At 67.4% G+C, this 57,671-nt stretch carries 38 protein-coding genes (2 of these 38 running past the window's edge); 17 read left to right on the top strand and 21 right to left on the bottom strand.

Annotated features, from left to right (window positions below; all coding sequences use genetic code 11):
* Positions 1-664, top strand: partial view of a PD40 domain-containing protein gene (locus KF833_07840; GenBank protein ID MBX3745208.1) — the 3' portion only. 839 nt of this gene lie to the left of the window's left edge; the window shows 664 of its 1,503 coding nt (coding positions 840-1,503); its start codon lies beyond the left edge, outside the window; its stop codon occupies positions 662-664.
* A 15-nt stretch (positions 665-679) separates the two neighbouring features.
* Here the strand turns inward: KF833_07840 and KF833_07835 are convergent, their stop codons facing one another.
* The 3 genes from KF833_07835 to KF833_07825 all read right to left on the bottom strand — a co-directional run bounded on the left by KF833_07835 (position 680) and on the right by KF833_07825 (position 4,244).
* Entirely contained in the window at positions 680-1,144 is a 465-nt protein-coding gene (locus tag KF833_07835; GenBank protein MBX3745207.1) for a hypothetical protein, read from the bottom strand.
* A 61-nt stretch (positions 1,145-1,205) separates the two neighbouring features.
* Complete coding sequence (locus KF833_07830) at positions 1,206-2,759, bottom strand: AbgT family transporter (GenBank protein MBX3745206.1); 1,554 nt, start codon at positions 2,757-2,759, stop codon at positions 1,206-1,208.
* Between the two features lie 54 nt (positions 2,760-2,813).
* Positions 2,814-4,244 carry an aldehyde dehydrogenase gene (locus KF833_07825; GenBank protein MBX3745205.1) on the bottom strand — a complete coding sequence of 477 codons (1,431 nt, stop codon included), beginning with the start codon at positions 4,242-4,244 and terminating at the stop codon, positions 2,814-2,816.
* A gap of 584 nt (positions 4,245-4,828) precedes the next feature.
* Between KF833_07825 and KF833_07820 the strand changes: the two genes are divergently transcribed.
* Both KF833_07820 and KF833_07815 read left to right on the top strand, forming a co-directional pair.
* A complete protein-coding gene (locus KF833_07820) occupies positions 4,829-7,780 on the top strand; it encodes an amidohydrolase family protein (GenBank protein MBX3745204.1) in 2,952 nt (983 codons plus the stop codon).
* Between the two features lie 56 nt (positions 7,781-7,836).
* On the top strand, positions 7,837-9,198 hold the full coding sequence (locus KF833_07815) for an amidohydrolase family protein (protein ID MBX3745203.1): 1,362 nt from the start codon (positions 7,837-7,839) through the stop codon (positions 9,196-9,198).
* Here the strand turns inward: KF833_07815 and glgP are convergent.
* Both glgP and KF833_07805 read right to left on the bottom strand, forming a co-directional pair.
* On the bottom strand, positions 9,183-11,372 hold the full coding sequence (gene glgP / locus KF833_07810; protein ID MBX3745202.1) for an alpha-glucan family phosphorylase: 2,190 nt from the start codon (positions 11,370-11,372) through the stop codon (positions 9,183-9,185). The genes KF833_07815 and glgP overlap by 16 nt on opposite strands.
* A 129-nt stretch (positions 11,373-11,501) precedes the next feature.
* A complete protein-coding gene (locus KF833_07805; GenBank protein MBX3745201.1) occupies positions 11,502-17,945 on the bottom strand; it encodes an Ig-like domain-containing protein in 6,444 nt (2,147 codons plus the stop codon).
* A 618-nt stretch (positions 17,946-18,563) separates the two neighbouring features.
* Here KF833_07805 and KF833_07800 point away from each other — a divergent pair.
* Positions 18,564-18,776 (top strand): hypothetical protein, encoded by a 213-nt coding sequence (locus KF833_07800; protein MBX3745200.1) that lies wholly within the window; start codon positions 18,564-18,566, stop codon positions 18,774-18,776.
* Positions 18,777-18,925: 149 nt separating this feature from the next.
* Here the strand turns inward: KF833_07800 and KF833_07795 are convergent, their stop codons facing one another.
* On the bottom strand, positions 18,926-19,723 hold the full coding sequence (locus KF833_07795; GenBank protein ID MBX3745199.1) for a response regulator transcription factor: 798 nt from the start codon (positions 19,721-19,723) through the stop codon (positions 18,926-18,928).
* Positions 19,724-19,854: 131 nt separating this feature from the next.
* Between KF833_07795 and KF833_07790 the strand changes: the two genes are divergently transcribed.
* From KF833_07790 to aroF, 3 genes are all read left to right on the top strand, one after another.
* A complete protein-coding gene (locus KF833_07790; protein MBX3745198.1) occupies positions 19,855-20,520 on the top strand; it encodes a hypothetical protein in 666 nt (221 codons plus the stop codon).
* Between the two features lie 8 nt (positions 20,521-20,528).
* Positions 20,529-22,226, top strand: coding sequence for a hypothetical protein (locus KF833_07785; protein ID MBX3745197.1), 1,698 nt, complete (start codon positions 20,529-20,531; stop codon positions 22,224-22,226).
* Between the two features lie 215 nt (positions 22,227-22,441).
* A complete protein-coding gene (gene aroF, locus KF833_07780) occupies positions 22,442-23,458 on the top strand; it encodes a 3-deoxy-7-phosphoheptulonate synthase (GenBank protein MBX3745196.1) in 1,017 nt (338 codons plus the stop codon).
* A gap of 313 nt (positions 23,459-23,771) precedes the next feature.
* Here the strand turns inward: aroF and KF833_07775 are convergent, their stop codons facing one another.
* A complete protein-coding gene (locus KF833_07775) occupies positions 23,772-26,639 on the bottom strand; it encodes a DUF3160 domain-containing protein (protein ID MBX3745195.1) in 2,868 nt (955 codons plus the stop codon).
* A 157-nt stretch (positions 26,640-26,796) separates the two neighbouring features.
* On the opposite strand from KF833_07775, the gene KF833_07770 reads away from it, so the two are divergent.
* From KF833_07770 to KF833_07750, 5 genes are all read left to right on the top strand, one after another.
* Positions 26,797-28,077 (top strand): tyrosine--tRNA ligase, encoded by a 1,281-nt coding sequence (locus KF833_07770; protein MBX3745194.1) that lies wholly within the window; start codon positions 26,797-26,799, stop codon positions 28,075-28,077.
* Positions 28,078-28,915: 838 nt separating this feature from the next.
* The gene (locus tag KF833_07765; GenBank protein MBX3745193.1) at positions 28,916-30,280 is read left to right on the top strand and encodes a PQQ-like beta-propeller repeat protein; all 1,365 of its coding nucleotides are present in this window, start codon (positions 28,916-28,918) and stop codon (positions 30,278-30,280) included.
* 45 nt (positions 30,281-30,325) lie between these two features.
* Positions 30,326-31,354 carry a sulfite exporter TauE/SafE family protein gene (locus tag KF833_07760; GenBank protein ID MBX3745192.1) on the top strand — a complete coding sequence of 343 codons (1,029 nt, stop codon included), beginning with the start codon at positions 30,326-30,328 and terminating at the stop codon, positions 31,352-31,354.
* 556 nt (positions 31,355-31,910) lie between these two features.
* The gene (locus KF833_07755) at positions 31,911-36,338 is read left to right on the top strand and encodes a lamin tail domain-containing protein (GenBank protein ID MBX3745191.1); all 4,428 of its coding nucleotides are present in this window, start codon (positions 31,911-31,913) and stop codon (positions 36,336-36,338) included.
* A 55-nt stretch (positions 36,339-36,393) separates the two neighbouring features.
* Positions 36,394-37,077 carry a YceI family protein gene (locus KF833_07750; GenBank protein ID MBX3745190.1) on the top strand — a complete coding sequence of 228 codons (684 nt, stop codon included), beginning with the start codon at positions 36,394-36,396 and terminating at the stop codon, positions 37,075-37,077.
* A 92-nt stretch (positions 37,078-37,169) separates the two neighbouring features.
* Here the strand turns inward: KF833_07750 and KF833_07745 are convergent, their stop codons facing one another.
* Together KF833_07745 and KF833_07740 are read right to left on the bottom strand one after the other, a co-directional pair.
* On the bottom strand, positions 37,170-39,524 hold the full coding sequence (locus KF833_07745; protein ID MBX3745189.1) for a M48 family metalloprotease: 2,355 nt from the start codon (positions 39,522-39,524) through the stop codon (positions 37,170-37,172).
* A 30-nt stretch (positions 39,525-39,554) separates the two neighbouring features.
* Positions 39,555-39,956, bottom strand: coding sequence for a BlaI/MecI/CopY family transcriptional regulator (locus KF833_07740; GenBank protein MBX3745188.1), 402 nt, complete (start codon positions 39,954-39,956; stop codon positions 39,555-39,557).
* 201 nt (positions 39,957-40,157) lie between these two features.
* Between KF833_07740 and KF833_07735 the strand changes: the two genes are divergently transcribed.
* The 3 genes from KF833_07735 to KF833_07725 all read left to right on the top strand — a co-directional run bounded on the left by KF833_07735 (position 40,158) and on the right by KF833_07725 (position 43,623).
* Positions 40,158-41,144 carry a hypothetical protein gene (locus tag KF833_07735; GenBank protein MBX3745187.1) on the top strand — a complete coding sequence of 329 codons (987 nt, stop codon included), beginning with the start codon at positions 40,158-40,160 and terminating at the stop codon, positions 41,142-41,144.
* 80 nt (positions 41,145-41,224) lie between these two features.
* The gene (locus tag KF833_07730; GenBank protein MBX3745186.1) at positions 41,225-43,159 is read left to right on the top strand and encodes a prolyl oligopeptidase family serine peptidase; all 1,935 of its coding nucleotides are present in this window, start codon (positions 41,225-41,227) and stop codon (positions 43,157-43,159) included.
* Positions 43,160-43,191: 32 nt separating this feature from the next.
* Positions 43,192-43,623, top strand: a complete 432-nt coding sequence (locus KF833_07725) for a DUF2784 domain-containing protein (protein ID MBX3745185.1) — start codon at positions 43,192-43,194, stop codon at positions 43,621-43,623.
* On the opposite strand, the gene KF833_07720 is transcribed toward KF833_07725, so the two are convergent.
* From KF833_07720 to KF833_07665, 12 genes are all read right to left on the bottom strand, one after another.
* Positions 43,601-44,227: a cytochrome c gene (locus tag KF833_07720; GenBank protein ID MBX3745184.1), complete on the bottom strand. Its 627-nt coding sequence runs from the start codon at positions 44,225-44,227 to the stop codon at positions 43,601-43,603. The genes KF833_07725 and KF833_07720 overlap by 23 nt on opposite strands.
* Positions 44,224-44,946: a cbb3-type cytochrome c oxidase subunit II gene (locus KF833_07715; protein MBX3745183.1), complete on the bottom strand. Its 723-nt coding sequence runs from the start codon at positions 44,944-44,946 to the stop codon at positions 44,224-44,226. Before KF833_07715 ends, KF833_07720 begins: the two co-directional genes overlap by 4 nt.
* Positions 44,943-46,400, bottom strand: a complete 1,458-nt coding sequence (locus tag KF833_07710) for a cbb3-type cytochrome c oxidase subunit I (GenBank protein MBX3745182.1) — start codon at positions 46,398-46,400, stop codon at positions 44,943-44,945. Before KF833_07710 ends, KF833_07715 begins: the two co-directional genes overlap by 4 nt.
* 48 nt (positions 46,401-46,448) lie before the next feature.
* On the bottom strand, positions 46,449-46,823 hold the full coding sequence (locus KF833_07705; GenBank protein MBX3745181.1) for a hypothetical protein: 375 nt from the start codon (positions 46,821-46,823) through the stop codon (positions 46,449-46,451).
* Entirely contained in the window at positions 46,820-48,067 is a 1,248-nt protein-coding gene (locus KF833_07700) for a hypothetical protein (GenBank protein ID MBX3745180.1), read from the bottom strand. Before KF833_07700 ends, KF833_07705 begins: the two co-directional genes overlap by 4 nt.
* Before the next feature lie 6 nt (positions 48,068-48,073).
* On the bottom strand, positions 48,074-48,727 hold the full coding sequence (locus tag KF833_07695; GenBank protein MBX3745179.1) for a cytochrome c: 654 nt from the start codon (positions 48,725-48,727) through the stop codon (positions 48,074-48,076).
* Positions 48,728-48,729: 2 nt separating this feature from the next.
* The gene (locus KF833_07690) at positions 48,730-49,269 is read right to left on the bottom strand and encodes a DUF3341 domain-containing protein (GenBank protein MBX3745178.1); all 540 of its coding nucleotides are present in this window, start codon (positions 49,267-49,269) and stop codon (positions 48,730-48,732) included.
* Positions 49,269-50,705 (bottom strand): polysulfide reductase NrfD, encoded by a 1,437-nt coding sequence (gene nrfD / locus KF833_07685; protein MBX3745177.1) that lies wholly within the window; start codon positions 50,703-50,705, stop codon positions 49,269-49,271. The genes KF833_07690 and nrfD overlap by 1 nt, the downstream gene beginning before the upstream one ends.
* The gene (locus KF833_07680; protein ID MBX3745176.1) at positions 50,705-54,031 is read right to left on the bottom strand and encodes a TAT-variant-translocated molybdopterin oxidoreductase; all 3,327 of its coding nucleotides are present in this window, start codon (positions 54,029-54,031) and stop codon (positions 50,705-50,707) included. The genes nrfD and KF833_07680 overlap by 1 nt, the downstream gene beginning before the upstream one ends.
* Complete coding sequence (locus tag KF833_07675; GenBank protein ID MBX3745175.1) at positions 54,028-54,681, bottom strand: cytochrome c3 family protein; 654 nt, start codon at positions 54,679-54,681, stop codon at positions 54,028-54,030. The genes KF833_07680 and KF833_07675 overlap by 4 nt, the downstream gene beginning before the upstream one ends.
* A gap of 236 nt (positions 54,682-54,917) precedes the next feature.
* Positions 54,918-56,105: a radical SAM family heme chaperone HemW gene (gene hemW, locus KF833_07670; GenBank protein MBX3745174.1), complete on the bottom strand. Its 1,188-nt coding sequence runs from the start codon at positions 56,103-56,105 to the stop codon at positions 54,918-54,920.
* A gap of 240 nt (positions 56,106-56,345) precedes the next feature.
* Positions 56,346-56,552: a cold-shock protein gene (locus KF833_07665; protein MBX3745173.1), complete on the bottom strand. Its 207-nt coding sequence runs from the start codon at positions 56,550-56,552 to the stop codon at positions 56,346-56,348.
* A 247-nt stretch (positions 56,553-56,799) separates the two neighbouring features.
* On the opposite strand from KF833_07665, the gene rpe reads away from it, so the two are divergent.
* Together rpe and KF833_07655 are read left to right on the top strand one after the other, a co-directional pair.
* Complete coding sequence (gene rpe / locus KF833_07660) at positions 56,800-57,498, top strand: ribulose-phosphate 3-epimerase (protein ID MBX3745172.1); 699 nt, start codon at positions 56,800-56,802, stop codon at positions 57,496-57,498.
* Positions 57,499-57,522: 24 nt separating this feature from the next.
* Positions 57,523-57,671, top strand: the 5' end (the start) of a protein-coding gene (locus KF833_07655; GenBank protein MBX3745171.1) for a CRTAC1 family protein. The gene runs 2,236 nt beyond the window's last position; only the first 149 of its 2,385 coding nucleotides appear in the window; its start codon is at positions 57,523-57,525; the stop codon falls past the right edge of the window.

Here is a 57,671-nt window from a genome sequence, read left to right as displayed (position 1 = left end):
GGACCTCTTCAGCAATTACCTGATCTCCGAGGCGGAACACGACTACGCCCCCGCCATCTCCCCCGACGGCACCCGCGTCGCCTACCTCCGCCATACCCAGCGGTACGACACCCGCGTCGGCCTCGCCCCCTTGCCCGCCCTCTGCGAACTTCGCGTCATCGGCTACGACGGCAGTGGCGACCGGCTGCTGCTCCGCTTCTCCGAAGGCTGGTGGTCCGGCAAACTCGCCTGGTCCCCCGACGGCACCCAGATCGCCTTCGACATCGCCCCGCAGTGGATCCTCGATGGCTGGCCGTCCCTCCTCGGCGATGTCACCCGCTCGGAAATCCACGTCATCCAGGCCGACGGCTCCAACCCCCGCCGCCTGGTCGCCGCACCGGCCACCTACCCGACCTGGTCGCCCCTCGGGTTCTCCCCGCCTCCCCCACCCCCCACCGATCCCGTCCGGATGTCGGTCCAACGATCCTCCGAAGGTGAAATCCGACTGACTGTGGCGGGAGGCGGCCCGGGCGAATCCCTGCGGATCGAGAGTTCCGAAAACCTCCTCGACTGGACCCCGCTGGCCACCGTGGTCCAGGCCGGCCCCAGCCCGCCCCTCTACACCGACGAACGCCCGGCGCCGCCCGGTCGCGCCCGCTTCTATCGGGTGTCCACAGACCGCTGAACGCCGGATGGCACGTCAGCGGCGCTCCGCCCGGCGGCGGCGCCAGATGTCGAAATGATCGAGCAGCACACCGAGGCGTTCCCCCATCCGCACGAACTCCCGGTGATCGTCCTCGAAGCCGTCCTCGAAATGGTCCGGGATGGCGTCGCCGTTCTTCACGAAATACGCCAGCGCCCGGCTCAACCACGGAGCCAGTTCCGGCCACTCGGGAGGCGGATGGTAATCCCCCGCATCCACCGCCTCGAACAACTCCAGCGCCTGGGTGACCCGCCCATGCAGGTCGGCATCCAGAGGCCTCGCGGGATTCAGCGTCGCGAGCTTCTTCTCCACCTGCGGACGCAGCCACCGGTTGCGGTGCGTCGGCAGCAGCAGGTCCATGTCCCTCAGACACACCACCCGCTCCTCCAGCCACGCGAAGAGAAATCCGAACAGCTTCGGGGTCTTCCGGCGGGGCCGGCTGGGTTTGGCGCGTCGGCTCATGGGAACTGACCGCAACGCTGCCCCCGCCGCCTCCCACCCCGCAAGCCCGATCCCGCCCCCCTCACGGGTAGTCATACGTCGCGGCAATCCCCAACGGGATCCCCAGCGCCCAGTACGCCAGCAGGAACAGCGTCCAGCCCACCAGGAACGCCACCGAATAGGGCAGCATCAAGGACGTGATCGTCCCGATCCCGGCCGACTTCACCCAACGCTGGGCGAAGGCCACCACCAGCGGGAAATACGGCATCAGCGGCGTGATGATGTTGGTCGCCGAATCCCCGACCCGGTACGCCGCCTGGGTGAGTTCCGGCGACAACCCCACCTGCATCAGGATGGGCACGAAGATCGGCGCCAGCAGCGCCCATTTTCCCGAGGCCGACCCCACCAGCAAATTCACCCCGGCACTCAACACAACGATCCCCACAATGGTCACCATGCCGGGCAACCCCAGCATCTTCAGAAAATCCGCCCCCTTCACCGCCAGCAGCGCCCCCAGGTTCGACTGCCCGAAGGCGGACGTGAACTGGGCGCAGAAGAAGATCATCACCAGGTAGTAACCCATCGTGGACATCGACTTGCTCATCCCGTCGATGATCTCCCGGTGGTTCTTCACCGTCCGCGCCACGTACCCGTAAACCACCCCGGGTATCAGGAACAACAGGAAGATCAGCGGCACGATCGACTGCATCAGCGGCGCCGTAAACGCCGTGATCTGCCCGTCCGGCGAACGCAACGGCGAATCCCCGGGCGCCACCGCCAGGGTCAGCAGCGCCAATCCCACCCCCATCACCCCGACCCCCGCCCACAAGCCCCGCCACTCGAGCGCGGTCAACTCATCCAACCGCGCCGTCGCCGGCGCCTCGCCATCCACGATCGTCCCCCGCAGTCGCGGCTCGATCACCCGGTCGGTCAGATACCACCCCAGCCCGATGATCAACACCGAGGAGAGGCTGGTGAACAGCCAGTTGCAGAGCGGGTTCACCTGCCGGTCCGGATCCAGGATCTGCGCCGCCTGCTGCGTGAACCCCTGGAGCAGCGGGTCGATCCCGGACGGAATGAAATTCGCACTGAACCCTCCCGACACCCCGGCAAAGGCGCAGGCAATCCCCGCCAGCGGATGACGTCCCGCCGCGTGGAAAATCACCGCCCCCAACGGAATCACCAGCACGTACCCCGCGTCCGCCGCCGTGTGGCTCACAATCGCCACCAGCAGCAGCATGGGCGACAGGAGTTGCTTCGGCGTGATCCGCAGCAGGGCCTTCAATCCTGCGTTGATGAACCCCGTCCGCTCCGCCACCCCCACCCCCAGCAGCGCCACCAGCACCACCCCCAACGGCGCAAACCCCGTGAAGGTCCTCACCATGTTCGCCAGAAACCCGGCCAGACTCCCGCCAGTCAACTGGTTCTGCACCGTCAACTCGCGCAGCCCGTCCGCCGACGGCACCAAAAACGCATACCCCGACAGCATCGCCGACACGGCCCACACCGCGAACAGCAGCAGGAGAAACAGCACCGCCGGGTCCGGCAACCGGTTGCCCGCCACCTCGATCCACGCCAGAAACCGGCGCACCCATCCCTCCGCAGCCTCGCCCGTCCGGGCCTTGTCCTGGGTCATCTCGGGCCGACACGCTACCGAAACCGCCCCTTCCCCCGCAAGACACCCCGCCCCCTATTCCGCCACGTACACGTTCTTCAGCTCCGTGTACCCCTCCAGCGCAGCCATCCCCAGGTCACGCCCGATCCCGCTCTGCTTGAACCCGCCAAAGGGCGCCTCGACATGCACGCTGCTGTGCGAATTCACGCTCAACACCCCGCTCTGCACCGCCCGCACCACACGCAGGGCGCGGTCCAATCGTTGCGTCCAGACCGAGCCGCTCAATCCGTACGGTGTCCGGTTGACCTCCGACAACATCGCCGCCTCGTCGTCGAACGGCACCACCGCCACCACCGGTCCGAAGATTTCCTCCCGCCAGCACCGGTCCTCGCCCTGAACCCCCAGCAGCACCGTCGGTTCCAGGAAGTACCCCTTCCCCGACGGCCGCGCCCCGCCGGTGGCAATCCGGCTGCCCCGTTGGCGTGCATCCTCCACGTATTCCTCCACGATCGCCCGTTGACCCGCGCTGACCAGCGGTCCCAACTGCGTGCCGTCATTCGCCGGATCCCCAACCACCAGCCCCCGCGTCGCCGCCACGAACCGTTCCACAAACGGTTCGAAGACGGCCCGCTCCACGAACACCCGGCTCCGCGCGCAGCAGTCCTGCCCGGTGTTCGCAAAAACGCTCATCGGCGAGGTCTCCGCCGCCCGTTCCCAATCGGCGTCGGCAAAGACGATGTTGGGGGACTTCCCCCCCAGCTCGAGCGAGACGCGTTTCAGACCGCGCGAGGCCAGTTCCATGATGCGCCGCCCCACCCCGGTGGACCCGGTGAAGGAAACCTTCCGGATGTCCGGATGCGTGACCAGTGCCTCGCCCACGGCCGAACCGTCGCCGGGAACCACCTGCAACACCCCGGCCGGCACCCCCGCCGCATGCACCAACTCCCCCAGCTTCAGCGCCGTCAGCGGCGACAACGAGGCGGGTTTGAGAACCACCGCATTGCCCGCCGCCAGGGCCGGTGCCGCCTTCCAGCAGGCGATCGGAAACGGAAAGTTCCACGGCACGATCGCCGCCACCACCCCCATCGCCTCGCGCAACGTGAAATCGAAGCCCCCGCGCGCGACAGGGATCGTCTGCCCGCAGAACTTGCCGATCGCACCGGCGTAGTACTCGAACACCCGCGCCCCCAACGCCACCTCGTCCCGCGCATCGCCAATCGGTTTGCCAATCTGCGCGGTCTCCAATTGCGCCAACGCCTCCCCATGCTCCCGCAACACCGCCACCACCCGGAACAGCACTTCCGCCCGCCGCCCCGGCGCCCATCCCCGCCAATCCCGTTCCCACGCCCGTTGCGCTGACGTCACCGCCACCTCCACCTCGCCAACCCCACCCGCCTCCACCTCCACAAACACCTCCTCCGTGGCCGGATTCACCAGGGTCAACCGACGGCCGGACGCCGACGGCCGGTACTCCCCGTCGACAAATAACTGCGTGGGCAAGGTCATCGCCCCCCAAGTCAATCAAAGCCCCAGCCCCCTGACAAACCGCCCGATCAACGAGCAAGACGGCCAAGAGTCGTTCACCGTGTCAATAATAAGCCAGACTGACTTTTGTTGACTGCCAACGATAGTAGGTCAGACTCACTCTTGTTGACTTCTTAATAATGAGTCATCAGTTTATTTGTTGACTCCATGCTATGAGCCGGTGCCAGGAGAAAATCCTATTGGGCCCATGGGAATGGGCAGGACCTGATCGCAGACCAGTCCAACAACAACTCAACAACTTATTGCCGGGCTTACTTTAGAAAATTCTGTCAATAATAATGGTCTGTCTCACTATTTAATGCCCCCCCCCTCGCCCCTACCTCTCCTACCTCCTACCTCTCCCGGACCGGTTGTCCCCGCGATGGCGCGATGGTATCTCCCCCCCCCCAACCCTCCCGCGCTTCGCCAAACCTTCCCGCTGCGGCAGCCTGCAGGACCCCAGCACGCCAGCAGTCCTCAACCCTCAGAGTTCTACTTTCCACTTGGACCGCCGGGGGCAGCAGCGATAGTCCGCTCTCGTGCGCCCGGCCCTACCCACTGCCGCCTTGCTCCTCCTGACCTCGCTGGTCGCCACGGCGGCTGAACCGCTCCTCGAACCTCCGGGCTTCCGGCCCCGTCCGCTCTCCCTCCACGCACTCGTCGGTGCCCGGATGGTCACGGAACCGGGAATCGTGCTGACCAATCACACCCTGATCCTTCGCGACGGCATCATTCAGGCCATCGAACCGGGTGATGTCCGTCCTGCCGGTGCCCGAATATGGGACCTCGAGGGGAACACGATCTACCCGGCCTTCATCGAACCCTACCTCGTCCCCGGCGCCCGCCGTTCTCCGCCTCCCCGGGAGGAATTCGATGCCGATGCCGGTTGGGACGCCCGGTCCAGCGATGGCGCCGGCGGACCCCGCTTCTTCGGGGTGGCAGGCCAGGAAAGGGATCCGGGCCATCCCGGACCGGGCGCCACCTCGCCCCACATCACACCGGAACACCGCATGGCCACCACGACGGGTCCGGAGTCGCGCACCACGGAATCCCTCCGGGAACTCGGATTCGCCGCCGCCCAACTCGTCCCCGCCGAAGGCATCCTCCGGGGCCAGGCCGCCCTGTTCATGCTCGGCGATTCCAGTCCGAACCTGTCCCTAGTCCGCGCCGATACCGCCCAATGCATCGCCCTCAGCGTACCCTCGTCACCGGGCGGCGGGCGCGACCGTTACCCTGGATCGCTGATGGGCGTGCTGTCCCTGTGGCGCCAGACCTTCCTCGATGCCGCGCACCGGGCCGCCGACATCGAACACTACGCCCACCACCCCGGTCAGCGCCCCCGCCCGGCCTTCAACACCGCCCTCGATGCCCTTCAGGCCGTCGCCGCCGGTCAACCCGTCCTCATCGAGGCCAACAGCGTCCTCATGACCCACCGTGCCGCCCGCCTCGCCGATGAACTCGGCCTCCACCATCGCGCCTTCGTCGCCACCGGCGAGGAATGGCGCCGCCCCGACCTGGCCCGCACCGCCGGCGGCCCCTTCATCGTCCCCCTCACCTTTCCCGCCCTGCCCCGATTCCCCTCCGACTCCGAATGGGAGGACGTGTCCCTCGACCAGCTTCGCGCCTGGGACTGGGCCCCGGAAAACCCCGCCCTCCTGCGCCGCGAAGGACTCGACCTCGCCGTCACCACCCATGGCCTCTCCGACCTCAAATCCTTCCGCCGCCAACTGCGCGCCGCGCTCGACCGCGGCTGGAATCAGGACGATGCCCTCGCCGCCCTGACCGTCGTTCCCGCCCGCCTCGCCGGAGTCTCGGACCGGCTCGGAACCCTGGCCCCCGGACGCATCGCCAATCTCACCATCGTCACCGGCAGTTACTTCGATCCTGAGAAACCCATCCATTCTGTCTGGATCGACGGCGTCCCCCATCTCCCCCCGCCGGCCCTCCCGAAATCCCCCGCCACCGCCCGATCCACCGACCCTGACAAACCGTCTCCCGACAAAGCCAAGCCCGATGATCCGAAGCCCGACACCGCTGCCAAGGACGCCCCCCCCGCGGACAGCCCCAAGGATGAAGAGTCCAGGCGCCAGCCTCGTGTCGCCCGATCCCCCCTCGACGGACGCGGCCCGATCACCAGCCCCCGCGAACTTCTGATCCGCGGCGCCACCATCTGGACCAGCGGCCCCGCCGGCATCCTCACCAACGCCCATCTCCTCGTCCGCGACGGCCGCATCGCCGCCGTCGGACACCGGCCCATCACCCCGTCCGTCGGGGTCGTCGAGATCGACGCCTCCGGCCTGCACCTCACCCCCGGCCTCATCGACTGCCACAGCCACTCGATGATCCTCGGCAGCGTCAACGAGGGCACCCTCCCCAGCACCGCCATGGTCCGCATCGGCGACGTCGTGAATTCCGAGTCCGCCCAGATCCGCTACCAACTGGCCGGCGGTCTGACCATCGCCAACCTCCTCCACGGCTCCGCCAATCCCATCGGCGGCCAGAACCGCGTCATCAAACTCCGCGACGGCGCCGCCCCGGACGACCTGGCCTTCCGCAACGCCCCCGAGGGGATCAAGTTCGCCCTCGGCGAAAACGTGAAACAGTCGAACTGGGGCGAACGCCACACCACCCGCTTCCCCCAGACCCGCATGGGCGTCCAGACCTTCTACGCCAACCGCTTCACCGCCGCCCAACACTACCGCGCCCAACTCCGCGCCGCCGCCGCTCCCGAACCCGGCGCCCCCCCGCCTCCCCCGGTCCGCCGCGACCTCGAACTCGAAGCCCTCGCCGAAATCCTCGACGGCACCCGCCTCATCCACTGTCACAGCTACCGCCAGGACGAAATCGTCGCCTTCCTCCGCACCATGGAATCGTTCGGGATCCGCGTGGCCACCCTCCAGCACATCCTCGAGGGCTACAAGGTCGCCGACGAAATCGCCCGCCACGGCGCGGGCGCCAGCGCCTTCTCCGACTGGTGGGCCTTCAAGGTCGAGGTCATCGACGCCATCCCTTACGCCGGGTCCATCATGCGGGAACGCGGCGTCAACGTGAGCTTCAACTCCGACTCCAACGACCAGGCCCGCCGCCTCAACCTCGAAGCCGCCAAGGCCGTCAAGTACGGCCGCACACCCCCCGCCGATGCCCTCCGCTTCGTCACCCTCCACCCCGCCCAGCAGCTCGGCATCGACCGCTGGGTCGGTTCCCTCGAAGTCGGCAAGGACGCCGACTTCGTCCTCTGGTCCGGTCATCCGCTCGACTCCGCCAGCGTCTGCCTCGAAACCTGGATCGACGGCCGGAAATACTTCGACCGCGCCCAGGAAGCCGCCCGCGTCCGCGCCCTCGCCGACGAACGCGACGCCCTCCTCGCCAAGGCCCGCTCCCAATCCTCACCCGCCTCCCGCACCGGCACCTCCGCCAGCGATGCCGCCCGCGCCCTCTTCTTCCGCCGCGCCCTCGAACAGGCCACGCACCTCGGCGTCCGCGACTGCCAGGACTGCCTCCTCCCGAACCACCCCTGACCCGACCGACCCCCGGCGCCGCCCTCATGCCTCTCCACCTCCGCCCCTTCCACGCCGTGAAATCCCCCCTCACCCTCCTCCACCTCGCCTGCGCGGCCCTCGCGGCCCTCGCGGCCTCCGCACCGGCCGCCGCCGAAACGGTCGTCCTGCGCGGCGGCATCCTGCACACGGTCTCCGGTCCCACCCTGACCAATGCCCCGCTCGTCCTCCGCCACGGCCTCATCGCCGCCGTGGGCACGGAACCCGCCCAGGCCCCCGATCGCGTGGTCGAACTCAACGGCGCCCATGTCTTCCCCGGCCTGATCGCGCCCCTCACCCTCCTCGGTCTCGTCGAAATCGACGCCGTCCGCGCCACCCGCGACTCCAACGAGGTCGGTGAGTTCACCCCCGACGTGTACGCCTGGCTCGCCGTCAATCCCGACTCCGAACTGATCCCGGTCGCCCGCGCCAACGGCTACACCCATGCCCAGGCCACCCCGTCGGGCGGCCTCGTCGCCGGCCATTCGTCCGTCATCGCCCTTCACGGCTGGACCATCGAGGAAACCGCGGTCCGACGGGTCACGGGTCTGCACGTCGCCTGGCCTCCCTTCGCCCTCAACACCACCCCGCGCTCCGAATCCCCCCAGCCTGACCGCTGGCGCTCGATCGAGGATCAGATCCGGGATCGTGAGCGGCGCCTGCGCGACCTCGACGAGTTCTTCAACGAGGCCGAAGCCTATGCCCGCCGCCGCGCCGCCTCGTCCTTCACCACCGAACGTCCCCGCCTTCCCGGTGAACCCAACCCCCGCCCCGAACCTCCCTCGGATGGTTTCCTCCCCGTGCCCGCCTGGGAAGCCATGCTTCCCGTCCTCCGCGGCGAAATCCCCGTCTTCCTCCACGCCAACGAAATCCGCCAGATCCGGTCCGCCCTCGAATGGGCCGCCCGACGCCATTATCGCGTCGTTCTGGCCGGCGGCCGCGATGCGTGGCGTCTCCCCGACGACCTCGCACGGCAGGGCGTCCCGGTCGCCTTCGATCACGTCTTCACCCTGCCCGCCCGCGACACCGACCCCTACGACGTCCACTTCACCGCCCCCGCGGTCCTCGCCCGGGCCGGGGTGAAGTTCGCCTTCTCCGGAGGAGCCGACCGCTTCGGAGCCTCGAACGTCCGCAATATCCCCTACGCCGCCTCCCATGCGGTGGCCTTCGGTCTTCCCCGCGACGAGGCCCTGCGCGCGCTCACCCTGCACCCCGCGCAGATGCTCGGCCTCGGCGACCGCCTGGGCTCCCTCGAAGCCGGCAAGGACGCCACCCTGTTCGTGGCAGACGCCGACATCCTCGACCTCCGCGCCAACGTGCTTCGCATGTGGATCGCCGGGCGGGAGGTCCCGCTCGAAACCCGCCACACCCGGCTCTACGAGCGCTATCGCGCGAGGTAATACTTCGCCACGTACTCCTGCACCATCCGCCAGGTGGTGTACTTCGGGGCCAGCGTGACCATCGCGTTGCGGATCCGCTTGAGCCACTGCCGCGGAAGCCCGTTGCCGTCCCGGTCGTAATAACAGGGGATCACCTCCTCGGTCAGCACCCGGTACAGGTTCTCCGTGTCCCGCCGGTCCTGTTCCACCACGTCCGCCGGATGCGAATCGTCCCCGATGGCGAATCCGTTCTCGCCGTTCCAGCCCTCGCGCCACCATCCGTCAAGAATGCTGAGATTCAGGCACCCGTGCGTCGTGGTCTTCATCCCGCTGGTGCCGCTGGCCTCGAGGGGACGCCGCGGATTGTTCAACCACACGTCGCAGCCGCTGGTCATCTGCCGCGCGATGTGGATGTCGTAGTTCTCGATGAACACCAGCCGCCCCTTGAGTTCGCTGTGCTTGCTCAGGTGGATGATCTTCTGGATGAACGTCTTCCCCGCGTCGTCCCGCGGATGCGCCTTGCCCGCGAAAATGAACTGCACCGGCCGCTGCGAATCGCGCGTCAGCCCCACGATCTGCTCGAAATGATCGAATATCAGCGGCGCCCGCTTGTATGTCGCAAACCGCCGCGCAAACCCGATGGTCAGCGCATCCGTGCTCAGCAGATGGTCGAACTCGATGAAGTCCCGCTGCGAAATCCGCTGCCCCTGGATCAACAGCCGGCGCCGCGCAAACTCCACCAGCTGCCGCCGCAGCTTGTACCGCAACGACCACAATTCCTCGTCCGTCGTGAACGTCGGGTCCGCCATCCGTTCCCAGAACTCCCCGGAGTTCACCAGCCGCTCCCAGAAATCCGCCGTGCGAAGGTGCGGCGCCGCCGGCCCCGAACTCCCGTTGGCCCGCTCCCAGTCGCAGTACTTGTCGTACCAGAACCTCCGCGCCGTCCCCTTCATCCAACCCGGCAGATGCACGCCGTTGGTCACATGCCCGATCGGCACCTCGTCCGTCGAAGCCCCCGGATACAACCCGCGCCACATCTCCCGGCTGACCGCCCCGTGCAGCTCGCTCACGCCGTTCGCCGCGCGCGATCCCTTCAGCGCCAGCACCGTCATGCAAAACGGCTCCGTCGCGTCATCCGCCTTCACCCGCCCCAGCGCCATCAACTGCTCGTGCGTCAACCCAAGCTGCGTCTGGAACTTGTGCGCCATGTAGGACATCAGCTCCGGACTGAACCGGTCGTGCCCGGCCTCGACCGGCGTGTGCGTGGTGAACACGCAGTGCTCGCGCACCCCCGCCAGCGCCTCGTCGAAACCCATCCCCGCCGCCAGCTTCTCCCGCACCAGTTCCAAAATCAGAAACGCCGCGTGCCCCTCGTTCATGTGGAACACCGACGGCTCGATCCCGAGCGTGCGCAGCAACCGCACCCCGCCCACGCCCAGCAGAATCTCCTGCATGATGCGCGTCGAGTTGTCGCCCCCGTACACACGGCTCGCCATGTTCCGGAAATGCTCCTCGTTCCCGTCCACGTGCGGATCGAGCAGATAGACCGGGCACCGCCCCACATTCACCCGCCACGCCCGGAAATGAACGGTGCTCATCCCCAGCCGCACATGGCAGCGCACCGGCTCCCCCTTCCCATCCACCACCGGCTCGAGCGGCAGGTTCTTCGGGTCCAGCCACGCGTAGTACTCGGTCTGCCAGTTGTTCTGGTCGATCGCCTGCTGGAAGTACCCCTCCCGGTAAAACAGGCTGATCCCCACAAACCCCAGCCCAAGATCGCTCGCCGCCTTCGCGTGGTCCCCGGCCAGCACCCCCAAGCCCCCCGCCGCAATCGGCAGGGTCTCGTGAAACCCGAACTCCGCCGAGAAATACGCCACCGGCCGCTCCGCCAGCTCCGGCGCGTGCTCCTTCGCCCAGGTGTTCGGCTCCGCCAGATACGCGTCGAAGTCCGCCAGCACATCCTTCACCCGCTGCCGGAACGCCGGCTCCATCAGGTGGACCTTCAACTCGTAATCCGACACTTCCCACATCACCGCCACCGCGTTGTGATAAAGGTTCTGCCACGAGCGCGGCGACAGTTCCTGGAACAGATCCTGGGCGTCCTGGTTCCAGGTCCACCACAGGTTGCGCGCCAGCCGGTGCAGACCGGCGCGAAGTTCGGCGAGTTCCGACGAAGACGGGGCTTGTGAGATCATGGGCTTCACACGACGCGCCCTCGGGCGCCACGCCGTGCGCGCAAAACCTAGGGACCCCCGTTTTGCCGCCGCAAACGAAATCTCCACATCGTTTCTATCGACGCCGCGACGCTTCCCTGAAGACCCCGCTCATGGCTCGCGCGTCAGCCGGTACCCCATGGCGTGGTCGTCCCCACGCTCCCGCACCACCACCGTGTGCGTTCCCGATTCGCCCGCCACCAGGTCCAGCGACGCCGCAAAGACCCCGGGCTGGGGATTCAGCAGGTTCCCCCGCGGCCCGTACATCCGCACATGCGGCGTGCCGCTGCCCGATACCCACACCACCCCGATCCGAATCGGCTCCCCAACCACCGCCCCAAATTGGAACACGTCCAGATCCCCCAACGGTAACAGGCCCGTCACCGGCACCCCCGCCGCCAGTTCAACCGCCTCGTCGTTCGGTTCCTGTGCCCCCGGCACCCGCAACAGCGTCAGCCGGTACCCCATCGAATGGTTGTCCCCCACTTCCCGCACCACGAAGGTGTACGTGCCCGCCACCGCCACCTCGAATTCCAGAAACGATACCGTCGCCGCCCCATCCGGATTCACCAGCACCCCGTCCGGTCCGTACACCCGCAGATGCGGTGTCCCCGATCCCGACATCCAACCCAGGTTCACAATCAACCGTTCCCCAACTCCAGCCGCATAGGTGAACACGTCCAGGTCCCCCAACGGCAGCACCCCTTCCACCGACCGCCCGCTCACCAACCCCGCCGCCTCGTCGTTCGGTTCCTGTTCCCCCGGCACCCGCAACAGCGTCAGCCGGTACCCCATCGCATGGTTGTCCCCGACTTCCCGCACGACGAAGAAGTACGTGCCCGCCACCGCCGCCTCGAACTCCAGAAACGACACCGTCGCCGCCCCATCCGGATTCACCAGCACCCCGTCCGGTCCGTACACCCTCAGATGCGGTGTCCCTGATCCCGACATCCAACCCAGGTTCACAATCAGCCGTTCCCCAACTCCAGCCGCATAGGTGAACACGTCCAGGTCCCCCAACGGCAGCACCCCTTCCACCGACCGCCCGCTCACCAACCCCGCCGCCTCGTCGTTCGGTTCCTGTTCCCCCGGGACCCGCACCAGGGTCAGCCGGTACCCCATCGCATGGTTGTCCCCGACTTCCCGCACGACGAAGGTGTACGTGCCCGCCACCGCCGCCTCGAACTCCAGAAACGACACCGTCGCCGCCCCATCCGGATTCACCAGCACCCCGTCCGGTCCGTACACCCGCAGATGCGGTGTCCCTGATCCCGACATCCAACCCAGGTTCACAATCAGCCGTTCCCCAACGCCCGCCGCATAGGTGAATACATCCAGGTCCCCCAACGGCAGCACCCCTTCCACCGACCGCCCGCTCACCAACCCCGCCACCTCGTCGTTCGGCTCCTGGTCCCCCGGGACCCGCACCAGGGTCAGCCGGTACCCCATCGCCTGGTTGTCCCCCACGTCCCGCACGACGAAGGAGTACGTGCCCGCCACCGCCACCTCGAATTCCAGAAACGACACCGTCGCCGCTTCATCCGGATTCACCAGCACCCCGTCCGGTCCGTACACCCGCAGATGCGGCGTCCCCGATCCCGACATCCACCCCACGTTCACGATCAGCCGTTCCCCAACGCCCGCCCCATAGGTGAACACGTCCAGGTCCCCCAACGGCAGCACCCCTTCCACCGACCGCCCGCTCACCAACCCCGCCACCTCGTCGTCCGGCTCCTGGTCCCCCGGCACCCGTACCAGCGTCAGCCGGTACCCCAACGCCTGGTTGTCCCCCACGTCCCGCACCAGGACGTAGTACGTGCCCGCCACCGCCGCCTCGAACTCCAGGAACGACACCGTCGCCGCTCCATCCGGATTCACCAGCACCCCGTCCGGTCCGTACACCCGCAGGTGCGGCGTCCCCGATCCCGACATCCAACCGACATTCGCAAGCAACCGTTCCCCGGCCGCCGCGTCGATCTGGTACCGCCCCACCCCGCCCACTCTCAACGTCGCCACCACACTCCGCCCCGACGCCAGCACCGGCACCAGCGGCTTGCCCAGGAACACCGCCTCGCAATTCGAGATCCCGTCCCCGGCGAAATCCTCGTCGCCGTCCAACACCCCGTTGCCGTCGGTGTCCGGGTTGAACGGATCGAGTTCCAGAACCCGTTCGAGATCGTCGGGCAGACAGTCGCCATCGGCGTCAGGGAAAGCCCCGGTGGCAAACGTGGACACCACCGCCTCCGCCAGCGCATTCCCCGTCAGGTCCCGCACGCTCGGCAACACCCGCACCCGGTACCGCCCGGCGGCAAGCATGTCGGGAACCGTCCACACCGCCGCCTGTTCCAGGGCGCGGTAACTCAACGTCAATCCCGCAGGCACCCTGTCGTCCGGAGTGTCGAATGCCTCATCCGGTCCCGCTCCGACCAGTTCCAACGCCCCGGCCAGCGTGTCCGGATCCACCGGCTTGGTGAAGGTCACCCGCACCGCCGACACCGCCCCGACCCGCGCTCCATCTCCCGGCTGCACCGATCGAACCGCCGGCGGCGTCGGGTCGGGCAGAATCCGCACCGAAACCGGCTCGCTCCATGTCGCGTTGCCCCCGGTGTCAATCGCCCGGGCCCGCACCACCACGACGCGCTCCGGATGCCACGCGGGGACCACCAGCCGGTGCTCGAAGGGAAACGAACCGTCCCGGCCGATCTGCACGCCATCCGCATGGAAGGTCACCTCCCGCACCTGCACATCGTCGGTCACCCGCGCCGTCAACCGCGCCGGGCGTCCCTCGATCCACGCCGGCACCCCGTTCGTGATCACGAAGTCGCCTCCCAACCCGATCGTCGGCGGCACCCCCAGGCGGTCGTACGGCAGATAGTTCAAAACCTGCAATCCCCGCGCCCCATCCGCCACATACCCCAGGCCCCGGTAAATTGCCACCGCCCGCGCCGTCCCCGGCGTCTCGAAGGTGGCCAGCGACCGCGTGGTGTCCGTCGCTTCCCGCACGTCGTACATCGAAACCGCCAGGGTCTGCGTCCCCCCGAAACTCGTGACCGCCAGCAACACCCCGCTCCCGTTCGCCGCCAGCCCGTGCACGGCCGCCTGGGTCACCGGCGGGGTCCCCACCACCCGCGGTGCCATCGGGTCCCGCACATCCACGACCGTAAACCCCGTAAAGTGCCCGACGTATGCCAGCCCATCCCCGACAAACAGCTTGCGCCCCGTCTCCAGCGGCGAGGTCTGACCCGCCACCGCCACCTCCCCCGCCCGCACCGGTGTCCCATCCACCATCCGGTACAGCAACAGCGCCGTCCGCGTGAGGACATGCAGCACATCCCCCTCCAACGCGACCCCATCGACCGCCCCCGGGAACCGCAGCCGCAAACCCGCCTGGCCCGTCTCGAGATCCACACCCACCAAGTCCCCGGAGGACAACCCCACCCACGCCCGCACCGCCTCCAACGCCACCGTCACCGCCGTTCCCCCCAGCGGAACCCGATGCCGCAACCGCGTCCCCAACGGCCCGTTCACATCCACGACGGTCAATCCCGCCGGCCCGTCCGCCACCGCCGCGATGCCCCGCCCCAACGCCACCTCAAGCGCGTTCCCCGGCGTGTCCAGCTCCGCCCAGCGCCGTGGCGCAAACGGATCCGAAACCTCGAATACCGTGATGCCCGCGGTCCCGTTGGCCGTCACCGCCCAGTCGTCCCGCACCGCCACATGCACCGCCACCCCGGTCGCCGGCGCCGACGCAATCACCCCCGTCCGCACCGGCAACCCGTCCAGCGGATCCGTCCCCGCCCGCACTTCCGCCCCGTCCGAAATCCCGTCCCCGTCCGTGTCGGCCAGACCCGGATCCGTCCCGATCACCCACTCCGCCACGTCCGGAAGCCCGTCGCCATCGCTGTCCGCCCGGTCCCCGTACGGCAGCAGCGCCACCGCCGGAAACGTCGTGACGGCTCCGTTCCGCGCACTCACGCCATAGGTCTCGCCGTACAAACCCCGGCGCGGCTCGACCACCGTCAGCCGGTAGTCGAGTTCAGGCCCCAGAATCGCCACAATGTCCTGAACCGCGGTCCCGCGCAGCACCACGTCCCCAACCTCGATGGCGTAATACACCGGCGATGAAACCCGCTGCCCCGCCACCGCCACCAGTTCCCCCAGTCGCAGCGCCACCCCATCCCGCGCCTCCAGCGCCCCGGCCGTCGCGTCGTACAACGCGGCCGTCGATCCCGACAGTCCCGCCGCCACCTCCAACGCCCCCACCAGATCGTCCATCAGCGCCAGGATCACCGCGTCGTCCGGCACCCCAGGCAACCCCGCCAGCGCCCGACCCGTCGCCTGCGCTTCGCCCCCCACCAGCTCCAGCCCGACATCCACCAGGTCCTTCACCAGCCCGACCCCCGCCGTCACTTTCTCCTGCAAATCCTCGGCCCCATGGAAATCCTCCCCCGTCGCCACCGCCGAAGCCGCCCGCATCCCCTGCACCGCCGCCCCGGTCACCACACAGGTCCGCGTCAGCGCGGGACTCGGAGCGCAACCCGCCGGCGGCAGATAGCCCCGGCACACCGAGTCCGCCGTTCCCGCCAGCGCCGTCCCGCAGTTCAGGAACCGGTCCACCACCGTCCCCACCGCCGCCTTCTTCACGCAGTCCAGCAACGCCGCATGCCCATCCACCACCACCTTCGCGCCCACCAGAAAAATACGGAACAGGTTCCGTCCGGTCGCTCCCGGGTGCTCCCGAATCTCCTCGCGGGTCCGGCGCGCCCGCCCCAGCAGATCCGACATCGTCCCCGCCAGCGACATCGCGCAGTCGGCGCCGCTTCGGACCGCCTTCCACGGCAGCCAGCTCGTCGCGCACTCCCCGATCGCCTGCCAGTTCTCCCCGATCGCCGAGAAGGCCACATCCCTCAACGATCGCCGGCACGGATCCGTCACCTCCTCCGATTCACCCGAACCCTCCGAACCTCCCCCGAACCACGATCTCCCGCCCCGGCTCTGGGTCCCCGGACGGGCCCCGTGCCACCCCGGCTGCCGCACCCCAACCCCAGGATCCGTGTCCACATGCCGGCCGTCCGCCGTCACCGTCATCGACCCCTGGATCTCCCAGCGCCCCGTGTCGTGATTGAAACTCCAGAGCGCGGTCGGGGCCCCCGGCGGCAACACCTCGCCAGTCACCGGGTCCGGCAAATTCGGGAACCGCACCGGCACCGGCGCATCGAAGTTCAGCGGCCCGTCGGTCTGGATGGTGATCACCAGCGGAAACGCCAGCCCCGCCGGCAACGGCTCCGGCAACCGGTCGGACGCCACCGGCGCAATGCCCACCCGCCCCCCGCGCGTGCCGTCATTCGCGAACAGCCCGTTCGCCGGAACCCGGATCGACACCCCCTCCAGCGCCGGATTCGCCGCCAGCACGTCCGCCGGAAAGGTGATCGCCGTCTCCTCCATGGCGCTCACCGTCACCAGGCTGCCCGCCGCAATCCGCGGCAGGTAGATCTCCCCGTTCCCGTTCGCCAGATTCGTCCGGCCCGGCTGCGCTTCCCACGCCTTCCCCACAAACGGGTAGTACGCCCCCGTCGGCCAGGCGCTCCCCTCCGCCGTCCGCCCATCCACCGTCACGAAGAATCGCCCCGACGGACTCGGGTCCAGCCGGAACCACCCCTCCGCATCCGTCGTCGCCCGGATCGTCTCCTCCGCCCCGTCCACCGAGATCGTCACCCCGGACAACGGCCGGTTCGTCATGCCCCCATTCCCGTCCGGCACCAGCTCCGACGCCAGCACCCGTCCCACTACGACCGTTCCCGGAAGCGTCTGCGTCCCCAACGTCCCGAACTCGAAGGCCACCACCCCGTCAGCACCCCGGAGACCGCCCCAGTCGGGTTCCCGCCCCCGCTCATCCCGCAACCCCGCCGCATCCCACCGCACCTGCACCCGTGCATTCGCCGGCAACGGCTCCAGATAAAACAACGACACCGTCCGCCGATCCCGCGACACCTCCACCCGCGACAACAGCCGCCGTCCGCCGAACGACGCCGTCAATTCCGTCGCCCCCACCGTCGTCCCCTCCGCCAGGGCGCCGTCGAACCGGAAGATCGTCTCCCGCGTCAACGCCACCCCCTCCTCGCCCGGCGCCGGCGACACCTCGACCCACCGCGTCCCCCCAACGACCAGGCCCCGAAAATAACCCGCGCCCGCCCCCGTCCGCTCGACCTCGAACGACAGCGTCCCGTCCGCCCCCGCACGCTCCGTGGCGATCGGCACATCGATCCTCTCGACCGTCTCGCCCCACAACAGCACCACCTCCGCCCCCGGAGACGCCGCCGCCACCAGGTTCAACGTGCCCGCCAGGCCCGGTCGCACCTCCACAAACCGCAGCCAATCCCCGTCGCCGGTTCCCTGGGCTCCCGCCCGCGACACCCCCACCAGACACGCCACCCACAACGCCAGCATGCCGGCAATCTGGGAAAGACCTCGGGGACATCTCCCCACACGGACGAACCGCATCGACGCAAACATCGGAACCAGAGTCGTCGCCCGAATCCCGGAAAACCAACTCATTCCAGGCCATCCCAGGACATCTGGCAGGTTCCCCTTCAATCGGGTCCGGAAACCCGCAGGGTTTCCCAGAGATTAGCCGGGGGTCGAACCCGGCTCCGAGGGTTCGACCCCCGGTCAGAAGTCCCACCCCGCCCACGACCCCGCCAGGGGTCGCAGCACCCATCCGTGGGGTCCGAGCAGGCTCGACGCTCCCGCCTCCCCCCACACCACCGCCCAACCACTCGATCAACTCACCCGGCGAGGTTCCCTTCCGGATGCCCGAGTTCCTTCACCCCCCCACCTCCTTTGCGTCTTCGCGTCTTCGCGTGAGCACCAGGCGTCGCGGTGCACCCTTCGATCGAACCGCCTTGCCGGATTCTCCCGCCAGGCATGCCAAACGGCCCGATTCCCAGGATTGATCCACGCCGAAGTCCGAGCGGCTCTCGAAAAGCGGCGCATCCCACGTTCTCGGAACTCCTGGAACTCGCCCAAACCACCCCGCGCACGACTCGTACTCAGCCCGAAGGGCGGTACTCGTACTCGTCATCGTCCTCGACCTCGAACCCGCAGGCACACCGTTTCAGTGTCGCCTCATGACTGATCCGATGGGTTCGATCCTGTTTGCACCTCCCATTCCGCATGCGAACAGGGCAGGACGATTACGATTACGATTACGATTACGAGTACGAGTACGATTACGATTACGAGTGCGAGTACGAGTGCGAGGCCTGCTGCAAAAGTCTGAAATGCGCTGGTAGGGCGGGGACGTGGAGGGGGGCAGACGCTGGGTCGGATTCTGTTGGGTGTGCACGCTTCAGCGTGTCGGGGGCGGATTGGGGAGGCTCACGCTGAAGCGTGCACACCCAACGGTCCCTCCGATCCCACCCCTTCCGCTTCACTCCGGAGGGACGAGCTCCGCGAGTCCTCAACCCAACGCTCCACGCCGTTGCGGCCTCGTGGAACTCGGCCCTCCGAATTCACCCCTCCTTCACCCCGGCCCGTCACTTCCCGCCGAGATACTGCTGCAACGTGTCCCGATACCCCCGGCTCATCGTCAGCTTGCTCCCGTCGTGCAGGATCACCACGTACTCCCCATGAAACATCGGCTGCATCTCCCGCACCCGGTCGATGTTGACGATCGTCGACCGCGCAATCCGGATGAACCGGCGCGGATCGATCCGGCCCTCGAAATTCGACAGCGTATCCCGCACCAGGTGCGCCTCGCGCCCGACATGCACCTTCACGTAGTTGTCCTGCGCCTCCAGCCAGTCGATGTCCGCCGGCCGCAGAAAGATCACCCGCCCGTCCACCTTCAGCGCCAGCCGGTCCGGACCCGGCTTGTCCGAACGTTCCTTGTCCCTGTCCTTGTCCTTGTCCTTCTCCGCCTCCAACGAGGCCAGCAACGCGTCGATCCGCTCCGTCAATCCCGCCGGCGACGAAGCCCGCAACCGCTCCCGCGCCCGCCCCAGCGCCTCCCGCAACCGGTCCCGGTCGAACGGCTTCAACAGGTAATCCAGCGCGTGCACCTCGAACGCCTTCACCGCGAACTCATCGAAGGCCGTCACGAATATCACCTCCGGCATCCGGTCGGCCTTGATCTGCCCCAGCACCCCGAACCCGTCCAGCTCCGGCATCTGGATGTCCAGAAACACCACGTCCGGATTCTGCTTCCGGATCGCCTGCAACGCCTCCTTCCCGTCGCCGCACTCGGCCACGATCTCCACATCGGATTCCTTGGCCAGCATCGCCCGCAACCGGTCCCGGGCCAATGGTTCGTCGTCCACCAGAATGACGCGCATAAGTACGCTGGCGAGTCTGCCGCCAAGGCATCGCCCCCTGCAAGACTTCCCCGTCACCCCTTCCCTCCCGCCCAATCCCCCACACGGCATTTGCATGATGCCCCATCGTCTGACACTAAAAGGCCAGCACCATGAAGCATCGCATCGGTCGCCTCTCCCACTTCGCCGCGTGGATCCTCGCCAGCGCCCTCCTCGTCACCCCCGCCGCCCCCGCCGCCGAGCCGCTCTTCCAGGAAGACTTCTCCCAGCGCGACCTCGGTGAAGTCCCCGACGACTACATCGTCATCGCCGGCTACTCCATGGCCGTCCGTGAACTCGACGGCAACCGCTTCCTCGAAATCCCCGAGGCCCCGGTCGAATCCTACGGCCTGATGTTCGGACCCGCCCGCCGCGAGGATTGGAGCGCCCAGGCCCGCTTCTACGGCACCCGCCTCGGCCGCAAATTCCCCGCTTTCGGCATCAGCCTCAACACCGTCAACGGCTACCGCCTCCAGGTCGCCCCCGCCAAACGCGCCCTCGAAATCCTCAAGGGCGACCTCGTCCAGACCAGCATCCCCTTCGAGTGGCAAAGCGGCTCCTGGACCCATCTCCGCATCCAGCTTCGCAAAACCGGCGACGCCACCTGGACGGTCAGCGGCCGGGCCTGGACCGAAGGCACCCCCGAACCCGACACCTGGCACATCGAATGGGAGGAAACCACCGCCCCCATCCCCGGCCGCGCCATCGTCTGGGGCATGCCCTTCTCCGGCACCCCCATCCGCGTGGACGACATCAGGATCTTCCCGCTCGCCCATTGACCACCCCCATGCCCCCCTCCGGCATCCGGACACTGGCCCTGTCCTCCCTGCTCGCCCTCCTCGTCCTGCGCCCCGCCACCGCCGTCGCCGACGCCGTCCACCTCCAGCTCCGCATCCCTGAAGCCGTCACCCACGTCATCGGCGATCCCATCCCCCTCCTCTGGCGCTTCGAGAACCGCGGACCCGATCCCCTCGGCTTCATGTGGGAAGGCTGCTGCCGCCTCAACGGCCAGCTCGTCGCCCGCGCCGCCGAAGGCACCCTCCCCGCCACCCCGCCCGTCCAGGCCCTCGCCCACATGTTCGCCCGCGCCGACCGCCTCGACCCCGGCACCCCGAAGGAATACGACACCCTCGTCTCCGACTGGGTCGTCCTCCGCGCCTCCGGCACCTACTCCCTGCAAGGCACCTATCGCGGCGTCCTCCCCACCCAGTCGCCCATCGTCCCCCGCGGCCTCGGCCTCTGGCGCGATCAGGCCGTCAGCCAACCCATCTCCCTCACCGTCCTCGACGTCCCCGATTACCTCGCCCAACGCGACGCCCAGGCCGCAGCCCGCGGCATCCGCCTCATCGCCCGCGGTCCCGATCGCCTTCACCCCCTTCAGCCCGCCACGCTCCATCTCCGGTTCGAAAACACCGGCCCCTCGCCCCAATCCTTCCTCTGGCCGGTGGACAACGCCCTCTGGGTCCTCAACGACCGCGACGAACGCGTCGCCCCCATGGCCGTCCCTCTCGGCTCCGTGAGCCCCGTTACCCTCCCGCCCGGTGGCCACACCGACTTCGAATTCTCCCTCGCCGCCGACCGCTTCGAAGACCAGCCCCTCGGCCGCTACCGCTGGTTCATCGATCTCCCCGCCGCCGGCCCCGGCCAGCCCCGCGTCCCCTCCAACCTCGTCCCGCTCACCTGGCAACTCGGCCCCCCCGAAGTCGAACAACTCCTGGTCGCCGCCGCCCGCGGCGCCGGCACCGGCGCCCGCAACGCGCCTCTCCGGCTCCTCCGCATCTACCTCGCCGACATCGGCCCCAAGCTCGCCCAACTGGACCTCTCCACCCTCGAACCCGACGTCGCCACCCTCGCCCAACGCCTCTCCCAGGCCGCCCAGCTCAAGCCCATCGCCCCCCATCCCGGCGCCGTCGATCTCATCCTCGCCGTCCCCCCGTCCGGCCCTGTCCGCTGGACCGACCCGCGCATCGCCACCGTCGCCGCCGCCGGCGGTCCAAGCCTCGCCGCCCAGGCCGGACTCCTCGTCCATCTCCGTCGCCACCTCGGCTGGGAACTGCGCCTCGCCCTCGAACCCGGCTCCGCCACCCCGCTCGGACAACTCCGCGCCGTCGCCCGCGCCGTCGAACCCCTGGCCCGCGACTGGGCCGCCCCACCCGCCGTCCCCCTCCCCACCGGTTCCACCAACGAACCCGCCCGCCTCACCTTCCCCGATCCCGCCACCTCCGCCCTGCTCCCCATCCTCCGCCTTCGACCCGGCCAGGCCGAATGGTCCGACGACGGACTCGCCTTCCGCCCCTGGACCCCACCCGCCGATCCCGCGACCGATCCCACCGCCTCCCGCCCCTCGGGACCCCCGCCCCGCATCCGGATCCTCTCCCCCCCCGCCCTTCCCTGGCACCAACTCCTCGCCACCCTCCGCCCCCTCCTCGAACCCGCCGCCCATTTCGAGTGGACCCCCGATCCCGGCCCCACCGCCCCCCGGTGATTGACGCCGCCCGCCCCCCTCGGGTATGCGTCTCCCCGTGATCCGTCTTGGTCGCAACCTGCCGGGAAGCCCCACGGGCTGGCGTTATTTCGCCTTTAGCCCCGGCCTGCGCGCCGGAACGGATTGAACCCCAACCCGTCACCCCAAGCGCCGCAGGTCCTCCCGCCTGCGGCTCTTTTTTTGCCCAGGTCGGCGGAACCACGGCACCCCAACCCATGATCATCGTCCTCAAACCCAACCTCTCCCGGAAGGAGGAATCCGCCGTCCTCCGCGAAATCCGCAAACTCGGCTACACCCCCCACGTCATGCGCGGCGTCGCCCGCACCGTCATCGGCGCCATCGGCGACGAACGCACCCACGCCTCCCTCGAACCCCTCTCCACCTGGCCCCAGGTCGAATCCGTCACCCCCATCCAGAAACGCTACAAACTCGTCAGCCGCGAAGCCCACCCCACCGACTCCACCGTCACCACGCGCCGCACCGTCATCGGCGGCCCGAAGTTCCAGGTCATGGCCGGCCCCTGCTCGGTCGAATCCGAAGACCAGCTCCTCCGCACCGCCGTGGCCGTCCGCGACGCCGGCGCCACCATCCTCCGCGGCGGCGCCTTCAAACCCCGCACCTCCCCCTACGAATTCCAGGGCCTCGGCGAAAAGGGCCTCAAGCTCCTCGCCAAAGCCCGCAGGGAAACCGGCCTCCCCGTCATCACCGAACTCCTCTCCGAAGACCACGCCGAACTCGTCGCCGAATACGCCGACATGCTCCAGATCGGCACCCGCAACGCCCAGAACTTCCAGCTCCTCATCGCCGCCGCCAAAACCGGCAAACCCGTCCTCCTCAAACGCGGCATGTCCATGCGCATCGAGGAATGGCTCCTCGCCGGCGAATACATCCTCGCCAACGGCAACCCCGGACTCCTCTTCTGCGAACGCGGCATCCGCACCTTCGAAACCTACACCCGCAACACCCTCGACCTCTCCGCCGTCCCCATCCTCAAACACGAAACCCATCTCCCCGTCGTCGTCGATCCCAGCCAGGGCACCGGCAAGGCCTCCCTCGTCGCCGCCATGTGCAAAGGCGCCATCGTCATGGGCGCCGATGCCCTCCTCATCGAAGTCCATCCCAACCCCGCCGAAGCCTGGAGCGACGGCGCCCAGCAACTCACCCTCGACGGCTTCCGCACCCTCATGCGCGATCTCCAACCCTTCATCGCCGCCGCCGGTCGCCAGGCTTGATGGGGATGATGCGAAGGGCGAAGGGCGAGTACGCACCCCCCTTCATTCAGGAGCGCGGACAGCCCTGTCCGCTCGTGCCCCAGCCGGGCTGCGAAACCGCGCCCATCCGCCAACGCAACACATCCCCCCGCTCCACCCCGAAGATCGCCCTGCACCCACCCCACTTTCATTCAGGAGCGCGGACAGCCCTGTCCGCTCGTGCCCCGGCCGGGCTGCGAATCCGTGCCCATCCGCCAACGCAGCACATCCCCCCGCTCCACCCCGAAGATCGCCCCGCACGCGCACCCCCTGTCATTCTCAAGCGCCCCCCCTCTCAAGGCCTCAGATACTCCCTCGTCCAGGACGGCGGCACCGCACCCTCGACGGTCTCCGAGAGCGGCGGTCCCCAGTTGAATCTCCGAAGGTAATTCTCCCATTCGGTGTCGGTCAGACGCACGGGCGGCCCCACCACCTCGAACTCGTAATGGCTCATCACCGGCCCGGCATAGATCATCCGGTCCGGCCCGTTCTCGACGGCCACCATCAGCATCTGCACCTCCCCGATGCCCTGGTGCAGCACCGACCCCGGATCCCCTTCCATTGGGGACGGCGGATTGGTGTGGACATCGGTCACGATCACATCCGAAGCCACCGCCCCGTACAGCTCATGAAACAGGGCGACATCCGACGCCATACCCACGGTCTCCTCCACGGTCGGCAGATGCACGGGCCGGTAGAACAATCCCGGATACCAGCCGCTATACTTCGGTGTGCTCCCGCTCCCGTACGGTTCATGGCCGACATCCTGGATGAGGTTCCGGATGAACTTCACCTCGTCGTCCGTGAAGGGTTCCTGCGCCAGTTGCTTCGCCGCCAGGCCCGCCAGCGTGTCGAGCACCGCCGTGAACTGCCGCAGATGCGCCACCTGCCGTTCCTGAATCTCGCTGAGCGCCATCTCCCGGATCACGGTGACCCACTGCATCCAGCCCCCCGTCGGATGCGGTCGCTCCTCCTGGAAGGTGGCCATGTAGGAACCAGGGAACCGCAACCGCGAAATCGTCTCCGCCGCCCGATGCGTCATCGCCCGGAAGTGCCGCCAGAATGCCACCCGCGGTTCCACATACCCGGCCGGATAGAAGCAGACGGGCACCGACGTGTAGGACTGCTTGGCGTACAGCACCGTGTCGTGTCGGAGCTGCGTCCACGATGCCAGCTGCGTGTTCAAGGTCCGCATGGCCCACGCCCGCGTCCGCATCGCCTCCGGGTACATCGGGTCCGTGGTCGGCTCCGACAACGCCCGCAGCGTGTCCAGCCAGTCCGTGTACATCGAGGCCTCGCGGGCCTCCCGCCCCTGACGGTCCAGCACCGCCCGCACCGCCGCCAGGTTGTGCTGGTACGGGCGCCCGTCCCGGAACTGCTCCACATGCAGCGCCGAATGGATCGCGTCCCCGTTCAGAATCCGTGCCACCAGATCCGGCACCACCTGGTTGTTCCCCAGCGCCGCAAACGCGACGTCCAGCGCACTCGGCACCCGGCGCCGCACCTTGTAAGGCTCACCCCCGTCCGACCACAGGATGCTGTCGAACACCACCTTCGAGAACACCCAGCTGTCCGGCACAAACTTCTGCCCGAAAACCAGGAATGACCGCGGCAACACCGCCGGTTCGCCTCCCAACGGCACATGGAACACATCGCTCCGGATGTTCTGCGCCCCGAGTTGCCCCGCCTCGATCGTCCGCTGCAACCGTTCCAGCGTCGCCCGATCGGCGACGTCCCCCGGCGATTCGATCCCCGCCCCCGCCAGCAGCCCGCTCAACTGCGGGAAAGTCATCGAATCCGTCCACCCCACAAAGGCCTCGATCGCCCGATGCATGTCCCCCCACACCTCCTCCGCCGCCGATCCTTTCCACAAGTGATGCAACACGATCGCCGTCCCCAGTTCCCGCGGATTGGCCATCTGCAGCCCGCCCGGGCAGCGCGCAAACGGCCCTCCCGCCACCACCAGGTCGATCCGGCCCAGCCACATCATGCACTGGAAATACGCCCGCAGGCGCGGCGTCTTCGTGTAGTGGCCGCGCACCCTGAACTGCGAGAAATCCACCGTCCGGCAGCTCCCCATGAAATCCGGAATCTCCTTCAGCTCCCCCCTGGCGATGTCGGTCATCGTCTCCGCCACCCGCCCCTCCTGCCCCAGCACGCTGCCTCCGATCCGGAGCAGCTGACGCGCCACCCCGATCAGATAATCCGCGTCCAGCACGCTCTCCTGCAACGTCCCGTCTCCCGCCTCAGCCCACGCCGCCGGCAACCGCTCCGCCATCCCGTCGAGCAACCGCGACGCCATCTCGAACAGCATCGTCTCCTCGATCTCGGAGAGCATCATCGAGAACGTGCGATGCCAGACGTGCAGAAGGGCGTCCGCCGAAATGAACACCGGCAGATCGTTGTACCAAAGCTGGTAGAAGATCCCCCCGAAACTCGGTCCGCTCGCTCCCACAGTCCCCATATTCCCAAGCCGTCCGCTCACCACAAATCCGAGCCGGCCGAACACCTCCCGCTCCGCCGCGTTCATCCGGTAATCCCCGATCCGGTACCCCGGCGTTCCCCACGGCAATCCCTGGTTCACCACCGCCGGATCCGCATTGAACTCATCCCAGAACTCCGCCGTCGTCGGGTCCCACGTGATCCCCGGCAGGTACTCCGCCCCGCTCGGATACCGCTCCGCAAACGCCTCCGGCGTGAGCCATCCCAGCCCATCGAGCTCCTCCTGAAACGCCTCCTCATACCCGAACACCGCCGCCCCGCCCTCCCCCAGCCGCCCCGGTGTCCGCGGATCCACCACCCGCGTCCGGTAAAACGTCCGCGGCGCCTCCGGCCGCAACGAGAACCGCAGCATCGTCTCCGACAACCTCTCCGCCGCCCGCACCCGCTCCCCCACCGGATGCCAGGTCTCCAGATCCGTGCTCGCCTGCAACTCGTACCACGGCAGAACCGTCCCCTCCCCGCCCGTCCGCGCCTCCCCCGGCCAGGCCATCTCCAACCCATCCACCACCCGCTCCATCCGGATCCTCGGCCGTTCCAGCAGTTCCCCCTCCCCGCCGCCCTCCCGCTCCGCCATCGCGGCCCCCATCCCCGCCAGACAAAAGATTCCAATCGCAATCGCCAACCCGCTCCCGGGACCGGCACCGGCACGTCGAAAATTCATGACAGGTGGAAGTTCTCCCGAACGCCAACGGTCCCCCAGCGCCCCGTCGTCATCCGGCAATGCCTCCACCGCTACCCCCTGCACCCAGCATCGTCAAGGATTCGGGGCCCTTCCCCCTTTGCCCTCCGTCCCCCGCTCGCATACTCTCACCCGCCCCATGGACCTCCTGTCCGAACTCGACTGGCGCGGCCTCTACGCCGACTGCACCGACCGCGACGCGCTTTCCGCCCGGCTGGCTTCCGGCCCCACCGTCCTCTACTGCGGATTCGATCCCACCGCCGACTCCCTCCACGTCGGCAACCTCGTCCCCCTCCTCGCCCTCCGCCGCTTCCAGCAGGCCGGACATCGCCCCATCGCCCTCGCCGGCGGCGCCACCGGCATGATCGGCGATCCCTCCGGCAAATCCGTCGAACGCAACCTCCAGTCCCGCGACCAGGTCCAGGCCAACATCGCCTCCATCAAGTCCCAGCTCACCCGCTTCCTCGACTTCGACGCCCCCTCGAATCCCGCCCTCCTGGTGGACAACGCCGACTGGACGGCTCCGGTCACCTACCTCGAGTTCCTCCGCGACATCGGAAAGCACTTCTCGGTCAATGCCATGGTCGCCAAGGAATCCGTCCGCTCCCGCATGGAGGACCGCGAGGTCGGCATCAGCTACACCGAGTTCAGCTACATGCTCCTCCAGGCCTTCGACTTTCATCACCTCCGCCAGCACCACCACTGCGAACTCCAGGTCGGCGCCACCGATCAATGGGGCAACATCACCGCCGGCATCGACCTCTGCCGCCGCAAACTCGGCGTCACCGTCTGGGGCCTCACCTTCCCCCTCCTCACCAAGTCCGACGGCACCAAGTACGGCAAGACCGCCTCCGGCACCGTCTGGCTCGATCCCCGGCGCACCAGCCCCTACCGCTTCTACCAGTTCTTCGTCCAGGCCGAGGACGTGGATGTCATCCGCCTCCTGAAGTGCCTCACCTTCCTCTCCGCCGACGCCATCGCCGAACTCGAACGTCAGCTCGCCGCCCAACCCGGCGCCCGACTCGCCCAGAAACGTCTGGCCGCCGAGATGACCACCCTCGTCCACGGCCCCACCGAGTGCGACCACGCCATCCGCGCCAGCGAGATCCTCTTCGGCGGCAACCTCGACGGCATCCCAGAGTCCGTCCTCAACGATGTCATCGGCGAAGTCCCCACCCGCGAAATCCCCCGTTCCATCCTCGACGGCACCGGCATGCCTCTCACCGAACTCGCGGTCCAGTCCGGCCTGTCCACCTCCAAGGGACAGGCCCGCAAAGACCTCGAAGGCGGCGGCCTGTACCTCAACAACACCCGCGAAACCTCCGTCCAGCGCCACGTCACCCACGCCGACCTCCTCTTCGGCAAACACCTCCTCCTCCGCAAAGGCAAACGCACCTACGCCGTCGTCACGGCACGGTGACCTCCGTGCCTGGGCACGCCGCTTCCGTTCGTTCGATCCTTCCCTCCGCCCCAGGTGCCATCCCCTCCCCATCTCACCCCTCCTCCACGCCACGCCCCTCCTCCCACCCCCAAATCGATGCAATCTCCGTGCATATGCACGCCGTTTCCGTTCATTTGATCCTCCCCTCCGCCCCAAGCGCCATCCCCTCCCCCATCTCACCCCTTCTCCACTCCACACCCCTCCCCCCACCCCAAAATCGACGCAAACTCCGTGCATATGCACGCCGTTTCCGCTCATTTGATCCTCCCCTCCGCCCCAACTCCCATCCCCTCCCCCCATCTCACCCTTCCTCCACTTCACACCCCTGCTCCACTCCCAAAATCGACGCAAACTCCGTGCATATGCACGCCGTTTCCAATCATTTGATCCCCCTCTCCGCCCCATCTCACCCCTCCTCCACTCCACACCCCTGCCCCACTCCCAAATTGACGCAACCTCCGTGCATATGCACGCCGTTTCCGCTCATTCGATCCTCCGCTCCGACCCGGGGCCATCCCCTCCCGCCCAATTCCATCACCAAGCATTCGGGGCGGGAACCGTGCATCCAGGAGTTGTGAGGAGAGGTGCGAACTCCGCGATGCGGGGCCTCGGAGGGCCAGGGTCCACGAGGCCGCAAGGGTGGAGCGCTTTGGATTATGGACTCGCAGAGCTCGTCTCTCCGATTCGCTGCCTCCTCATCCCTAATACGGGGATGCACCGGGCGGGACGATGTTGAACCCGCCCGTTTGATCCTGTACGCACGACGCCGCCAGACTACGGTTGATCGTTCGCAAGCCGCATTGCCCTCAATCCCCCAATGACCACCCTTCCCCTGCCTTTCTCCCGCCCCGTCCCGCCGTCCCTCCGACTGGGAACCTTTCCCCTCGTCATCGCCGCCGGCGCGCTCCTCTTCCTCGCCGGTCCTTCGCGAGGCTCCGTTCCCGACCCTGCTGACGTCCCCCGTCTCATTGCCTCCACGGAACCCGGCTGGCCGCAGTTCCGCGGACCCCGGCGCGACGGCGTCAGCGATGAACGCCACCTCCTTCAGGCATGGCCGGACGCCGGACCCCGCCCACTCTGGACCGCCCCGCCCGTCGGACGCGGTTTCTCCTCTCCCGTGGTCGTCCATGACCGCGTGTTCATTACCGGCGACGTGGACCACGAACTCCACATCTTCGCCCTCGATCTCGAAGGACGCCTGCTCTGGCGCTCCACCAACGGACTCGCCTGGCGCACGCCCTACCCCGGCGCCCGCTCCTCGGTCACCTACCGCGCCGGACGTCTCTACCACCAGAACGCCCAGGGTCGCCTCGCCTGCCTCGATGCCACCACCGGACGCGAAGTGTGGTCGCTCGACGTCCTCCGTCGCTTCAACGGCCAAAACATCACCTGGGGCCTCAGTGAATGCCTCGCCGTGGACGAGCGCGCCGTATATGTCACCGCCGGAGGCCGTGAGGCCCTCGTCGCCGCCCTCGACCCCGCCACCGGCGACGTGCTCTGGCAAACCCCGCCGCTGCCCTCCGATCGCGGCGATGACGCCGTCGAATCCGCCAGCTACGTCTCCCCGATCCTCGTCGAGTTCGGCGGACGCCGACTCCTCATCGGCTGCTCCCTCCGCCAACTCTACGGTGTGGACACCGCTGACGGGCGCCTCCTCTGGACCCGGCCCTACCCCACCACCTATTCGGTTCTCGCCATGATGCCCGTGCTCGCCGGCGACGGCTTCTTCATGACGGCTCCGCACGGACGCGGCGGCCATTTCCATCGTCTCGAACCGCCGGCCACGCCCCACGCCCCCCCCGGCATCGCCGATGTCTGGACGACCCGTCTCGACACCTGCCAGGGCGGCGTCGTGCATCACGACGGCACGCTCTACGGCACCTTCTACTCCGGCCGTCGCGGCTGGGCCGCCCTCGATGCCCGCACCGGCGCCATCCGCTATGAACTCGAAGGGCACGTCAAAGGCGCCGCGCTCTGGGCCGACAGACGTCTCTACGCCCTCTGCGAAGACGGCTGGATGCTGCTGCTCGAACCCGGCTCCGACCGTTTCGAAATGCGCGGACGCTTCCGCTGGGCGGAAGCCGGGGCGCGCGATGCCTGGGCGCACCCGGTCATTCATCAGGGCCGCCTCTACCTGCGCTATCACGAGCGCCTGACCGCCTTCGACATCCGCCAGCCCTGAATCCTTCTGGATCGCGAGCCTGCTCCCGCGCAGTCTCCCGCCCCTGTGCGCCGACTCTGGCCCTGGTTCCTCTGGCTGACCGCCTTCTACGCGGTCTGGCTTGGCCTCGTCATCACCGGTTCCCACTGGCAAACGCTCCGCGACCACTACGGCATCGCCATTGCCATGGCCCTCGGATCCTATGTGGCCGGTTCCACCCCCATGGGCGGCGGGACCGTGGGCTTCCCCATCCTCGTCCTCCTCTTCGGCCTCCCGGCCACGCTCGGACGCGACTTCAGCTTCGCCGTGCAGTCGATCGGCATGACCAGCGCCAGCATCTTCATCCTATCCCGGCGCCAGCGCCTCGAGTGGGTCCTGCTTCGCTGGGCGCTCGTCGGTTCCCTGCTGGGCACGCCCCTCGGCATCCTCTTCGTGGCGCCCCACATCCCCGGCGGTGTCATCAAGGTCGTCTTCGCCGTGACCTGGGCCAGCTTCGGTGTCCTGCACCTCTACCGGATCAACGCCATCTGCTCGAACATCGGCGAAACCCCGGCCGCCCACGCCTTCGACCGCAAGGTCGGCTTCACCGTGGGATTCCTCGGCGCCCTGACCGTCGCGTCGGTCACCGGTGTCGGCATCGACATGGTCCTTTATGCGGTCATGGTCCTCCTCATGCGCTCCGACCTGAAGAGCGCGATCCCTTCGTCCGTGATTGTGATGGCCTTTACCTCCCTCGTGGGCGTCGCCACGAAGAAGCTTCTCACCGGCTTCGAGCCTGGCGTGTACGAGAACTGGCTCGCGGCCGCCCCCGTGGTCGCCCTGGGCGCCCCGCTCGGCGTCTTCATCGTCTCCCGCATCGGACGCAAACCCACCCTCCTGGTGGTCGCCGTGCTGTGCATCGGGCAGTTCTTCTGGACCATGCACCAGGAGTTCGCCGTCCTCGGCGCAACCGGCCTCGCCGCCGCCATTCTCGGGGTCGCCCTCATGAACGGCGGCTTCGAATGGCTCTGGCGCATCGGCGACCGCCTCGAACGCCGTTCCGTCCCCATGATCCTCCCCAAACCGCCCCGCCCGGTGCTCCCGCCCAATCCCTAGGGCAATGGGGTCAAATCACTACTTTTACAATTCGACTGCCAGGGAGGACGGGATGAACGCCATCCGGCCTGCTATCGAGGACGAACCCGAAAGGCGATTCCGGCTCCTGCCCCGACCCGGTGCCTTCCCCGGGTTGTGAGTGAGAAACGGGCGAATCGGAGGGACGAGCTCCGCGAGTCCTCAATCCATTGCACCACACCTTTTCCCCTCCTCGGGACTCGTACTCAGCCCGAAGGGCGGTACTCGTACTCGTACTCGAACTCGCAGGCACACCGTTTCAGCGTCGCCTCATGGCTGGTCCGATGGGTTCGATCTTGTTCGGACCTCCCATTCAACATGCGAACTGGGCAGGGCGATTTCGGGTACGAGTACGGGTACGAGGCCTGCTGCAAAAGACTTAGATGCGCCCCCACCGCTCCAATCCCCCGCCGGCCTCGTGGAACTCGGCCCTCCGAGGCCACGCCTCGCGAGGCTCGCACCTCTGCCCGGCGTTTCACCCTTGCCCCCGGACTGGAACAGCATATCCGTCGGATGCCATCCTTCGCATCAAGCGCTCATGCCATCGACCGGCCCCCATCCACGAAACCCACGTCATCGCCGCACCACCGGGTCCGCCTTCGCCCGTCCGGCCGCCGGGTCCGCCGCGTTCACCACGCTCGCCCTCGTTGCCGTCCTTCTGACTTTCGCGATACCCACCCGCGCGCAGGTGATCCTCACCGAGTTCGGCGCGGTCAATGCCAGCACCCTCCTCGATGAGGATGGCGCCGCCGAAGACTGGATCGAACTGGCCAACCCCGGTCCCGAACCCGTCCCCCTCGCCGGCTGGAGCCTCACCGACAACGCCGCCGATCGCCGCAAGTGGACGTTCCCCGCCACCAACCTCGCCCCCCGGGCGCACCTCCTCGTGTTCGCCTCGGGCAAGGACCGACGCACCCCGGGCAGCCCCCTGCACGCCAACTTCCGTCTCAGTTCGGATGGCGAATACCTCGCTCTGATCGCCCCCGACGACCGCACGGCCACGGAGTTCGCCCCGGCCTTCCCCCGTCAGTTCCGCGATGTCTCCTACGGCTTCGCCTTCGACCGCACCACCCTCACTCTGGTCGCCCCCGACGCCCCCGGCCGCCTGAGGATCCCGTCCGATGACACCCTCGGCCTCGCCTGGACGGCGCCCGATTTCAACGACTCCGCCTGGCAACCGATCGTCAATGGCGTGGGCTTCGACACCGGCGCACCCGACCCGGACGCATCCTCCTACGCGCTCCGGGTCCTCGCCACCGAACCCGCCCTCTACTGGCGCCTCGACGAATCCGACGGCAACACCGCAGCCAACCTCGGCTCGTGGGGCGACGCCGGACGCGGCCGCTTCGAAGGCGCTCCGCAACTGGGCCAGCCCGGACCGCGCCCGCCCCGACACCCTTCCCTCGAACCCGACAACCGCGCCCCGCTCCTCGATGGCGACGACGACTTCATCGGCGGCCCGATGGGTCTGCTCAGCGATCGGACCGGGTTCACCATGGCCGGCTGGATTCGCCCGACCCGTGCCCAGTCGTCCCGCACCGGCCTCTGGGGCCAGAACGACGCCGTCGAGTTCGGGTTCATCAGCCCTTCCACCCTCCAGCTCTGGACCCCGTCCGGCAGTGTCGAACTGACCTACCCCCATCCCAACGGCGAATGGCATCACCTGACCGCCGTGGGAACCGCCGACGCCCTGCAGATTTACCTCGATGGAACCCTCGCCGCACAATCACCCGGAGGCGGCGGCCATCACGGCAGTTCGCCATTCCCCTTCAATGCCGGCGGCGGCGGCGTGTTCGACGCCTCGGGCAACGCCTTCGCCGGCCAGCTCGACGAGATCGCCGTCTGGACCCGCACGCTGTCCCCGACCGAGATCTCCGGCCTGTTCGAAGCCGCACCCCCCGTTTCCTACGCCCCCCTGATCGCCACCGACCTCCGCGACCTCCTTCACGGCATCCACACCACCGCCTATGTGCGATTCCCGTTCACCCTCGAAGATCCCACGTCGGTCAGCCGCCTGACCCTCCGGGTGCGCTACGACGACGGGCTGGTCGCCTGGCTCAACGGCGTCCCCGTCGCCAGCCTCAACGCTCCCGATGCCCCCGACTGGACCGCCGCCGCCACCCGGCCGAACCCCGACCATCGCGCCATCCAGTGGCAGGAACTGGACCTGACACCCCACGCCCATGCGCTGGTGCACGGCCCGAACGTCCTCGCCGTCCAGGGCCTCAACCTCACCGCCGACGACCCCGACTTCCTCATCCAGGTCGAACTGTCCGCCGATCGCCCCGGACTCATGGCCGAAACGCCCCGGTACTTCACCGTCCCCACCCCCGGTGCCCCCAACAACGTGGGCGCCGCCGACCTCGGCCCGATCGTCGTCGATGCCCTTCACACCCCCAACGAACCCTCCAGCGAAGAACCCCTGACCCTCCAGGTCCACGTCGCCCCGACCTTCGCGCCCGTCGCCGCGGTTCAACTCCGGTACCGCATCCAGTTCGGCCCCGAACAGATCCTCCCGATGGAACCCGCCGCCGGTCTCCACTCGGCGACCCTACCCGCACCCGTGGCCGCCCCGGGCCAGATGATCCGCTACCACATCACCGCCACCGACACCGAAGGCCGCACCTCGCGCTGGCCCCTCCACACCGACCCGCTCGATTCCGAGGCCTGGCTCGGCACCGTGGTGCGCGACGCCTCCATCCAGTCCGCGCTCCCCGTCCTCCATCTCTTCGTCGAAAACCCCGGCGCCGCGGACACCTTCTCCGGCACCCGCATCGCCCTGTTCCATGCCGGCGAACTCTACGACAACGTCCGCATGCGCCTGCGCGGCCAGAGTTCCAGCGGCTTCCCCAAGAAGGGTTACAACCTCGACTTCCCCGCCGATCACCGCTTCCTCTACCGACCCGGCGCCACCCGGGTGAAGGACATCCGGCTCCTCACCAACTGGGGCGACAAGGCCCGCGTCCGCAACGCCCTCGCCTACGAGTTCCTCGCCGCATCCGGCAGCCTCGCCCACTTCGCCTTCCAGGTCCGCCTCCAGCGCAACGGCCAGTTCTTCAGCATCGCCGACCTCGTCGAGGACAGCGACGACCGCTGGCTGGAACGGCTCGGACGCGACCCACGCGGTGCCCTCTACAAGATGTACAACAACCTCGGCAGCGCGGGCGGCAACGAGAAGAAGACCCGCCGCTGGGAGAACTTCAACGATCTCCAGTCCCTGGTCACCGCCCTGGACGAAGGACGTTCCCTCACCCAGCGCGCCCTCCATGCCTGGGACCATCTCGACCTGCCCCAGATCGTCTCCTACTTCGCCGGACTCGCCCTCTGCAGCAGCCAGGACCACGGCCACAAGAACTACTACCTCTACCGCGACAGCGACGGCTCCGGCGAATGGGCCCTGCTCCCCTGGGACGTCGATCTCACCTGGGGCCGCAACTGGCTCGATGCCCGCGGCTACTTCACCGACACCCTCTTCCAGGACAACGTCCTCACCTTCTACAACCCCGCCCAGCAGAACAAACCCGCCAACCGCCTCTACAACCTCGTCTTCGATCACCCCGAGTTCCGCGCCATGGTTCTCCGCCGCCTGCGCACCGTGATGGACACCGTCCTCCAACCCCCGGGCACCCCCGCCGCCGAACTCCGCATCGAAGCCCGCGTCCGCGCCATGATGGACGCCATGGATCCCCCGGGCATCGCCCCGTCCGACGCCGACCTCGATTTCCAGCGCTGGGGCTCCTGGGGCAACGGCAACCCCATGCGCGCCGAAGCGGAACGTCTCCTCTCGATCCATCTCCCCGGCCGCCGCACCTTCCTCTTCGACCAGAACCCCCTTCTTCGCGGCGATCCCATCCCCCCTTCCCAACCGGCCGCGGCCGCCCCCCGGTTCGGCCGCCTCGACTTCCTTCCCAACTCCGGCAATCCCCTCGAGGAGTTCGTCGAACTCACCAACCCCCATCCCCACGCGCTCGACCTCTCCGGCTGGCGCATCCGCGGTGCCATCGACCACACCTTCCGTCCCGGCACGGTCGTCCCCGCCGGTCGCAGCCTGCACCTCTCGCCCGATGCCCGAAGTTTCCGCGCCCGCACCGCCTCCCCACGCGGCCATGAAGGCCACTTCGTCCAGGGCAACTACCGCGGTTTCCTCAGCGCCCGCGGCGACACCCTGTTGCTCGAAGACGACACCGGCCGGCTCATGGCCTCCCACAGCTACGAAGGCCGGCCCACCCAGGCCCAGCAGTTCCTCCGGATCACCGAGATCTTCTACAACCCCGACCCCGTCCCCGGCCTTCCCCACGACGCCCAAAGCTACGAGTTCCTCGAACTCCGCAACCTCGGCCCCGAACCCCTCGACCTCACCGGCATCCGCCTCACCCGCGGTGTCCGGTTCGACTTCTCCCTCGGCACCATCCCGACCCTCGCCCCGGCCGCCCATGTCCTCGTGGTCCGCGACGTCGCCGCCTTCACCGCCCGGTACGGCCCGCTCGATTCCATCGCAGGCACCTTCGAGGGCGCCCTCGACAACGCCGGCGAGACGCTCCGCCTCGACGATGCCGTCGGGGAGATGATCCTCGAGTTCGCATACGATGATGCCTGGTACCCGATCACCGACGGCCGCGGTCATTCGCTCGTCTTTCGCGATCCCTCCGTGCCCTGGGACACCTGGGGTCACAGTGCCAACTGGCGCCCCAGCACCCGCCCCGGCGGCTCCCCTGGAACCGTCGATGACCCGTTTCCGCCCGCTGAAAGGCCTCGCCTCGTCGTGGAACCCGGCCCGGGCGGTGCCCTCGAACTCCGCTTCCAAACCGCGCCCGGCCAGGCCTACACCGTCCAGGCTGCGGCCACCGTCACCCAGGCGATCTGGCTCGATCTCGATCACCTCCCCGCCGGCCCCGCCAGGACCGTCAGCATTCCCCTCCCGCTCGTGCCCGATCCCGCCCGATACTTCCGCCTCCGCCTCGACTGACCGCCCCCACACGGGTTGTTTGTAACCGAACACCCCTGGATTCCGTCCCCCGCCCATGCTCAACCCGCAGAAACCCTCGCCCACAGCCACGATCGCCCTCCTCCGCCTGTCGCCCTGCCTGCTCGCCCTCCTCTGGGCCGGCTGTTCCGATCCCTCCGAAAACGTCCACCGCAGCACCGCCTCCGCGCCCACCGACGTCTCCCAGACCGCAGCCACGGCCGCCAGCGTGGACTACGTCGTCCGCTCCGGATCCACCATCAGCTTCGTCGGCTCCAAGGTCACCGGCAGCCACGACGGCGGGTTCAACAAGTTCGAGGGGACGGTTCCAGTAGCCGACGGAAAGATCACGGGCACACCGGTGATCCGCATCGACATGGACTCGACCTGGTCGGACAACAACCGGCTCACGGGTCACTTGAAGAACGCCGACTTCTTCGATGTGCCGACCTATCCCTTTTCCACCTTCACCGTCACGTCGGTATCGCCCCAGGCGGACAAACACCTCGTCACCGGAAACCTCGACTTGCACGGGGTCACCAAGAGCGTGTCGTTCCCCGCCGACGTGCGCATCACCCCGGAGGAACTCACTCTCAAGGCCGAGTTCGCCCTGAACCGGAAGGACTTCAATATCAACTACACCGGTCGCGCCGACGACCTCATCCGCGACAACGTCGTCATCCGCCTCGACCTCAAGGCGTCCCCCGGCCCCGCCCGCCCCGAAGACCGCATCGCACCCTGACGGGGGGCGGCGCAGTCGGGCCATCCAGGGAGCCCACGCGCCCCGAAAACCGCCCCCCGATTCGCCATCCGGCATCCGCCATTCGCCCCCGCCTACTCCTGCGTCGGCACCGTCTCCGCCTCGCGGGTGTGGATCGGGTTGCCGGCGGGATCGATCGTCTGGGCGGTTACCTGCAACCATCGGTCCCGCGTCGAGGCATCCTCCGCCGGAAACACGGAACTCCGGGGAAGCGGAATCCAGACCGACTGGCCATCGTACAGGCGCACCCGGCCGTTTCTCCGGCTGTTGATGTACCCCACCGCGTTCACCGAATACACGCCTCCTTCCTGACGGGGCTCCACTCGGGCATCCGCCGCCGCCGTGCCGTCCTTCACCACCGGAATCACATCCGTCCACTGCGTCCCTAACTCGAGTTCGAACGTGTACCCGTCGCCGGACGGCCGGGGCAGCACCTCCATCCGCAGCCGGCTCAATCCCAACCGACGCAACGACGCCGCGGGTTCCTCCACCTCAAACGTTGCGGCCCGTCCCTCGAGGGTTGTCACTCGGTGAAGGTTCATGATGACAGCATCCTCCGACGCCTCCGCGGTGCGCCTCACGCCCTGCATCCGGGCCCGTGTCATGGGCACCATCGACCCTTCAGCATCCCCTCCGAGTCCCACGGCCTGCCGGGTCGCCGCGCTCCATTGGTACACGACAGCTTCGAGCTGAATCATTCGCGCAGGCGACGCCCGGAGAACCGGCGATGTCCCGGCCGGGATCCCGACGGGTCCGGCCCCCTCCGCCCGCGACAGGCTCACCCGACGGATCCCCGACGCACGGGCGGCCTCGATCAGTGCGGCGACCGAATCCCAGGAAGCCCGCTGCTCGGCCCGCACCATCAGGACGGTCTCGGGGTCGGTTCCCAACGCCCGCAGTCGAGGTGCCAGTTCCGACAGCATGGTCGGCAGGTCGCCGCCCACGTAGTAGGGCGGCGAGGCGTCCGCCACCAATACGGTCAGCAGTTTCATCGACGCCCCAGTAATTGCCGGGCCGGTCAGTGCTTCGCCCGCACTCGCCCCCTGGTCCGTCCACAGCGGTTCCAAAGACGAGCGCCCACCATCCCGCAGGCGGCGTTCGGCCAATCGGGCTTCCAGCTCCGCGATCCTCATGCGTTGCTGGATGACAGGCGGCCATCCACTGCGGTACCGCAGCAGCATCGCCGCCAATTCCTCATTGCCCTCCTTGATCGCCTGGACCAGCGCCGCGATGGATTCGCTGTCCTCGGGCAAAGCGTCCCCACCCGCCACGACCGTCGTCCCGCCTCGTTCCGTTGCCGCCGCAACCTCGCGCGGCACTGAGGCTCCCACCGCCCCCGTCGCCGCCTCCTGATCACTGGACCGCGGCGCCATGGGCAACAGTCCCACCGCCAGCAATCCCACGCTCAACCGCTGGACCATCCCCAAGCGCGCGCTTCCGGGCGTGGGCAGCGAGATCAGCCGCCGCACCCGCTCGTGCAACGCACTGCGCGACTCCAGAATCCCCACCCACCCCAGACCTGGCGCCCGCCGCCGGACCGCGTGACGGGCCACCCGTACCAGCGCCCGCGCGTACCCCTCCGTCTCCCCACGCAAGACCACGGCGACCGTCTCGTCCACCGCCTCCTCCCGCACCCGCCGCATCCGCGCCTGCGCCACCCACACCAGCGGATGCCACCAATACACCGCCAGCAAGGCCGACTGCAGCAGGTTCCACCCCAGGTCGCCCCGCTTCACATGGGCCATCTCGTGCAACAGCACCGCTCGCATGGGCTCCGCATCCAGCCCGTCCACCAACGATGGCGGCATCACCACCACCGGCCGCCACAGACCGCACACCGCAGGTGTGCCCGCCCGTTCACAGACCACCACCCGGGGCGTCCGCCCCAGACCCAACTCCGCCGCCGCCCCGACTGCCATGGCCTCGAGGGTCGCCGTTCCCCGCCGGCCTTCCCGCACCGTCCGCCGCACCCGGACCGCACCCCATGCCATCCAGCCCGCCAAGCCGGCGAAGCCCACGAACCACCCCAGCACGCCACCCCCCCGTAAGGTCAGGCCCGGCTGGCCCACCGTGTCCTGTCCTTCGCCCGGCGCGCGATCCGCCGCGTCATGGATTCCCGCGATCCCGTCGGCGTACCCGACACGAACGTCGCCGTTGAAGACTTCCCCTCGCATCTGTTCCGCCACCGGGGCCTCCATCCGCAGCCAGTAGGCCGCCGAGGTCGGCAGGGCCACTCCCGGCGGCAACAGCAGCTTCAACGGCACCAGCAGCCAGAGCGCATGCCGGAACACGGCGCGCACCCGCCTTGCCAGCAACCGATCCAACACCAGAAGAACCAGCACCACCCCGCTCACCTGCACGAAGGCCGCCAGCGCGACCGGCATCGCCGTCTCGCCAGCCCGGTTCAGGAACTCGATCCAGGTCTTCATCGCGAATCCCATTGCGGTTCGGGGTCTCCGTCACTTCCGGCTGCGCCGCCGATGCGACCGGATCAGCGCGTCCAGCTCGTCCAGCTCCCGTTCCGACAGGCCCCGCGTGTCCAGCAGGCACTCCACCATCGGCGTCAACGCCCCGTCGAAGGCGTGCTCCAGCGCATACAACACCTCCCCGCGACGCGCCTGCTCCCGCGTCGCCACCGACCGGAAATGGGTCACCTTCCCGTCCTTCCGCGCCGTCAACAACCCCTTCCCCACCATCCGGTCCATCAACGTCCGCACCGTGCTGTACGTCCATCCCGTCGCCGCCCGCAACCGCTCCTGCACCTCCGGCGCGGTGCACGGCTCCCGCTCCCACACCGCCTTGATGACGCTCCACTCCGCCTCCGTGAGTTCGATCGGCGCCCGCCTGCCTTCATCCTTCATGACGCACCCAATCCTCTACATCCGTAGAGAACTGGCAAGCCTTTTCATCTACAAATGTAGAGAATTCCTCGGGCTCGGCGCTTTTAAATCGCCCTAAACTTCGTGCATATGCACAGCGTTTCAGTCCATTCGAGGCCACCCGTCCGTTTCCGCTCGCGGCCCTCCGCACCGGGCGGCTAGCCTGACCCCATGAAAGCCCTCCTGCCGCTGCTCGCCGCGGCCCTGCTCCTTCATGCCGCCCCCGCCACCCCCGCCGCCCAGTGGGTCACCTACGACCCCCCCGCCGGCGCGGCCAACGGCAGGCACGTCGTGATGCTGAGCGGCGACGAGGAATACCGGTCGGAGGAAAGCCTGCCCCAGCTCGGCAAAATCCTCAGCCAGCGCCATGGCTTCCGCGCCACCGTCCTGTTCAGCCAGGACCCCGATACCACCATCAATCCCAACAACCAGACCAATGTCCCCGGCATGCACCTCCTCGCCGGTGCCGACCTGGTCATCAACCAGTTTCGGTTCCGTGAACTGCCCGACGAGGACATGAAGCACTTCGTCGATTACCTGAACTCGGGCAAACCGATGATCGTGGTGCGCACCGCCACCCACGCTTTCCACTACACCCGCAACCGGCAGAGCCCCTATGCCAGGTATTCCTGGGACCATCGCGGCGAAGGCTGGCGCGGCGGGTTCGGTGCCGTGACCATCGGCGAGACGTGGACCTTCCACCACGGCGACCACGGCAAGGAGGCCGCCCGCGGCCTGGTGGATGGAAAGAACCGCCGTCACCCCATCCTCCGCGAGGTCTTCGATGTCTTCGGGCCCAGCGACGTGTACGGCGTTTCCCCCACGTTCCCCAATGACGCCGTGGTCCTCATGCACGGCCTCACCCTCGTTGGCATGAAACCCGAGGACCCGCCCAACCTGAAGAAGTCGCTCATGCCCATGATCTGGCTGCGCGATTACCGGGGCGAGACCGGCAACGTCTCCACCCTGCTCTGCACCACCATCGGCGCCTCGATCGACATGGCCAGCGAGGATCTCCGACGGCTCTTCATCAATGCCTGCTACCACCTCACCGGCCTCGAAGTTCCCGCCCGCGCCGATGCCACCCCCATCGGAGAGTTCAACCCGTCCATGTTCGGTTTCAACACCTTCCGCCGCGGCGTGAAGGTCGCCGACCACGCCCTGCCCTGAGCCCCGGTGCCGCGCCCTGGCAAGACCCTCGACGGGATACCCTCCGCCGTTCCTCCCCCGCGCTTCCCGGCCCGATGTCCATGACCCGCCCTTCCGCGTTGCCTCAGCGCCTCGCGCTCGCCCTCGCCCTGACCGCCGCCGTGGCCCAGGCGGCCCCGGTGCCCGACCAGGTGGTCGCCGACGGCATCCCCGCCCTGCCCGGGGGACTGGCGGAACGCGTCGCGCCCTACCTCGAATTCCGCATCGCCAGTTTCCAGGACTGGCATCCCCAGCGCCGGAACGTCCTGCTGACCACCCGGTTCGCAGACACCGCCCAACTCCACCTCGTGCAACTGCCCGGCGGGGCCCGCCGCCAGCTCACCTTCCTTCCCGATCCGGTCGCGTCGGGCACCTTCCTGCCCGGCGATGGTTCCCGGATCGTATTTCAACAGGACACCGGGGGCGGCGAGTTCTTCCAGCTCTTCCGGCTCGACCGCGACACCGGCGACATCACCCTCCTCACGGATGGGAAATCCAGGAACACCTTCCCTCGCTGGGCGCAGGATTCCCGCCAGCTCGCCTACGCCTCGACCCGGCGCACCGGACGCGACACGGATTTCTACCGCCTCGACCCGGTTCAGCCCGACTCCGACCGTCTGGTCGCCGAGTTGCCGGGCGGCGGCTGGATGCCGCTCGACTGGTCGCCTGACGAAACCCGTCTCCTCGCCCTCTCCTACGTCTCCATCAACGAGAGTTCCCTTCATCTGATCGACATGGCCACCGGCGAGCGGCGCCAGGTCTCCCCGCCCGCGGCCGTCCCGGTCGCCTACGGCGGCGCCCGCTTTCTCCCCGATGGCCGCCAGGCCCTGGTCACCACCGACCACGATGCCGAGTTCCGTCGTTTCGCACGACTGGACCTTGGCACCGGAAACCTCGAACCCGTGGGGCCCCAGCCCACCGGGGATGTCGAGTCCTTCGACCTGTCGCCGGATGGCCGCACGGTCGCCTGGTTCACCAACGAGGATGGCATCAGCGTCCTCCGCATCGCCGACAGCCGGTCCTGGCGGGAACGTCGGGTGCCAGCCCTGCCCAGGGGGGTTGCCTCCGGACTGCGCTGGCATCGCAACGGACGGGAAGTCGCCTTCTCCCTCGGCTCGGCCCGCGCCCCCGGCGAGGTGTATTCCGTTCACGCCCGCCTGAACACCCTCACCCGCTGGACCGAAAGCGAGACCGGCGGCCTCAACACGGCCCGCTTCGCCGACGCCGAACTCATCCGCACAACGGCGTTCGACGGCCTGCCCCTCTCAGGCTTCCTCTACCGCCCCGACCCGCGTCGCTTCCCGGGACCTCGTCCCGTTCTCGTCCTGATTCACGGCGGACCGGAATCGCAGTCGCGCCCCGGTTTTCAGGGCCGCTGGAATTACCTCGTCCAGGAGCTGGGAATCGCCCTCCTTTACCCCAACGTCCGCGGCTCCTCCGGATTCGGAAAGACCTTCGTCTCCCTCGACAACGGGATGAAACGCGAGGATTCGGTCCGCGACATCGGCGCCTTTCTCGATGCGGTCGCCGCCGATCCCCATCTCGACGACTCCCGCGTTGCCGTGTACGGCGGGAGCTATGGCGGCTACATGGTCCTCGCCTCCCTCATCCATCACGGCGAACGCCTGCGCTGCGGCATCAACATCGTCGGCATCTCCAACTTCCTCACCTTCCTCCGCAATACCCAGGACTACCGCCGCGACCTCCGCCGCGCCGAATACGGCGACGAACGCGACCCGGCCATGGCCGAATTCCTTGCCCGTATCTCGCCGCTCTCCCAGGTCGAACGAATCCGCCGTCCCCTCCTGATCGCGCAGGGTCTCAACGATCCCCGCGTCCCCGCCTCCGAATCCGAACAAATGGTGGAGGCCCTGCGCCGTCATGGCAGCGACGTCTGGTATCTCCTCGCCCGCGACGAAGGCCACGGATTCGCCAGGAAGAAGAACTCCGACTTCATGTTCCTCGCCCTCGTTCGTTTCCTCGAGGAACACCTCTGACGTCCCACGCGCGGGGCACGAAACCTTCCCCCATGATCCACCAGGGGTATCTCCGCGCAGCCGATCTCGTCCTGCTCCTCCACGCCAGCTTCGTCGCCTTTGTCGTCGGCGGCTGGCTCCTGGTCTCGCTTGGGGGCTGGTTGAAGTGGGACTGGGTACGCCGCCCGCTCTTCCGGGGCGCCCACCTCGTCGCCATCGCCTTCGTCACCGTTCAGGCCGCTCTCGGCAGGGTCTGCCCGCTCACCACCCTCGAGAATTTCCTCCGCGATCGGGCCGGCACGGAACCCACCTATCCCGACACCTTTATCCGTTACTGGGTCGGACGATGCCTCTTCTACGAGGCCGATCCCTGGGTGTTCACCGCGGCCTATCTGGCCTTCCTCGCCCTGGTGATCGCCAATCTCTGGCTGGTGCCCATCCGCAAGGCGCCCCGCAGCCCCGCTACTCCGTCTCCGGAATCCTGAGCAGTTCGGCCGCCGACCACTGCGCGGTCCGATCCGCCGTCGCGTCCCGCACCGCACGCACCATCTCCGGTGTCACTTCGCCCGCATTGTTGCCCCACTCGGGAGCCTGGCGGATGTAGGTCAGGATGTTGGCAATCTCCTCGTCGTCCAGCACCGGGCCGAATGGCGTCATGTTCCCATTCCAGGTCTGCCCGTTCACCACCATCGGCCCGGCCGCCCCGTGCAGGATGATCCGGATCAGCCGCCCGGCCCCCTCGGTCAACACCCAGTCCGAACCCGCCACGGGAGGACATTGGTTGGCCGGATTGCCCATGCCGTTCGGCTGGTGGCAGGCCACGCACCCACGCAGGGAGTAGAGCTGGCGCCCCACGTTCACCCGGTCCACCTCGCCATCGGCGCTGGGAATGCTCCGCAGATCCGCATACGGCTCGTACACCGACGCCGAAAAGTGCCCGTGATGGTAGCACCCCTCCGCGTTGCCCAGATAGAGCAGCGCCGAGATCGCCAGGAAAAAGCCCGCCGGCAGCGAATAACTGCCCGTCTTCGGACTCGCCTCCGACGACAACACGGACGGAATGGAACTGGAAGACTGCGCCTTCTTCATCGGGTCAGTATCGCCACCTCGGCCACATCGTTGGTCGCCTCTTCCTCCTCCTCTTCCGATTCCTCGCCCGGGCGGCTGAGGATCGGCGCCTCCTTCAGGGAGACCGGCGATTGCAGGCTCAAGAGATAGGCCATCAGCGCTTTCGCCTCGTCCGTGGGAACCACTTGGAATCCTTCCGGCGGTGCCGCCGGGCCGTTCAAATTGAGGGCATCGGGCGACCGTTGGCCCTCGATCGGTTGCAGCCGGAAAAGGTGCCGGTACGCCGGCATGATCGATCCCGGCATCGCACCGCGCGGGTCGTACAAGTGCCGCAACTGATACGCCACCATCGTCGGCTGCGCATTGGTGTCGCCAGCCCCCAATCGCAATCCGATGTTCGCCAGATCCGGTCCCACCCGGACATGCCCCAGCATCACCGGGTCATCGCGCAGATAGTCCTGCCCCACCGTGCGGCGCGGACCCCAGCCCAGCCCCAGATCGAACCCAAACCCCGCAGGCCGGACCAGCTGGCTGTGGCAGGCATTGCATCCCTCGCGCCGATAGATCTCGGCTCCCTGCTTCGCCAAACCAGGCCGCACCGGCGGGTAATGCACACTCGAACCCTTCACCTCAACCGCGGAGGCGCTCCCCAACTGCAGCTTCGGGCCCACCACCATCCCCCACCACGACCCCGCCAGACCCAGCAGAATCCCCAGAAAGATCAACGGTGCCGACTTCATGAACGCACCTCCATCCGGTCATCCGATACCGGCGCAGACCAGTACGCCACCACCCCGGCCATCCATTCCCTCACCGCCGTGCGCCACCAGCCCATCACGGCCAGCAGGAAGACCAGTTGCCCTGCCAGAAGGACCATGTACCCCAGCGTGCTCAATCGAACCCAGTGCATGCTTCCACGAAGCACCTCCAGAAACGGCCGGGTGCCCGAATTCAATCCAAGCCCCTGCACCACACCCGCCAGCAGCAGCGGAATGGCGATCAACCCCACCCCGATCAGCATCAGCCGCCCGTTCCAGTTCATGAGGCCGGAGTTCAAGGGCCGCCCGGTCGCCCGCTCGACCATCTCCGGCACCACCGCCATGACCGCCAGCCCGACCGCGCCGCCCACCCAGAGCCAGTCCTGCCCCTGGTGAATCCATGTCAACCGCAACACCGCCGCCGCCTGCGGCAGCCCGGCCAGATACTGAATGCCCCAGCCCGCCACGTAGGCCATCGCCGCCGCGCCCAGCAGGCGGCCCGGTCCACCCGAGAATACCGCGCCCAGCGCCCCCTCGGCGGTCTTCCACCAGTTCAGCGCAATCGACACCAGCCCGATCATGCCCAACGCCTGACCCGCCATCCCCAGGCTCACCACCCAACGGGGAAACGGATCCCCGTGCATCGTGATCGCCCAAGGCGTGAACACCGCCAGGCTCCAGAATCCGATCAGCGCCAACGGCCGGCTCGCCAACGGCCGGTTCGCCAGCAACGGCAGGAAATGAAAGACGATCCCCGCCGCGATGCCGCCCAGCCAGAGCTTGCTCACCCCGCCCGCAAACCAGCGCTGCACCAGCACCTGCGTCACCCCGCGAACCCCTTCCCCGCCCAACATCAGCAACGCCACCGTCCCCACCCACACGAAGGCCAGCAACCCCAGCAACACGAACCACGCGGAGGGATAGGTCTGCTCCTCGGTCCGGGTCGCGAAGGTCATCCATCCGGCCACCCCGACGAACGCGGCCCCGATCACGGCGAAGGTCATCGCCCAAACCGGCATCTCCAACCACTCCCGGCCCGTCGAGTAACCCGCCAGGACGCCGACGACGCCTCCCAGGATTCCCAGGTTCCAACAGGCCCCCCCCAACCCGATCAGGAATGGCGCCTGCAACCGCTGACGCGACGCCCGGGCCACCACCCACAAGCCCACCGCCATCGCCGCCTGCCCAACAAAGCCATAGACCAGCGCACTCCAACCCGCCGGCGCCAGCCTCCCGTACCCAAGCCACGCATGGTCCGCTCCCAACCCGGGCGCATGCAGCTTGATGGAGGCGACGAGCAACAAAAGGGTCCCGATGACGCCCCAGGCCGCCGCCTTGGGAACCAGCAGGCAGGCCAGCCACCGGCACGACGCATCCACCTCGGCCAATGTGGGGACCCCCTCGCGCCCTGTAGGCGAATACGTTGACGGACTCATGCGATGCGAAACAGTCGAAGGCTCCCCCTCATCCACTCACTCCCATGCTCATTCCCACTCGCTCGGAGCCTCCGGGGGCGGGGGCGGAACGAAGAAGGCCTTCCCGGCACGTTCCAGCAGCGCGGCACGCGCCTGGGCCGGATCCCGCCACATCTCCACCGTCATCGCCATCGCGATGTCATTCGGCAGCCGGACCAGGTTCTTCTCCTGATCGATCCATGCGGCGGTGGACAACTCCAGGGCCTCCTTCTGCCTCGTCTCCGCCAGAACCTTCGCCCGCTCCGAGGCGCGCGCCTGGTTCACGTCCGGCACCGACGTGTAATGCCTCAGCGCCAGCACCAGCACCAGCATCGTGAAAAACGCTCCGATCACCCCCACCCAGTTCAGGGTGGCCCGCGAACAGCAACCGTTATCCGGGCTCAATGCGCACCTCCCTCTTTCCCACCCGCACTCAGGTGGATTCCAAGACACTCCGCCATCCGGGGATCCTTCTGCGGAAACGGCGCGTGCCCCCTGAAATCACGGATGAAGTACGTCGCCAGCACGCCCCCCATCAACGCCAGACAGCTCAGATCCAGCCAGTGCACCACAAATCCCTCCGGATGCAGCACCGGCATGATGTTGAACGACAGGTCGCAGAAATGCATCAGCCACGCCCATACCGCCATCGGGATCATCACCGTGTAGGACATCTTGGTGTCGATGCGCAGCAGGATCAGAAAGGGAACGAAGAAATGACCGAACACCATCAGCAGCCCCACGCTCCACCACGACCCCTGCTCGCGTGCCACGTACCAGAAGGTCTCCTCCGGAATGTTCGCGTTCCAGATCAGGAAGTACTGCGAAAAGGCGATGTACGCGTAGAACACCGTGAAGGCGAAGAACAGTTTCCCGAGATCATGGTAGGTCACCGGCTGCACCACCGCCGACAACGGGCCGGTCCGCTGAAGATGCAGCACGATCACATACACCGTCGCCACCGTCAGCCAGACGCTCGCCGCAAAGTAATACACCCCGTACATCGTCGAGAACCACTGCCACTGCAGTGACTTCATCCACAAAATCGCCCCGAACGTCAGCGTCAGCGCAAACACGAAAATTCCCATCGCCGACAGGAACCGCATCCGCCGGGTGCAGGAGGCCGCCCCGGTCCGATCCTGCTCGACCGATGCCTTGCGCAATTCCCGGGTGAGCCAGTGCCAGGTCCATAAGAGGCCCAGTGACACCACCAGCCAGGCAGGGCGGTTGAACAACTGCTTCTTCGCGTACAGCGCATGGTCGGTCGCCGCATCGGAGTGCATCCAGGCAAACAGCGCCTTCTCCGGCCCCGCAAACAGCGCGTTGAAGGCGATCGGCACGAAAAACACCGCCATCAGCGGCGCCAGACAGGCCAGATGCTCGGTCACCCGGCGGATCGGCACCGACCATTGGGCATCGAACAGGTGATGCAGGATCACCAGAAACAGCCCGCCCAACATCAGGCTGAGATAAAACATGAACGCCAGCAGCCAGGAAAAGGCGAACTGCTTCTGCAGCGAGGGAACCACAATCCCCAGCAGCACGCCAAACCCGCCCACCACGGTGAGCAGGAAGGGCAGGCGCGTCAGCCAGGGCGGAGCCTCGGCGGAGACCGGAACAGAGGGTGAAACGGCGGCGGTGGAGGCCATGGCAGACTATTTGAGCGTCACTCGGACGGTTTCGGGTAAGTCCTCGGGCTGGCCAAGGCGCGACAATTGCAGCGCTCGCATGTAGGCCACGATCGCCCAGCGATCTTCAATCTCGATCTGGGCTCCATAGGGCCCCATCAGGCCGCTCGGACTCCCCATCTGGATCACCTGGTACAGGTAGCCGTCCGGCAAACGCACCCGGGCCTCATCGGTCAACGCCGGAATCGCCGCATGGCCGAACCGCTTGACGATCCCGTTGCCGTCCCCGGTCGCACCATGGCACGGCGTGCAGTGGATCCCATAACGCTCCCGTCCCCGCGCCAGCAGGCGCTCCGTGACCGGAAGCGGAATTGATTCCACATGGTTGGTCTGAACCGCCTCACGGCCCGTGATCACCGGGTGATCCTCGAAGCGATGCACCAGGTTGCCACCCACCCGCACAGGCTCCAACCGGGGCACCGTGCCCGCCACCCAGGGTCGCGAGGTCCGGGCATCCTGCCATCCTTCAAATCCGGCGACCGCCTGCGGTCGCAGCTTCAACTGCCGGTCCATGTCATCCCAGATCTCAATGGGCGGACGCCGCGAGGTCGAGCCGCGCGGCCCGGCAACCACCACCACCAGCACGCACGTCAGGGCGAATAGGGCGAGGAAATAACGCATGGTCAGTCCTCCACCGTCTCCACATTGCGCCCCCCGACCCGTTCCAGCAGTTGCCGGGTCTCGGTCTCGGAGAACTTGGGATCCGCGCATTCAATCACCACGAAGATCTTGTCATGGGTGACCTGCCGGAACCGGGGATGCTTCAACAGCGGATGATAGTGGCGCGGCAGCCGGTTCAGCAGGGCCATTCCGAACAGCGTCCCGAACGCCCCCAGGAGAATGGTCAGCTCGTACGCCACCGGAAACGAGAAGATCGGGCTGAACAGCGGCTTGCCGCCCACGGGGATCGCGTAATCGATCTTCCCCATCCACCAGATCATCAGCATGCCCAGCGTGAACCCGGTGGTGCCCCCGACGAAGGTGAACCATCCCACCCGCGAGTTGCGCAGGCCCATGGCCCCGTCGAGCCCGTGGATCGGATACGGCGTGTGAACATCCCACCGCTTGTAGCCGGCTTCCCGGATCGCCTCGGCCGCTCTCAACGCCGCCGACGGCGATTCCACCTCGGCCATCAGCGCATAGGGTCGTGCGTCGGTGCTCATCAGTGTGTCCCTCCCAACCGGGCGCCGCCCAGCGGATGATGCGGGTCAGCCTGCGGTGTGACCGCCTTCACCTCCGCAATGGCGATCATCGGCAGGAACCGCATGAACAACAGGAAGAGTGTGCAGAACAGCCCGAAGCTGCCCACGAAGGTCAGCACATCCACGTAGGTCGGGCTGAAATATCCCCAGCTCGAGGGGAGATAGTCGCGGTGCAGCGAGGTCACGATGATGACAAACCGTTCGAACCACATCCCGATGTTCACCACGATCGAAACCGCAAACACGAACCACATCCTCGTCCGGCACCACTTGAACCAGAACAGATGCGGGCTGATCACGTTGCAGCTCACCATGATCCAGTACGCCCACCAGTAGGGTCCGAAAGCCCGGTTCTGGAAGGCGTACAATTCGTACGGATTGCCCCCGTACCACGCGATGAAGAATTCCATCGCGTACGCGTACCCGACCATCGAACCGGTCGCTAATATCACCTTGCACATCAGTTCGATGTGCCGCGTGGTGATCACATCCTGCAACCCGCAGATGCTCCGTAACGGCACCAGCAGCGTCAGCACCATCCCGAACCCTGAGAAGATCGCCCCGGCCACGAAGTAGGGCGGGAAGATCGTCGTGTGCCATCCGGGCACCTGCGAGACCGCAAAGTCGAAGGACACCACCGAGTGCACCGACAACACCAGCGGCGTGCTCAACCCGGCCAGAATCAGGTACGCCTTCTCGTAGTTGCACCAGTGCCGGTTCGATCCGTTCCAGCCCAGCGCGAACAACCCGTACAGGAATTTCTTCACCTTCGACACCGCCCGGTCCCGCATGGTCGCCAGGTCCGGAATCAACCCGGTGTACCAGAACAACAACGACACCGTTCCGTAGGTCGAGACCGCGAAGACATCCCACAGCAACGGCGACCGGAATTGCGGCCAGATCTCATTGGCGTTGGGAAACGGAATGAGATACCCCGGCATCAGCGCGTACCAGATCCGACCCGTATGCACCACCGGGAAAATTCCGGCGCACACCACCGCAAAGAGCGTCATCGCCTCGGCCGCCCGGTTGATCGAAGTCCGCCACCTCTGCCGCAACAGGCACAGAATGGCGGAAATCAGCGTTCCTGCATGGCCGATGCCGATCCAGAAAACGAAGTTCGTGATGTCCCACGCCCAGGCCGCCGGCTGGTTCAAGCCCCAGACGCCCACCCCGGTCGAGATGAGATACACGATCATGCCGAACATCGTCAGCATGCCGGTCATGCTGATCGCCAGGGCGATCCACCACCACGTCGGCGTCTTCCCTTCCGCAATGCCCGCTATCTTGTCGGAAATCCACGAATGCGGACGCTGGTTCAGCACCAGCGGCACGCGCTCCAGCTCCGGCGGAGGCGCGACGACGTACGGTGGGATCTTGTCGATCGCGTGGGCCATCAGTGTCCTCCCTCCTGCCCGGCCGTCCCTGTCGTCCCCGCGGCCGCCCCGTCATGGGCCGCTCCATGCGGGGTGAATGGATCCGAGTGATACATGATTTCGTACTCGCGGATGCTCATCGGCACCTCCTGGTAGTCGGGCATCCGCGGATTCGGATTTCGCAGCTTCGCGAGATAGGTGAGGCGCGGCCGCGTGTCGAGAAAGCCAAGGACCGTGTAGTCCCGGGGATTCTTCTTCCACTGGTTGACCCGGCTGCCCGCTTCGAGCTGGTTGCCGAAGACGATCGCCTCCGCCGGGCACGCCTGCTGGCACGCCGTCTTCAAGCCGTCCCGGTCGGTCACCTGCACGTCCCCGCTGGCCCCCGCCTTCACCTTGCGCGCAATCTTCGCCGTCTCGATCCGCTGGGTGCAGAAGGTGCATTTCTCCATCACCCCGCGCATCCGCACCGACACCTCCGGGTTCTTCGCCATCCGGATCAGTTCCAGCTCCGAGGCGCTTCGCCTGGCCAGCGGACCGCGGTACAGGTAACCGCGCTGGCCCATCGACGTGTCGCCGTAGTTGCCCGGGCGCTTGTTGTAATCGAAATAGTTGAACCGCCGCACCTTCCACGCGCAGTTGTTCGAACAATACCGCGTCCCGACACAGCGGTTGTACGCCATGACATTGAGCCCTTCCGCGTCGTGAACGGTCGCGTTCACCGGGCAGACGCTTTCGCACGGGGCCTTCTCGCAGTGCTGACACATCATCGGCTGTGTCACCACCTGCGGATCGTCAATCCAACCCTCCCGCCACTGTCGATCGTCCGAAATCAGCTTGTTGCGCTGGCCCTTGCGGTACCCCGTGAAATACCGGTCGATCCGCAACCAGTGCATCTCCCGGCCCCGGATCACCTGATCCTTGCCGACGATCGGGATGTTGTTCTCGCTCTGGCACGCGATCACACAGGCACCGCATCCGGTGCAGGCGCTCAAGTCGATCGACATCGCCCACTGATGCAGATCGCTCTTCTGCTCCTCCGGCCGCTCCTCGTAGGGCGTCTTGTAAAGGGGCTTCGGATGGCCGTCCGGACCGACCGGGATGTGCCCGGCGTGCGCCTCCAGATCGAAGTTCTTCGCAAACCCCGGGAACTTCTGGAACTGCGCAACGTTGGCCTCGCGCACGATCGGCCGCCCGCTCATCGCCCAGTGCGTCTGCGTGGTCGCAAAGTCGAAGGTCTGACGGGTTCCGGTCAGCTTCGCCCCCGGCACCATCCAAGGCGTTCCCGTCGTCCTCAACACCCCGGCGTTGAATCCGACCGGCTTCCCCTCGAAGCACGCCACCCGCCCCGGATGCGTCCGCCCATACCCAAGGGCCAGGGCCACCGTGAAATCCGCCATGCCCGGCATCACCCAGATCGGTGCCGACAGGCTCCGCCCCCCCACCTCAATCGTGACCCGCTCCCCATTGGTCAACCCCAGCTCGGACGCCGTCCGCCGGCTGATCAACGCCGCATTGTCCCAGGTGATCTTGGTGATGGCGTCCGGCAGCTCCTGCAGCCAGGCGTTGTTCGCCCACCGGCCGTCGTCGATCTTGCCGTCCCGATGAAACACCAGCTCGATCCGGTCCACCGCCGGCACCGGCAGCCGGCCCGCCGCACTCACCACCTGCGTCACCGCCGCCGCATCCACCGTCGCCGTCTGGGGACGCGAGGCGCTGTCCTTCACGAATCCATCGTGCAGGAACCGGCCCCAGGCCTCCTCCGACCGCGTTCCCGCCAGCTCGAAGAAGGTTTCCCGGACCATGTCGTACCCGCGTGCCGGACTTTGACCGGCCAGCCGTCCCAGGAACTCGACGTCGGTCAATCCACCGAACAGCGGCGCAATCAGCGGCTGCACCGCCACGAGAGTTCCATCGCTGGTGCGTGCATCGCCCCACGACTCCAGATAATGCGTCGCCGGGAAATGCCAGTCGCTGCGCTCCGTGGTCTCGTCCTCGTAATATCCGAAGCGCACCACCGTCTTCGCCTTGCGCTGGGCCTCCGCCCAATTGAGATCCGCCGGCGCCGCGTACACCGGGTTGCCCTCCAGCACGATCAGCGTCTCCACCTGCCCCGCCTGAAGCGCGGACGCCAGTTCGGCCAGCGTGCCGTCCTGGGGAACCGGGGCGGGACGGTACTCGACGGTCCTGCCCACCGCGCCCAGCGCCCCGTTGATCGCATGCGCCAGAACATGCACCGCCAAGGGCTGACTGTGCCCCGGCAGAACCAGCGCGTGTCCCCGATGGGCCACCAGATCGGCGGCGCATTCCGCAATCCAACGCGCATCCACCCCGGCCGGCTGCGGCACCGCCGCGCAAGCCTCCCGAAGCGGTCCCTCGGGCAGAATCGCCGCCGCCAGCGCCGCCGTCAGCGGAAACACCTGGCCCGCCGCCAGCCGCAACCGATGGTCGGCGTTCGCCCCGGTCACCGACATCAGCGCCTCCGCGATGTACAGCCGGTTCAACGTGTCGTGGACCGTCTCCGCCTTGCGGCCCCGGGCAAAGCCCCGGCTGTACCGCGCGCTTTCCTCTTCGCGACCCAGAAAATCGCAGTCGAGCGAGACGATGACCTGCGCCTGGTCCACCCGGTAATACGGCCCCACCGGCTGTCCGGTGGCCACTTGCGCGCCCTGACGATGAATGTCGAAATCGACCGATTCGTAGGTGTACCAGCGCGCCTGGGGACACTTCTGCGCCAGCGCCGCCCGCATCCTGGCCCGGGAGGGCGACGTTCCCCGCCCCGCGAGCACCGCCAGTCCCTTCCCGCCATTCGCCGCCGCCCCCCGCCCGAGTTCGCCCAGAAACTCCAACGCCTCCTCGCGCGATACCGTCACTCCGCCCCGCAGGAACCTGCGACTGCGGTCCGGGTCGTACAGGTCCAGAATCGACGCCTGCGCAAAGACATCGGTCCCGCCGTTGCTATCCGGATGGTGGGCGTTGCCCTCGACCTTCACCGGACGGCCGTCGTGCTGCTTGGCCACCAGCGGCACCGCACCGGTCCGCGTCGGCAGTGCCGTCGCAAAGTACTGCGGCACGCCGTGGACATACCCCTCGGGCTGGCGGCCGAATGGAAATATGCGTTCCTCAGGCCGACGGCATCCCGTGACACCCAGGCCGGCCAGGGCCATCGACGCCCCCATGAGCTTCACGAAGGTCCGCCGGGTGGTGGGATCGGTCAGTTCACTCGCACCCGCGGGGAACTCCCTGGCCAGTTGCTCCTGAAACTCAGGAGTCCCTTCCAGATCGTCGAACCCGCGCCAGTAGCGGACGCCGGACTCCGGCTCGGGACAGGGAGGCGGAATGGTCTTCATCGGTGGCAAGTCGAGCAGTTCTGCGACGACTGGATCTTCCAGTCATGGACCGCCTTGAGCATCGCGTCGCGGTGGGCCACCGGATCTTCCGGCTGCCAGTTGAGGTCGTACACCAGCTTCGGGTCGCGCAGGAAATCCTGCGGGTTTCGATGGCACTCGAGGCAGAAACCCATGCTCAGCGGCTTGGCGTGGTACACCTCTTCCATCCGGTTGACCTGCCCGTGGCAATGCACGCAGCTCACCCCCCGGTTCACGTGCACCGCGTGGTTGAAGTACACGTAGTCCGGCGTCTTGTGCAGTTGCACCCACGGAATCGGCGTCCCCGTCGCGTAACTCTCCCGCACCAGTTCCAGCTTCGGATCGCCCGGCAGGACCGCGTTGTGGCAGTTCATGCACGAGGAGGCCGAGGGCACGTTCGAGTACCACGACTTCTCCACCCCATCGTGGCAATACCGGCAGTCGATGCCGAGCTGGTCCACATGGACGGCATGCGAGAAGGGCACCGGCTGAACCGGCTGGTACCCGACCCGCGTGTATTTGGGCGTGAAGTAATACCAGACCGCCGCGCTGACCGCCGTTCCGGTCAGGATCGCGCCAATGGCAATCAGCCGCGGCAGTCGGTTGGTCCACCTGGGAAATATGTCGGACATGAGTCGGCGCCGCGCTTGAGGCGCGGCATTTCACCAGCAAAGCGAAACGTGTGTCAATGCGAGGACGAACCCTGGACGTTCACAGCCGCTCCACGCGGCCACCTCCGTGGAACGGATCGCGACAACGCCGGAGTTGGTAGCGGACCACCCGCCAGATGCGCAAGCGCGCAAGCACCCGGGGATAAGATTTCCACGGGGTTAATACCCATCATTAGGCCCAGCCCCACCCCGTTCCCTCATCCTCCCACGAACTCGCTCCCCGCCGCGTCCGCAAACCGCATCCCCTGCGCCGTCAGCCGGAATCGATCCGCCTCCTCCACCCCCCAGCCCCGCCCCTTCAGGGTCGCCATAGCCGCCGACCAGCCTTCCCGCAAATCGTACCCCGTCGCCCGCCGGAATGCCTCCCACGGCCAACCGGCGTTCATTCTCAATCCAAAGGCCGCCACCTCCCCGGCCCGCGCCAACCCCGACAGCCCATCGACCCATTCCCGTGCGCTCGCCCCGGTATCGATGGCCTGGCAGTACGCCTGCGTGCTCGAAACCTGACGGTATCGCACCTCCCCCTCGTACCCGGAGGCGCTCGGCCCCAACCCGGCATACCGCCCGCCCCTCCAGTAGTTCACGTTGTGCCGGCACGCCCGCTCCGGAAGTTCGCCCCCCGCCCCGTCCCGCGCGAAATTCGCCACCTCATACTGCCGGTACCCCGCCCCGTCCGCCGCCTCAACCCACCGCTCGTACATGCGCTCCGCCAGTTCCTCGTCCACCTCGAACTCCCCCGCCCGCAATTGCGCGAACAACGGCGTGTCGTCCTCGTAGATCACCTCGTAACACGACAAATGCTCGCTCCCCATCGCCAGCGCCTCCCGTACCGTCGCCTCCCACGACGCCATCGTCTGCCCCGGAATCGCAAACATCAGATCCAGATTGATGTTCTCGAACCCCGCCCGCCGCAGCACATCGTACGACCGGAACACCATGTCCCGGCTGTGAACCCGCCCAAGCCGGTCCAGCAATCCCTCGTCCAGCGATTGCACCCCCAGCGAAATCCGGTTCACCCCGCCCGCTCGAAGCAACCGTGCCTTGTCTTCCGACAGCGTCGCCGGATTGCATTCCACCGTCCACTCCCCCACCCCCGACAATCCCAAACCCTCCCACACCCCCAACAGCAACTCCCACTGGGATAACGTCAGCAACGACGGGGTTCCGCCCCCGAAAAAGACTGTCTCCAGCGGCCTTCCCCAACTGCCGCTTCGCTCCCGTATCTCCCGAACCAGCGCCCCGACATACCGGCGGATCAACTCTCCATCCGCCGACGTCGAGTAAAACGCACAGTACTCGCACTTCCGCGCGCAGAACGGCACATGGATGTACACACTCCGCGGCTCGCTCGCGCTGCCCGGTCCTCCTGAAAATGCAGGAACCATCGGGAAAACCCTAACCCGCACGGCACCCCGCCCCAAGCCCCGCGTTCCGTCTGGCCCTCCGGCCGGTGCATCCCGGCGTTGCGGGGGAGGAGGCAGCGCATCGGGGGGACGAGCTCTGCGAGTCCTCAACCCAACGCTCCACTCCGTTGCGGCCTCGTGGAACCCGGCCCTCCGAAGCGCCGCCTGGCGGAGTTCGCACCACTCCCCACAACTCCGGGATGCGCGGCCCTCCGTCTCCCTTCAATCCGCCGGCCGATGCACGTTCTGCGCCTTCAGCCCCTTGTCGCTCTCGATCAGTTCGAACTGGACCAGTTCCCCCTCCTTCAGGGTCTTGAAGCCATTGCCGGCAATGGCTGAGTAATGCACGAAGACATCGGTTCCCGCTTCGTTGGAGATGAAGCCGAAACCCTTCTTGTTGTCGAACCACTTCACATGACCGCTCGCCATAACTACGGGTGGGTTAGTTGCGCGATTGTTGTCCCGGCTACGCACCTGAATACCCTGAACGGCACCTAAGCGCGTCTTCCTCCTCTGAAACGACAACCCAGTGGCTGCCTCACGGGATTCACGGGGTGCCGGATTCAAACGGGATTCTCATAGGCAGGTCAAGCTAGACTTCATTCGCAACCGACATTTCCACGCCCGCCCTCGCCCCGCTCGACCCCGCCCCTTCCCCCCTGTTACCCTCGAACCAGTGATCATCGCGCCATCCCTGCTGGCTGCCAATTTCGCCCGCCTCGACCGGGAGGTCACCCGTGCCTCCCGCTCGGGCGCCGAATGGCTCCACCTCGACATCATGGATGGTCACTTCGTCCCCAACCTCTCCTTCGGCCCCGATCTCGTCGCCGCCCTCCGGCCCCTCACCCGCCTCTTCTTCGATGTTCACCTCATGTGTTCCCGCCCCGAAATCCTCATCGAACCCTTCGCCAGGGCCGGCGCCAGACAACTGACCGTCCACGCCGAACTCGGCACCCGCGTCGAACCCCTCCTCTGGAAAATCAAGTCCCTCGGCCTGCGCGCCGGCGTGGCGGTCAATCCGCCCACCCCCATGCGCGCCCTCCAACCCTTCCTCCGCCATATCGACCTCCTCCTGGTCATGACCGTCAATCCCGGCTTCGGCGGCCAGTCCTTCATCCATGAAACCGTCCCCAAAATCCAACAGGCCCTCCGCTGGCGCTCCGAAACCGGCCTCGCCTACCGCATCCAGGTGGACGGCGGCGTGACCTTCGAAACCGCCCCGGAATGCGCCCGCGCCGGCGCCGATACCTTCGTCAGCGGCACCGGCCTCTTCCGCCAGCCCAATATGACCGCCGCGGTCCGCCGCTTGCGCCGGTTGGTCACCGAAGCCGCCCCCACCCTCCCGGCCCCCGAACCTCTGCCCGAGGGCTCCTGACCCCGCGCCGCCCCCCCCCGCACCATGCCCCCGCGGTCCCGGCTGCCCCTCCCCTTCCGGCGACCCCTTCCCGGATTCGCCCTCGCATTGCTCCTCCTGGCCGTGCTCGTGACCCTACTCGCCCGCCGGCATCCCCCCCCTTCACCCGACCTTCCCGCTCCGTCGTCCCCCGC

Source organism: Verrucomicrobiia bacterium, assembly GCA_019634625.1.
In the GTDB taxonomy this organism is placed as follows: domain Bacteria; phylum Verrucomicrobiota; class Verrucomicrobiia; order Limisphaerales; family CAIMTB01; genus CAIMTB01.
This window is presented reverse-complemented; position numbering and strand designations above follow the sequence as displayed.

What these genes read in the sequence shown, in the direction of transcription:
- KF833_07835 (MBX3745207.1), bottom strand. Translation starts at nt 1,144, where the DNA reads ATGAGCCGACGCGCCAAACCCAGCCGGCCCCGCCGGAAGACCCCGAAG.
- KF833_07830 (MBX3745206.1), bottom strand. Translation starts at nt 2,759, where the DNA reads ATGACCCAGGACAAGGCCCGGACGGGCGAGGCTGCGGAGGGATGGGTG.
- KF833_07825 (MBX3745205.1), bottom strand. Translation starts at nt 4,244, where the DNA reads ATGACCTTGCCCACGCAGTTATTTGTCGACGGGGAGTACCGGCCGTCG.
- glgP (MBX3745202.1), bottom strand. Translation starts at nt 11,372, where the DNA reads ATGATCTCACAAGCCCCGTCTTCGTCGGAACTCGCCGAACTTCGCGCC.
- KF833_07805 (MBX3745201.1), bottom strand. Translation starts at nt 17,945, where the DNA reads ATGAGTTGGTTTTCCGGGATTCGGGCGACGACTCTGGTTCCGATGTTT.
- KF833_07800 (MBX3745200.1), top strand. Translation starts at nt 18,564, where the DNA reads ATGCGAACAGGGCAGGACGATTACGATTACGATTACGATTACGAGTAC.
- KF833_07795 (MBX3745199.1), bottom strand. Translation starts at nt 19,723, where the DNA reads ATGCGCGTCATTCTGGTGGACGACGAACCATTGGCCCGGGACCGGTTG.
- KF833_07790 (MBX3745198.1), top strand. Translation starts at nt 19,855, where the DNA reads ATGAAGCATCGCATCGGTCGCCTCTCCCACTTCGCCGCGTGGATCCTC.
- KF833_07785 (MBX3745197.1), top strand. Translation starts at nt 20,529, where the DNA reads ATGCCCCCCTCCGGCATCCGGACACTGGCCCTGTCCTCCCTGCTCGCC.
- aroF (MBX3745196.1), top strand. Translation starts at nt 22,442, where the DNA reads ATGATCATCGTCCTCAAACCCAACCTCTCCCGGAAGGAGGAATCCGCC.
- KF833_07775 (MBX3745195.1), bottom strand. Translation starts at nt 26,639, where the DNA reads ATGAATTTTCGACGTGCCGGTGCCGGTCCCGGGAGCGGGTTGGCGATT.
- KF833_07770 (MBX3745194.1), top strand. Translation starts at nt 26,797, where the DNA reads ATGGACCTCCTGTCCGAACTCGACTGGCGCGGCCTCTACGCCGACTGC.
- KF833_07765 (MBX3745193.1), top strand. Translation starts at nt 28,916, where the DNA reads ATGACCACCCTTCCCCTGCCTTTCTCCCGCCCCGTCCCGCCGTCCCTC.
- KF833_07755 (MBX3745191.1), top strand. Translation starts at nt 31,911, where the DNA reads ATGCCATCGACCGGCCCCCATCCACGAAACCCACGTCATCGCCGCACC.
- KF833_07750 (MBX3745190.1), top strand. Translation starts at nt 36,394, where the DNA reads ATGCTCAACCCGCAGAAACCCTCGCCCACAGCCACGATCGCCCTCCTC.
- KF833_07745 (MBX3745189.1), bottom strand. Translation starts at nt 39,524, where the DNA reads ATGAAGACCTGGATCGAGTTCCTGAACCGGGCTGGCGAGACGGCGATG.
- KF833_07740 (MBX3745188.1), bottom strand. Translation starts at nt 39,956, where the DNA reads ATGAAGGATGAAGGCAGGCGGGCGCCGATCGAACTCACGGAGGCGGAG.
- KF833_07730 (MBX3745186.1), top strand. Translation starts at nt 41,225, where the DNA reads ATGACCCGCCCTTCCGCGTTGCCTCAGCGCCTCGCGCTCGCCCTCGCC.
- KF833_07725 (MBX3745185.1), top strand. Translation starts at nt 43,192, where the DNA reads ATGATCCACCAGGGGTATCTCCGCGCAGCCGATCTCGTCCTGCTCCTC.
- KF833_07720 (MBX3745184.1), bottom strand. Translation starts at nt 44,227, where the DNA reads ATGAAGAAGGCGCAGTCTTCCAGTTCCATTCCGTCCGTGTTGTCGTCG.
- KF833_07715 (MBX3745183.1), bottom strand. Translation starts at nt 44,946, where the DNA reads ATGAAGTCGGCACCGTTGATCTTTCTGGGGATTCTGCTGGGTCTGGCG.
- KF833_07710 (MBX3745182.1), bottom strand. Translation starts at nt 46,400, where the DNA reads ATGAGTCCGTCAACGTATTCGCCTACAGGGCGCGAGGGGGTCCCCACA.
- KF833_07700 (MBX3745180.1), bottom strand. Translation starts at nt 48,067, where the DNA reads ATGGCCTCCACCGCCGCCGTTTCACCCTCTGTTCCGGTCTCCGCCGAG.
- KF833_07695 (MBX3745179.1), bottom strand. Translation starts at nt 48,727, where the DNA reads ATGCGTTATTTCCTCGCCCTATTCGCCCTGACGTGCGTGCTGGTGGTG.
- KF833_07690 (MBX3745178.1), bottom strand. Translation starts at nt 49,269, where the DNA reads ATGAGCACCGACGCACGACCCTATGCGCTGATGGCCGAGGTGGAATCG.
- nrfD (MBX3745177.1), bottom strand. Translation starts at nt 50,705, where the DNA reads ATGGCCCACGCGATCGACAAGATCCCACCGTACGTCGTCGCGCCTCCG.
- KF833_07680 (MBX3745176.1), bottom strand. Translation starts at nt 54,031, where the DNA reads ATGAAGACCATTCCGCCTCCCTGTCCCGAGCCGGAGTCCGGCGTCCGC.
- KF833_07675 (MBX3745175.1), bottom strand. Translation starts at nt 54,681, where the DNA reads ATGTCCGACATATTTCCCAGGTGGACCAACCGACTGCCGCGGCTGATT.
- hemW (MBX3745174.1), bottom strand. Translation starts at nt 56,105, where the DNA reads ATGGTTCCTGCATTTTCAGGAGGACCGGGCAGCGCGAGCGAGCCGCGG.
- KF833_07665 (MBX3745173.1), bottom strand. Translation starts at nt 56,552, where the DNA reads ATGGCGAGCGGTCATGTGAAGTGGTTCGACAACAAGAAGGGTTTCGGC.